The 57,671-nt window shown below is 68.2% G+C and carries 50 protein-coding genes and 1 pseudogene (2 of these 51 running past the window's edge); 33 read left to right on the top strand and 18 right to left on the bottom strand.

The genetic code is table 11. From position 1 onward, the window contains the following. Both E8A74_RS07495 and E8A74_RS07490 read left to right on the top strand, forming a co-directional pair. Positions 1 to 690 carry the final stretch of an IgGFc-binding protein gene (locus tag E8A74_RS07495; RefSeq protein ID WP_136928230.1) on the top strand. The gene continues 1,167 nt to the left of window position 1, outside the view, so the window shows 690 of its 1,857 coding nt (coding positions 1,168-1,857); its start codon lies off the left edge, out of view; the stop codon is at positions 688 to 690. Positions 691 to 814: 124 nt separating this feature from the next. After that, positions 815 to 1,441, top strand: a complete 627-nt coding sequence (locus E8A74_RS07490; RefSeq protein WP_136928229.1) for a hypothetical protein — start codon at positions 815 to 817, stop codon at positions 1,439 to 1,441. 4 nt (positions 1,442 to 1,445) lie between these two features. On the opposite strand, the gene E8A74_RS07485 is transcribed toward E8A74_RS07490, so the two are convergent. Further along, entirely contained in the window at positions 1,446 to 2,495 is a 1,050-nt protein-coding gene (locus tag E8A74_RS07485; protein WP_136928228.1) for an AraC family transcriptional regulator, read from the bottom strand. A 45-nt stretch (positions 2,496 to 2,540) separates the two neighbouring features. Here E8A74_RS07485 and E8A74_RS07480 point away from each other — a divergent pair, with 45 nt between their 5' ends. Beyond that, on the top strand, positions 2,541 to 3,593 hold the full coding sequence (locus E8A74_RS07480) for an aromatic ring-hydroxylating oxygenase subunit alpha (protein WP_232379425.1): 1,053 nt from the start codon (positions 2,541 to 2,543) through the stop codon (positions 3,591 to 3,593). A gap of 3 nt (positions 3,594 to 3,596) precedes the next feature. On the opposite strand, the gene E8A74_RS07475 is transcribed toward E8A74_RS07480, so the two are convergent. Continuing rightward, positions 3,597 to 4,838, bottom strand: coding sequence for a cytochrome P450 (locus E8A74_RS07475; protein ID WP_136928227.1), 1,242 nt, complete (start codon positions 4,836 to 4,838; stop codon positions 3,597 to 3,599). A gap of 62 nt (positions 4,839 to 4,900) precedes the next feature. After that, positions 4,901 to 5,923 (bottom strand): methyltransferase, encoded by a 1,023-nt coding sequence (locus E8A74_RS07470; protein ID WP_136928226.1) that lies wholly within the window; start codon positions 5,921 to 5,923, stop codon positions 4,901 to 4,903. A gap of 249 nt (positions 5,924 to 6,172) precedes the next feature. Here E8A74_RS07470 and E8A74_RS07465 point away from each other — a divergent pair, with 249 nt between their 5' ends. After that, positions 6,173 to 7,000 (top strand): hypothetical protein, encoded by an 828-nt coding sequence (locus E8A74_RS07465; protein ID WP_136928225.1) that lies wholly within the window; start codon positions 6,173 to 6,175, stop codon positions 6,998 to 7,000. A gap of 26 nt (positions 7,001 to 7,026) precedes the next feature. Here the strand turns inward: E8A74_RS07465 and E8A74_RS07460 are convergent, their stop codons facing one another. Both E8A74_RS07460 and E8A74_RS51995 read right to left on the bottom strand, forming a co-directional pair. Continuing rightward, entirely contained in the window at positions 7,027 to 7,479 is a 453-nt protein-coding gene (locus E8A74_RS07460) for a DUF421 domain-containing protein (RefSeq protein ID WP_136928256.1), read from the bottom strand. A gap of 11 nt (positions 7,480 to 7,490) precedes the next feature. Then, a complete protein-coding gene (locus E8A74_RS51995; RefSeq protein ID WP_170228933.1) occupies positions 7,491 to 7,991 on the bottom strand; it encodes a hypothetical protein in 501 nt (166 codons plus the stop codon). 127 nt (positions 7,992 to 8,118) lie between these two features. Between E8A74_RS51995 and bla the strand changes: the two genes are divergently transcribed. From bla to E8A74_RS07380, 17 genes and pseudogenes are all read left to right on the top strand, one after another. Next, entirely contained in the window at positions 8,119 to 9,120 is a 1,002-nt protein-coding gene (gene bla, locus E8A74_RS07455) for a class A beta-lactamase (RefSeq protein ID WP_170228932.1), read from the top strand. A gap of 197 nt (positions 9,121 to 9,317) precedes the next feature. Further along, positions 9,318 to 11,231 carry a chloride channel protein gene (locus tag E8A74_RS07450; RefSeq protein ID WP_136928223.1) on the top strand — a complete coding sequence of 638 codons (1,914 nt, stop codon included), beginning with the start codon at positions 9,318 to 9,320 and terminating at the stop codon, positions 11,229 to 11,231. Positions 11,232 to 11,421: 190 nt separating this feature from the next. Then, positions 11,422 to 11,754, top strand: coding sequence for a hypothetical protein (locus tag E8A74_RS07445; RefSeq protein WP_136928222.1), 333 nt, complete (start codon positions 11,422 to 11,424; stop codon positions 11,752 to 11,754). Positions 11,755 to 11,856: 102 nt separating this feature from the next. Then, positions 11,857 to 12,528: a TetR/AcrR family transcriptional regulator gene (locus E8A74_RS07440; RefSeq protein ID WP_136928221.1), complete on the top strand. Its 672-nt coding sequence runs from the start codon at positions 11,857 to 11,859 to the stop codon at positions 12,526 to 12,528. Further along, positions 12,525 to 13,268 carry an ABC transporter ATP-binding protein gene (locus E8A74_RS07435; protein WP_136928220.1) on the top strand — a complete coding sequence of 248 codons (744 nt, stop codon included), beginning with the start codon at positions 12,525 to 12,527 and terminating at the stop codon, positions 13,266 to 13,268. The genes E8A74_RS07440 and E8A74_RS07435 overlap by 4 nt, the downstream gene beginning before the upstream one ends. Further along, positions 13,265 to 14,032, top strand: a complete 768-nt coding sequence (locus E8A74_RS07430) for a hypothetical protein (protein WP_136928219.1) — start codon at positions 13,265 to 13,267, stop codon at positions 14,030 to 14,032. The genes E8A74_RS07435 and E8A74_RS07430 overlap by 4 nt, the downstream gene beginning before the upstream one ends. 2 nt (positions 14,033 to 14,034) lie before the next feature. Continuing rightward, positions 14,035 to 14,826, top strand: a complete 792-nt coding sequence (locus E8A74_RS07425; RefSeq protein WP_136928218.1) for a hypothetical protein — start codon at positions 14,035 to 14,037, stop codon at positions 14,824 to 14,826. A gap of 136 nt (positions 14,827 to 14,962) precedes the next feature. After that, entirely contained in the window at positions 14,963 to 19,555 is a 4,593-nt protein-coding gene (locus E8A74_RS51990) for a hypothetical protein (RefSeq protein WP_170228931.1), read from the top strand. Between the two features lie 191 nt (positions 19,556 to 19,746). Further along, complete coding sequence (locus E8A74_RS07415; protein ID WP_232379424.1) at positions 19,747 to 20,634, top strand: helix-turn-helix transcriptional regulator; 888 nt, start codon at positions 19,747 to 19,749, stop codon at positions 20,632 to 20,634. Continuing rightward, positions 20,631 to 21,272, top strand: a complete 642-nt coding sequence (locus E8A74_RS07410; protein ID WP_136928216.1) for a hypothetical protein — start codon at positions 20,631 to 20,633, stop codon at positions 21,270 to 21,272. The genes E8A74_RS07415 and E8A74_RS07410 overlap by 4 nt, the downstream gene beginning before the upstream one ends. Further along, positions 21,227 to 21,829: a hypothetical protein gene (locus E8A74_RS07405; protein WP_136928215.1), complete on the top strand. Its 603-nt coding sequence runs from the start codon at positions 21,227 to 21,229 to the stop codon at positions 21,827 to 21,829. Before E8A74_RS07410 ends, E8A74_RS07405 begins: the two co-directional genes overlap by 46 nt. Then, positions 21,826 to 22,107, top strand: a complete 282-nt coding sequence (locus E8A74_RS07400) for a hypothetical protein (protein ID WP_136928214.1) — start codon at positions 21,826 to 21,828, stop codon at positions 22,105 to 22,107. Before E8A74_RS07405 ends, E8A74_RS07400 begins: the two co-directional genes overlap by 4 nt. Further along, on the top strand, positions 22,082 to 23,401 hold the full coding sequence (locus E8A74_RS07395; protein ID WP_136928213.1) for a hypothetical protein: 1,320 nt from the start codon (positions 22,082 to 22,084) through the stop codon (positions 23,399 to 23,401). Before E8A74_RS07400 ends, E8A74_RS07395 begins: the two co-directional genes overlap by 26 nt. Continuing rightward, complete coding sequence (locus E8A74_RS07390) at positions 23,398 to 24,282, top strand: hypothetical protein (protein WP_136928212.1); 885 nt, start codon at positions 23,398 to 23,400, stop codon at positions 24,280 to 24,282. Before E8A74_RS07395 ends, E8A74_RS07390 begins: the two co-directional genes overlap by 4 nt. A 17-nt stretch (positions 24,283 to 24,299) precedes the next feature. Continuing rightward, positions 24,300 to 24,683: pseudogene (locus E8A74_RS55960) on the top strand (TonB-dependent receptor plug domain-containing protein); the annotation flags it as partial. A gap of 541 nt (positions 24,684 to 25,224) precedes the next feature. Continuing rightward, the gene (locus E8A74_RS54625; RefSeq protein ID WP_232379423.1) at positions 25,225 to 26,337 is read left to right on the top strand and encodes a TonB-dependent receptor; all 1,113 of its coding nucleotides are present in this window, start codon (positions 25,225 to 25,227) and stop codon (positions 26,335 to 26,337) included. Next, positions 26,334 to 27,239, top strand: a complete 906-nt coding sequence (locus E8A74_RS07380) for a hypothetical protein (RefSeq protein ID WP_136928210.1) — start codon at positions 26,334 to 26,336, stop codon at positions 27,237 to 27,239. The genes E8A74_RS54625 and E8A74_RS07380 overlap by 4 nt, the downstream gene beginning before the upstream one ends. 9 nt (positions 27,240 to 27,248) lie before the next feature. On the opposite strand, the gene E8A74_RS07375 is transcribed toward E8A74_RS07380, so the two are convergent. Both E8A74_RS07375 and E8A74_RS07370 read right to left on the bottom strand, forming a co-directional pair. Then, complete coding sequence (locus E8A74_RS07375) at positions 27,249 to 27,995, bottom strand: hypothetical protein (RefSeq protein WP_136928209.1); 747 nt, start codon at positions 27,993 to 27,995, stop codon at positions 27,249 to 27,251. Then, entirely contained in the window at positions 27,992 to 29,011 is a 1,020-nt protein-coding gene (locus E8A74_RS07370) for a radical SAM protein (protein ID WP_170228929.1), read from the bottom strand. The genes E8A74_RS07375 and E8A74_RS07370 overlap by 4 nt, the downstream gene beginning before the upstream one ends. 87 nt (positions 29,012 to 29,098) lie before the next feature. On the opposite strand from E8A74_RS07370, the gene E8A74_RS07365 reads away from it, so the two are divergent. The 6 genes from E8A74_RS07365 (at position 29,099) to E8A74_RS07340 (ending at position 35,332) form a co-directional block, all read left to right on the top strand. Beyond that, positions 29,099 to 30,115 (top strand): diacylglycerol/lipid kinase family protein, encoded by a 1,017-nt coding sequence (locus E8A74_RS07365; protein WP_170228928.1) that lies wholly within the window; start codon positions 29,099 to 29,101, stop codon positions 30,113 to 30,115. Positions 30,116 to 30,178: 63 nt separating this feature from the next. Further along, positions 30,179 to 31,531 carry an ABC transporter substrate-binding protein gene (locus E8A74_RS07360; RefSeq protein ID WP_136928206.1) on the top strand — a complete coding sequence of 451 codons (1,353 nt, stop codon included), beginning with the start codon at positions 30,179 to 30,181 and terminating at the stop codon, positions 31,529 to 31,531. Positions 31,532 to 31,542: 11 nt separating this feature from the next. Continuing rightward, positions 31,543 to 32,466, top strand: coding sequence for a carbohydrate ABC transporter permease (locus E8A74_RS07355; protein ID WP_136928205.1), 924 nt, complete (start codon positions 31,543 to 31,545; stop codon positions 32,464 to 32,466). Then, positions 32,463 to 33,308 (top strand): carbohydrate ABC transporter permease, encoded by an 846-nt coding sequence (locus tag E8A74_RS07350; protein ID WP_136928204.1) that lies wholly within the window; start codon positions 32,463 to 32,465, stop codon positions 33,306 to 33,308. The genes E8A74_RS07355 and E8A74_RS07350 overlap by 4 nt, the downstream gene beginning before the upstream one ends. 390 nt (positions 33,309 to 33,698) lie before the next feature. Continuing rightward, complete coding sequence (locus tag E8A74_RS07345; RefSeq protein WP_136928203.1) at positions 33,699 to 34,709, top strand: methyltransferase; 1,011 nt, start codon at positions 33,699 to 33,701, stop codon at positions 34,707 to 34,709. 239 nt (positions 34,710 to 34,948) lie between these two features. After that, positions 34,949 to 35,332, top strand: a complete 384-nt coding sequence (locus tag E8A74_RS07340) for a response regulator (protein WP_136928202.1) — start codon at positions 34,949 to 34,951, stop codon at positions 35,330 to 35,332. A gap of 9 nt (positions 35,333 to 35,341) precedes the next feature. On the opposite strand, the gene E8A74_RS07335 is transcribed toward E8A74_RS07340, so the two are convergent. Beyond that, on the bottom strand, positions 35,342 to 36,919 hold the full coding sequence (locus E8A74_RS07335; RefSeq protein ID WP_136928201.1) for a DUF2330 domain-containing protein: 1,578 nt from the start codon (positions 36,917 to 36,919) through the stop codon (positions 35,342 to 35,344). Between the two features lie 115 nt (positions 36,920 to 37,034). Here E8A74_RS07335 and E8A74_RS07330 point away from each other — a divergent pair, with 115 nt between their 5' ends. Further along, positions 37,035 to 38,741: a DUF2330 domain-containing protein gene (locus E8A74_RS07330; RefSeq protein WP_232379421.1), complete on the top strand. Its 1,707-nt coding sequence runs from the start codon at positions 37,035 to 37,037 to the stop codon at positions 38,739 to 38,741. A 3-nt stretch (positions 38,742 to 38,744) separates the two neighbouring features. Here the strand turns inward: E8A74_RS07330 and E8A74_RS07325 are convergent, their stop codons facing one another. Beyond that, positions 38,745 to 39,533, bottom strand: coding sequence for a dienelactone hydrolase family protein (locus tag E8A74_RS07325; RefSeq protein WP_136928199.1), 789 nt, complete (start codon positions 39,531 to 39,533; stop codon positions 38,745 to 38,747). Positions 39,534 to 39,600: 67 nt separating this feature from the next. Further along, complete coding sequence (locus tag E8A74_RS07320) at positions 39,601 to 41,034, bottom strand: vWA domain-containing protein (RefSeq protein ID WP_136928198.1); 1,434 nt, start codon at positions 41,032 to 41,034, stop codon at positions 39,601 to 39,603. A gap of 277 nt (positions 41,035 to 41,311) precedes the next feature. On the opposite strand from E8A74_RS07320, the gene E8A74_RS51980 reads away from it, so the two are divergent. Next, positions 41,312 to 41,458, top strand: a complete 147-nt coding sequence (locus E8A74_RS51980) for a hypothetical protein (RefSeq protein ID WP_170228927.1) — start codon at positions 41,312 to 41,314, stop codon at positions 41,456 to 41,458. A 24-nt stretch (positions 41,459 to 41,482) separates the two neighbouring features. On the opposite strand, the gene E8A74_RS54615 is transcribed toward E8A74_RS51980, so the two are convergent. Next, complete coding sequence (locus tag E8A74_RS54615; protein WP_232379420.1) at positions 41,483 to 41,722, bottom strand: hypothetical protein; 240 nt, start codon at positions 41,720 to 41,722, stop codon at positions 41,483 to 41,485. Here E8A74_RS54615 and E8A74_RS54610 point away from each other — a divergent pair. Continuing rightward, complete coding sequence (locus tag E8A74_RS54610) at positions 41,721 to 42,020, top strand: hypothetical protein (protein WP_232379419.1); 300 nt, start codon at positions 41,721 to 41,723, stop codon at positions 42,018 to 42,020. The genes E8A74_RS54615 and E8A74_RS54610 overlap by 2 nt on opposite strands. Before the next feature lie 68 nt (positions 42,021 to 42,088). After that, entirely contained in the window at positions 42,089 to 44,263 is a 2,175-nt protein-coding gene (locus E8A74_RS07310; RefSeq protein ID WP_136928197.1) for a right-handed parallel beta-helix repeat-containing protein, read from the top strand. On the opposite strand, the gene E8A74_RS07305 is transcribed toward E8A74_RS07310, so the two are convergent. The 6 genes from E8A74_RS07305 to E8A74_RS07280 form a co-directional block, all read right to left on the bottom strand. Next, positions 44,260 to 45,114, bottom strand: a complete 855-nt coding sequence (locus tag E8A74_RS07305) for a SpoIIE family protein phosphatase (protein WP_136928196.1) — start codon at positions 45,112 to 45,114, stop codon at positions 44,260 to 44,262. The genes E8A74_RS07310 and E8A74_RS07305 overlap by 4 nt on opposite strands. Before the next feature lie 3 nt (positions 45,115 to 45,117). Then, positions 45,118 to 45,861: a hypothetical protein gene (locus E8A74_RS51975; RefSeq protein ID WP_170228898.1), complete on the bottom strand. Its 744-nt coding sequence runs from the start codon at positions 45,859 to 45,861 to the stop codon at positions 45,118 to 45,120. A 114-nt stretch (positions 45,862 to 45,975) separates the two neighbouring features. After that, the gene (locus tag E8A74_RS07295) at positions 45,976 to 47,730 is read right to left on the bottom strand and encodes a cation:proton antiporter (protein WP_136928195.1); all 1,755 of its coding nucleotides are present in this window, start codon (positions 47,728 to 47,730) and stop codon (positions 45,976 to 45,978) included. A gap of 97 nt (positions 47,731 to 47,827) precedes the next feature. Continuing rightward, a complete protein-coding gene (locus E8A74_RS07290) occupies positions 47,828 to 48,622 on the bottom strand; it encodes an SDR family NAD(P)-dependent oxidoreductase (protein ID WP_136928194.1) in 795 nt (264 codons plus the stop codon). Positions 48,623 to 48,765: 143 nt separating this feature from the next. Continuing rightward, positions 48,766 to 50,820: a M56 family metallopeptidase gene (locus E8A74_RS07285; protein ID WP_136928193.1), complete on the bottom strand. Its 2,055-nt coding sequence runs from the start codon at positions 50,818 to 50,820 to the stop codon at positions 48,766 to 48,768. Beyond that, complete coding sequence (locus E8A74_RS07280; RefSeq protein ID WP_211365308.1) at positions 50,817 to 51,254, bottom strand: BlaI/MecI/CopY family transcriptional regulator; 438 nt, start codon at positions 51,252 to 51,254, stop codon at positions 50,817 to 50,819. Before E8A74_RS07280 ends, E8A74_RS07285 begins: the two co-directional genes overlap by 4 nt. A gap of 182 nt (positions 51,255 to 51,436) precedes the next feature. Here E8A74_RS07280 and E8A74_RS07275 point away from each other — a divergent pair, with 182 nt between their 5' ends. Further along, entirely contained in the window at positions 51,437 to 51,985 is a 549-nt protein-coding gene (locus E8A74_RS07275; RefSeq protein WP_136928192.1) for a YaeQ family protein, read from the top strand. 109 nt (positions 51,986 to 52,094) lie between these two features. After that, positions 52,095 to 55,019 carry a YncE family protein gene (locus E8A74_RS07270; protein WP_136928191.1) on the top strand — a complete coding sequence of 975 codons (2,925 nt, stop codon included), beginning with the start codon at positions 52,095 to 52,097 and terminating at the stop codon, positions 55,017 to 55,019. A gap of 73 nt (positions 55,020 to 55,092) precedes the next feature. Here E8A74_RS07270 and E8A74_RS07265 read toward each other — a convergent pair whose 3' ends face one another. Then, positions 55,093 to 57,671, bottom strand: partial view of an AAA family ATPase gene (locus E8A74_RS07265; protein WP_136928190.1) — the 3' end only. The gene runs 2,590 nt beyond the window's last position; the window shows 2,579 of its 5,169 coding nt (coding positions 2,591-5,169); the start codon falls outside the window, past its right edge — the gene reads right to left on this strand; it ends in the stop codon at positions 55,093 to 55,095.

Below are 57,671 nucleotides of genomic sequence, written 5' to 3'. Positions count from 1 at the left end.
GCGAACGAATATGTGGCCGCGCCTTACGAGACACGCAGGAAGGATCTCCAGCCCGAGAACATCCATTACCGCATCGTCGGCGTCGCGGACGGCACGACGCTCACGTTCGATCCGCCCGTGGCCGGCGCGCCGCAGACACTCGCGCAGGGCCAGATCGCCGATTTTCAGGTGACGGGACCGTTCCGGGTGTCGAGCCAGGACGGGGCGCATCCCTTCTCGATCGCGCAGATCATGGATACCAGCAACATCCCGGGCGGCACGCGCGAGGGCGCGACGGCGCCGAATTTCGAGAAGAACCTCGGCGACGAGGAGTTCGTGATCATGCTGCCGCCCGAGCAGTTCCTCTCGAACTACGTCTTCTTCACGGACCCCACCTATCCGACGACGAACCTCTCGCTCACGCGGGTGAAGACGAGCAAGGGTTTTTCCGAGGTCACCGTCGATTGCCTGGGCGTCATCTCGGGCTGGAAGCCGGCCGGTTCGGACGGCCGATTCGAGGTGACGACGGTGGATCTGATGCGCGCCGAGGTGGGCGTGAACGGCTGCCAGAACGGCCGGCACACGGCCAAGAGCGACGGGCCGTTCGGGCTCGTGGTATGGGGCCTCGACAGCTACGCGTCGTACGCATATCCGGCCGGCGGGTATGCCGTCACCCTCACCGACGTGGTGATCCCGCCCGTGCCCAAATGAACGAACACGCGAAGCGTTCGTCCGGCCCCGACGACCAGGAAGGGCGGGCCCGCCCGCGCCCTCACGTGCGCGCAGCGTGCATTGGTGATGGCGCGCCGCACGCGTGCGTGGGTATGCTCGTCGTATGAGCAAGGACGATCGTCGTCGAGACGAGGGAGGTGAGCTTGCGGCCGCAGCGCTTTCCCTGGAGCAAGAGCTGCGGCGCTTCGAGGAGCTCGCCGCGGGGGTCGGGCGCGCGCCGCTGAACTCGCAGAAGGGGCTCGAGCAGGCGGCGCGGGCCACGAGCGACGCCGCGGCCTCGCAAAGCCGCTTCGCCGAACACCTGAAGTCGCTCGTCGAGGCCGTGAACGCGGCGCGCGACCGGCAGGCCGCCGCGGCAGCGACGATCAACGCGCGCGTGGTCGAGATCGACGCGTGCGCTGCGAGGTTCATGGCGCTGCGTGAGCGGTTCGCGCAGCTCGGCGCGCGGGCAGCCGAGGTCAACGTGATCATGCAGCGCGCCGCGGCGGTCAAACGCGAGCCCGGGGACGGCTCCGATCGCACGGAGCTCCGGGCCTCGATCGCGCAGGCGCTCGAAGGGCTCGGCGCGGTGGTCGAGGGCGCGCAAAAGCTCATGCACGACGCCCGCGAGGCCGAAGCGCACGACCTCTCGCGCGAGGCGGAGTCGTTGCGGCAGCAGGTCCTCTCCGCGCGGAACAAGCTCGGGCTCCTGCAGAAGCACCTCGAGAACGAGGGCCCGCCGCCGAGCTGAGCCCTCAGCGCGACGTCCCGCGCGTGTTCGCCGCTCGCCACGATTCGGGGGACATGCCCGTCCACCGCTTGAATGCGCGGTGAAACACGCTCGGCTCCGCATACCCCAGGAGATAGGCGACCTCTGCAAGGGAGACGCGCGCGTCGAGGTAGGCCATGGCGCGTGCGCGGCGGACGCCGTCGACGAGGCCTTCGAAGGACGTGCCCTCCGCGCGCAAACGCCGTTGGAGCGTACGGCCGCTCATGCCGAGCGAATCCGCGGCCGCGGCGAGGGAGGCGCCGCCTTCGGGCAAGCGATCGGCGACGAACGCGCACAATCGGGAGAGGAGCGAAGCGTCGGGGCCGAGCCGCGCGAGCGCCGCGTCGGCGTGGCGCTGGAAATACGCGTGCATGGCCTCGTTGGCGAGCGGCATGGCCCTCTCGAAAAGGTCCGCGGGCAGCACCACCTCGTCGATCGGCGACGCGAAGGTCACGGGCGCGTGGAATACCGCTTCATAAGCTGCATGGTCGGGTGGTGGTTCGCCTCGAAATCGTATGACCTCGGGGAAGACGGGCTCGGCGACGAGCTTGGGCGCATTCACGCCGACGTCGAAGGCGAACATCTCGGCCATGAGGCGGTGCGCCGGTCGTGCGGCGCCGAAAGGTTCGTACCGCAGGTGCGCGCGCCCGGCCTCGACGACGAGGGAATACCGCTCGCCGTCGTTCCAGAGGCGCTGGTACCGCAGGATGCGCTCCATGGCCACGCCGAACGTGGGGCTCGTGAGCACGAGGAAGCCGAGCACGTCGAAGATCTCGACATCGACGCCGGACGCGACCTTCACGCCGAAGAGCGGCGCGCCGACCGCGGCCGCGGCGTTCTCCACGAGCGTGTAGATCGAGGTGAGGGGCACGCGCGTCTCCGGCGACCCGAGGTCGATGCCCGACAGACCTGCCGCGCGGCAGAGGGCCGCGGGATCCGCTCCGCTCGCCGCCGCGACGTCGACGATGCGGCCCGCGAGGCGCGCGTTGTGGGTCGGTTGTCGCGTGAAGTCAGCGTTTCTGGCGTCCGATGTCACTGACGAGGGTCCTCGGCGTGCGCATCCTCGACCATCGAGGGGTTCATGAACATGCCACAACGGACGCGCGGCGAAAGACACTCGCTTCCGATGCTCGAAGGCGCGGAGCCGCCGCTCCCGCGTGATTGCTGGGTTCCCATCGCGTCCGCGCGGAACGTCCGCGAGCGACCGCGGACCGTGCGGCGGCTGGGCCGGTCCTTCGTTCTCTGGCGCAGCGCGACCGGCGAAATCGTGGCCCACGACGCGCGGTGCCCCCATCGCGGGGCAGACCTCGGCCTTGGCCGCGTGATCTCGGGCGAGCTCGCATGCCCGTATCATGGATTCCGTTTCGGGACCGACGGCGAATGCACGGGGATGCCTTGCGAGCCCGAAGGCAAGCCGAGCCGACGTGATCTTTCGATTCGCCGATACGAGGTGCGCGAGCACCGCGGCCTCGTGTGGTTATGGCACGGGGACGGCCCTTCGGTGCGGCCTCCGCTGCCGTGGTTCGAGGAACTGCCTGAAACGGATCGACATGCGTGGGACCACGAGACCGTGTGGCCGCTGCCGCAGCTCCGCGTGATGGAGGGGATGCTCGACATGCACCACGTGCCCTTCGCGCACGGCCGGTATCTGCGTGGCATCGGAACGCGGCTCGACCCGTACGAGGTGAAGGTCGAGGGGGACACGGTGCGCACGTTCGGCGCGCTGCGGAGACCCGGAGATGGCCCGGAGCGTGGTTTCCGCGCTTGGATCGATGCGCGGCTGCCTGGGCTCGTGTTCCTCCGCTTCGGGCCGCGTTTGTGCGGTATCGTCGCGTGCACGCCGGTCGACCGCGAGGCGACGTGGATCTTTGCGCGATACTTCGTGGAGCTGCCTGTCGTAGGCAAGCTCCTCGCGGCGCTCTCTTTGTGGGCCGAGTTCACGCTCGTGCAGCCCGATGATCAGCGCATGCTGATGTCGACGTCGCCCCGCGAGCCGGACGTGCGTGATCATAAACTCGTCCGCGCGGACCTCGGCATCGCGCAATGGCACAAGCTGGTCTCCCGCGCCGTGCGGCGTGACATCCTTGCACCTCCAACGGACGCGACGCGCGTCCCGGGTGAGGGGCAGGAATAGCGTTCAAGGTTCTGGTGCAGGGGCGGGCCGCGCGAAACGGATGGGGAGCTGATCGACCCCACGCACCACGAAGGCGTCCCGCCACACGAGCTTCGATGTGGCGAGTTCAGGCGCGAGAACGCGTTCGAGCAGACGTGGGAAGGCGACGCGCGCTTCCAGGCGGGCGAGCGGCGCTCCGATGCAATAGTGAATGCCGTTGCCGAAGGCGATGTGCCGGTTGTCCTGCCGGTGGATGTCGAAGCGATCCGGATCCGGGAACACCCGCGGATCACGGTTTGCCGCGGCAATCATGAGGAAGACACGCGAGCCGGCGAGGATGCGCTTGCCCAAGAGCTCGACGTCCTCCGCGGCGACGCGCGCCATCATGAGCAGGGGCCCGTCCCAGCGCAGCATCTCCTCGACGGCCAAGCTCATCAGCATGGTGTCGGCGCGCCGATCCCGAAGCTCGGCGAGCGCCTCGGGGTGGCGGAGCAGCGCGATCATGCCGTTGCCGATCAAGTGCGTCGTGGTCTCGTGCCCTGCGAAGAAGAGGAGCGCGCAGCACGCGAAAAGCTCCTCCGCGCTCAGGAAATCGCCTTTCTCCTCGGCTGCGATGAGACGCGAGAGCATGTCCTCCCGGGGGTGCCGACGCCGCTCCGCGATGACGTCCTCGAAATAGGACGTCATCGCGCGGAGGCCGCCAGCGGCGATCGCGTACTTGTTGGCGAGCGTGCGCGACTGGACGATGAACGCGCCCAGCTCGTCGGACCACTTCTTCAGCAAGGGGACGTCGGCGCGCGGCACACCGAACAGCTCGGCGATCATCGTCGCGGAGAGGGGATACGCGAAGTCGGCGATCATGTCCATTTCGCCACGCTGGAGCGCTGCATCGATCAGCTCGTCGGCGAGGGCGCGCACGCGCGGCTCCAGCGCCAGGACCGATGGCAACGTCATGGCTTTGTTCATGAGGCCGCGGAGCCTGGTGTGCACCGGCGGCTCGTTGAACGAGGCCCACATCGACAGGCGCTCGACGAGGCCTTGCACCACCCCGCGCTCCGGACCCTTGTAATGGGCGAGGAACGGGCGCACGCGATCGGCCGACAGCCGCGGATCACGCAACGACGCGCGCACATGGTCATGACGCGTGAGCACCCATCCATGGAGTTTCTCACTCCAGAAGACGGGCTCGTGCTCCATGAGGCGGAGGAGCGCCGGGAAAGGATTTTCGATAAAGTCCGGATGACGCGGGTCGAAGGATAGATCCACGGTCCCACCTCGAACGTGCAGAGTTTTTCTGGTGATGTCCCCCCTTCGTCGCGCGACCCGCTTTATGACGCGCGTGTTCCCTCGACGACGACGTGCTGCAAGCCGACGTCGGTGGGGAGCAGGCGCGTCAGGCGGAAGCCTGCTGCGTCCAGCAGATCCCGGTGCTCTTGTTCGGAGCGCATGCGCCCGCCGACCACCGTGAGCAGGTGGACGTCGAGCAGCTCGGCGGGCGCAGAGAGGCCAATCACGGACTCGATGACCAGGATTCGCCCGCCCGGCGGGAGCGCGCGGTGGCAGCACTTCAGGATTCGGATCGCCGCGTCGTCGTCCCAGTTGCAGATGATGTGCTTGAGCATGTGGACGTCGGCGCTGGGGACAGCCTCGAAGAAATTCCCGGCGACCACCTCGCAACGCGCCGCGCTCGTGCTCGCGGCGATCCGCGCCCGCGCCCCTTCAAGGATGTGCGGCTGATCGAAGAGGATACCCCGGAGCTCTGTGTTTCTCTCGGCGACGGCGATGAGGAGGCTGCCATGACCGCCGCCGACGTCGACCACCGTGCGGAACGAGGAGAAGTCATAACGGGCGGCGACCGCGTTGGTATCGACGTAGGTGAAGCTGGTCATCGCCTTGTCGAAGAGCTCGGCGTCCTCGGGGTGGCCCGCGAGATAAGGATAAAGCGGGGCGCCGAAGACGTGCTCGACGGCCGTTTTCCCGGATTTCACGCTGGAGAGCAGATCGAGCCAGGCGCGCGCGTAGACGTCACCGCCGAACAGCAGGATGAAGTCGCGCATGGAGCCGGGGGCGCCGGTGCGCAGGGTCGCGCCGAGGGGCGTCGAGCCAAACCGCCTCTCCGGTAGCTCGGCGAAGACCCCTGCTCCGGAGAGGGCCCGGAGCATCCGATGGAGCGCGCCCGCGTCGACCCCCAAGGAAGCCGCGAGGTCCTCGCTGCTCCGCGGGCCCTCCTCGATCAAGTCGGCGATTCCCAGCTTGGCCGCGACGTAGATCATCCGCGAGATCCACATGTTGTAGACGCTCAAGGCGCGCATTTGCGCCGAGAGGTCGCTCGTTCCGACAGGGTTGTTCATGGCTGACTCGTAGGGAGGCGTTGGAGCTTTATGGCAGCGTGGCTGTCGTCCGTAATAACGGAGGAGATCAGCGGAGAACCAGGTTGATTGTCAAGCCAGGAACCGCCGCATGCGCCCAGCATGTGGATCCTGCGAACACCTGCACCGGCGTACCCCTGGGCATCTTCCACCTTCGTCGCCACGGCGCTCCCTGTTCCCATCGGGGCGGCTTTCTGCGATAAGTCCGGCTCGACGAACGAGGAGCGGCGTATGGCGGAGTCGAAGTCATCATCGGACGTGGGTATTGTCGGGCTCTTGGGGATCCTCATCGGCGGAGCCTGCGTGCTCGTCGCCCTGGTCGGCGTGCTCAACACCGCGTTCGACCTCAATCTCGCGCTCTCGGTGTCTGGCACGAGCACGCCGCTGCCGAAGCACTGGGACGAGGTCATAGGCCTCGCGGCGGCCGGCGTGCTCATCGTCGCGCTCACGGTCTTCGGCGGGTTCGTTCGCCGCAAATTCACCGAGGCCAAAGGCAAGCCGCTCGTGCGGGCCGGTATCCTCCTCGGCGCGCTCGCCTTGCTCGTCATGGTCGGCCGCGGTCTTCAGATCGTCGCGCTCACCGCGACCTACGGGAGCATGCTCGCGTATTATTCGACCGACGGCGATCTCGACGACGTCAAAGCCGAGCTCGCCAGAAAGCCGGACCGTTCTGCGCTCGACGAGGCCGTCGGCCGCGCCGCGCAATACAACAATGCGGCCGCTCTGGCCCTTTTGCTCGAAGCCGGCGCTGACATGCGCGAATCGACCCGGCCCGAGGCCCACCGCCGTTGTCCGCTCGTCGGTCGGAGCTACGAATTCACCAAGACTGCGATCGACCACGGGATCAAGCCCGACGCGTGCCCTCGCGGCGAGCTCGCGGTATGGGAGGCCGTGCAGTTCGGCAAGAGTGACGACGAGGCGGCGAAAAACGTCACGCTCCTGATGGGCGCTGGCTGGTCCGGGACCGCGAAGCCGGACCACGACAAGCGGTCGCCGAAGAAGATCGCGGCCGAAAAGAAGTGGAGCAAGACGCTCCAGGCGCTCGGCGGCGCGGAGTGAGCGCGTGGGACGGTCAGGCTTGAGCTTTAGCGCCCTTCCTTCCAGGGGATGATGGCGATCTCTCCGTTGCGCTCGACGAGCGCGTAGCGGATCTGAGCGAGGCGCAAAAGGCCGTGCTGCACGTGCGCCGCCTCCAGGATGTCCTCCTCGTCGACGCTCAGCCAGGCCAGGCGCTCGCGCAGAATGCGTCCATCCTCGATGATGACGAGCGGCGTGCCGTCGAGCCAGCGCTCGAACCTCGTGCTCCGGCACTTGAGCCAAGACAAACCAAGCTCCAGGCTCACGAGCGTCCCCACGAGGATGATGGCGCCCGTGATGGAGGAATCCTGCCCGAGCAGCGCTTGCTGCGTGCATTCGCTGATGATGAGCAGGAGCAGGAAATCGAAGGTCGTCACGGTCACGAGCGCGCGTTTGCCCGCGATGCGGAAGATGACGAGGAGGGCCATGTAAACGCAGACGGCGCGCACGACGAGGTTCATGGCCACGGCCCTCACGGGTACACGAACAGCGAGAGATCGAGCGCGGGGCTGCCCTCCTCGCCGAGGGAGAAGCGGAGGCGACCGGGGCGCACGGGGCGCAGGACGAGCACGATGAGGCCTCCCGCCTCGACGCGCGGGAGCGTGATGACGCTTCGATCGGCGGTCATCTCGAGCGACGAGGGTTCGGGCACGAAATGCTCGATGTGGCCGTGCTCGAAGAGGGACGCCGAGAGGAACAGGCGGCGCGGGGCAGCAGAGCTCTGCACGCGCGGGTGGATCTCGAAGCGGGTCGTGCCGTCCACGCGGGTGAAACGCTCGTACCGGACGAAAAGCCCGGATGCGTCGCCGGCGCGGGCGTGGCTCAACGGACCGTCCCCGAAGAGACCGAGCGCGGCGAGCAGCACGAACAGGAAGAGCAAGGCCCTGCCGACGCGACGGACGCGCATGCTCGTGCGCTCGAAGGCGAGATCTTCGCTCGTCTCGAGATCGTCCGTCCGCTTGATTTCGACCACCGACCCCCCTTTGGCCGAACCTTGGACCCAGGCGCGCGCGCGTCAATCGTGTGGTTTGTCCGAGGGGTGTCCTCGACGTACGCCGTCGCGGGAATGTGGCACGGGCCTGGTGCGTTCGTCGCGGATCATGCAACGTTTGTCACTCCTCGCTGCAGCTCTCCTCCTCTGCGCTTGTGCCGCCCCGCCTCGCGCGTTCGATGTGACGCGCCTCGAACGGGACGTCGCTGCGGCCGAAACGCGTGCGGGGGGGCGGCTCGGCGTCGCCGTGGTCGAGCCGAGCTCGGGGCAGCGCTGGGTGCATCACGCCGGTGAGCGGTTTCCTCTGCAAAGCACGTTCAAGGCGCCGCTCGCCGCAGCGGTGCTCGCGCGCGTGGACGCGGGCGCGCTCTCGCTCGACACGAAGATCGAGGTGCGTCGCGACGAACTGAGCGTCTGCTGGAGCCCGCTCGCGGAGGCATTTCAGGGCGAAACGCAATCATTCTCGGTGCTCGACCTGCTCACGCAATCCGTGGCCGTGAGCGACAATACGGCCGCGGACGTCCTCATGCACGAGATCGGCGGCCCCGAGAGCGTCAATGCCATGCTCGCCCGGTCGGGCGTGACGGCGCTGCACGTCGATCGCTACGAGCGGGATTTGCAGCTCCAGTTCCACGGGCTCGCCGCGTACGAGCCTGCCATGTCCACCTGCAAGGGGATGGACGCCGCGGTCGAGCGGTTGCCGAAGGACGAACACGTGCGCGCCTTCGAGGCCTATCTGCGAGATCCCCGTGATACGACCACGCCCGAGGCCGCCGCGGATTTTCTCTTGAAGCTCGATCGCGGGGAGATGCTCACGCCGGCCTCGACGCGCGTCCTGCTCGACATCATGCACGGCACGAAGACCGGTCCTCGCCGGCTCCGCGCCGGCCTGCCGCCGGACGCGCGTTTGGCCCATAAAACGGGGTCATCCGACGATACCGAGGGACGTAATGGCGCGACGAACGACATCGGGATCGCGACGCTGCCGGACGGGCGCAAGCTCGTGATCGTGGCCCTCTTGACGGAGTCGAGCGCGCCGCAGGAGACGCGCGAGGCGGCCTTGGCCGACGTCGCGCGGGCAGCCGTGGGGGCCATGACGAGCCCACGATGAGGCCGTCCTGCCCTGGATCGACGGCTCCTCGCTGCAACGCTGCCGCCGCGCTCTCACCGAGGCGCCGTCCTCGACCGCTCCATGAAGTACGATCTCGTACGATATTCGTTTGAGTGCAAATATGTCTGGCACGAAGGCACGGACGCTCCGTGGTCCGCGTGCTAGACTCGGCCGCCCTCTAGACGAACTGCTGCGAAATGGATCCATCTCCGGAAAAACCGGGCGTTTCCGCCACACGGACGCCCCTCCCGTCGCAGCGCGCGCAGGGCCTGCTCTCCGCGCTCCTCGTCGACGCCTCGCCCATCGACCTCCGCCTCGTCGGCCGCACCTTGCTCCACGCCGCGCTCGTCGGGGTCGGGGCGGGTGTCGTCGCGGTCGTGTTTTTCGCGGCGATCGAGCTTTTGGATCGATTCTTTCTCTCGGGCCTCGCCGGCTACCGCGCGCTCCGCGCCGCGGGGGAGTCCTTCTTCGGCGAGCATGGCATGGGGGCCTTCCGTCCCTGGCTCCTCATGATCTTGCCCGCGTTCGGCGGCCTCGCGAGCGGCTTGCTCACACGCCTCGCGCCCGAATGCCGAGGCGGCGGCGGCGACGCGATGATCGAGGCCTTCCATCACCACGGCGGGATCATCCGGCGTCGCGTCGTATGGGTGAAGGCGCTCGCCTCCGCGCTCACGCTCGGGACCGGCGGCGCGGGCGGGCGCGAGGGGCCCACGATGCAGATCGGCGCGGCCTTCGGCTCGTTCGTCGCAGGGACCTTGAAGGTCTCCGCGCGCGAGCGGCGGCTCCTCATGATCGCCGGCGTTGCGGCCGGCATGAGCGCGATCTTCCGGACGCCGCTCGGCGCCGCCCTGCTCGCCACCGAGGTTCTTTATCGTGACGACGTGGAGAGCGACGCGCTCGTCCCCGCGCTGCTCGCGAGCGTCCTGTCGTATTCGGTCTTCATCTCCGTCTTCGGCGAGGCCACGCTCTTCGCGCACGCGCCGCGGTATCCATTTGTCCCGGCGCACCTCCCGCTGTATGCGCTCCTCGCGATCTTCGTCGCGCTCTGCGCCATCGTTTTTCTCAAGGTGATGGCGTTCGTGAAGCGCACGTCCGCGCGCCTGCCGGTCCCGGATTGGGCGCGCCCCGGCGTCGGCGGCCTCGCGCTCGGGCTCGTGGCCGTGCCCTTGCTCTTGCTCCTCGCCGGGCGGCACGTCGTGCCCGACGGGCAGGGGATTGGCGTGCTCGGCGGTGGGTATGGCGCCGCGCAGGTGGCCATCACGGGCGCGTCGTGGTTGCCCGAGGGATGGCAGGCCGTCGAGCTGCTCGTGGCGCTCGCGGCCATCAAAATTCTCGCGGCCTCGCTCACCATCGGTACGGGCGGCAGCGCGGGCGATTTCGCTCCCTCCCTGGCGATTGGCGGGCTCGTCGGGGGCGCGTTCGGCCGCATCGCGGCGCTCTCGATCGGCGACCCGCGCATCGATCCCGGCGCATTCGCGCTCGTCGGCATGGGCACGTTTTACGGGGGCGTCGCGCACGTGCCGCTCGGCTCGCTCGTCATGGTCTGCGAGCTCGCCGGTAGCTACGACTTGCTCGTCCCGCTCATGCTCGCCGAGGGCATTGCATTCGTGGCGCTGCGCGACCGCTCGCTTTATTCGGCGCAGGTCCCCACGCAGCGCGACTCCCCCGCGCATCCGCCGGGCGTGCTCGACGTGCTCGGCTCCCTCAAGGTCGCTGATGTGATGATCGCCGGCCGGCCTTACGTGCAGTTCGCCCTCGCGACGCCCGTGCCCGAGGTCCTCCGCCTCGCTTCGGACACGGGCTGGCAGGATGTGTTTCCCGTGCTCGACGGGGAGGGGAAAATGGCCGGGGTCATCACGAGCGACGTCGTGCGCCTGCTGGCGACGGAGCGGGACCTCGAACCATTGACCCTCGCCGCTGACGCCATGCAACCGCCGGTGACCGTGCGGCCGGACGATGATTTGAGGAAGGCGACCGAGGTGCTGCTCGCGCAGGGCGTGCGGGAAGTGCCCGTCGTCGACGAGGCGGGCAGGATCGTGGGTTTCCTCGACGAATCCGAGGTGGGGCGCGCCTATCTCGACGCGACCGCGCGCGAGGAGCGGGCGGCTTGAACCTCTTTTGATCGGGGGCGCGGCGAGGGCCGAGGGCGCCCTCGTGCTGCTCTCCTTTCGTTCTCCGAGCGTTACGGGGATGCGATTGCTGCGCGTCACGTTCACGTGGCAATCGGCACCGGACTCGCATGTGCGGGGCGGGAGCCTTCCGCGGAGACCGCGGCAGGCATCCAACCGGAAGGAGACGATCATGAAGCGTATGTTCCGGGCCCTGCTCGCCTCGCTCGCGATCGGGCTGATCGCGTCGCCCGCCCTCGCGGTCGACGAACACGCACAGAAGACGCTCAGCGAGCAATACAAGGACGCCAAGAAGACCGAGGTCGCGTTCGCGAACCTGCCGACCCCGGCGCAGAACGCCATACGGACCTGGGCCGAAGGGGGCGAGATCAAGAAGGTCGAGCAGATCACGCTGAAGGACGGCCAGATCCACTACAAGGCCGAGATCAAAAAAGGGAAAGAGAAGCTTCAGGTCGCCGTGACAGCGGACGGCAAAACCGTGGCCCGCGGCGAAAAGATCGACTGAGCGCAGCCCCCACGCCCGCGGAAGCGAGCTCGCGAACCCCGCGGGCTCGCTCTCGCATGCTCGAAGTTGACTCGAACGACCAGATGAGTCACATTGGTCGTGATGGTCGCACGACGTAGCCAGAAGCCACGCGATCCTGCGCGGCGCCAGCGCATCCTCGAAGCTGCACGGCGGCACTTCACCCAGCATGGCTTCAAGGGGACGAACCTCGACGCGGTCGCGGCCGAGGCGGGCTGCGCGAAAGGCGCGCTTTACCTCGAGTTCGCCGACAAGGAGTCGCTCCTGCGCGAGGTCGTCGAGCAGTCGTTCGCGGTGATCGGCGCTCGTTATGCCGAGGAGGTCATGTCGATCGCGTCACCGCTCGAGCGCCTCGTGGCCACGCTGCGCTTCGCGTATCGCCAGCTCCTCGCGGACCCGATGTTCGGCAAGCTGCTCCACGAGGACCCGGACCTCCGCGCGCTCGGGCTCACCTCCGATTCGCAAAAGGTCGAGGAAGGCAAGGCGCAGGTCGCCATGATCCGCGGCTGGGTCGACGAGGGAATCGCGCGCGGCGAGATCCGCGCCGACATCGATCGCGACGCGGTGCCGATCGTGATCGGGGTCCTGCGCTTCGCGCCGCAGCACCTCGGCATGATCGCCGAGCTCGGCATCTTTTCGATCGAACGCGCGCTCGACGCGATCCTCGACGTCTTCCGCGCGGGGCTCGCCGCGCCGAAGAGCCCGCCGCCCGCGAAACGCGCCGGGCCCACACCCCAGAGGAGATCCAAGCGATGACCACCACGCATGCAATCGAGGTCGAGGGCCTGACGAAGCGATTTGGAGAGGTCACGGCCGTCGACGGGGTCACGTTCGCGGTCGAGTCCGGCGAGGTCTTCGGCTTCATGGGCCACAACGGCGCGGGCAAAACGACGACGCTGCGCATGCTCCTCGGCTTGACGCCGCTCACCTCCGGCACGGCGCGTGTGCTCGGCCGCGAGGTCGGGCGCGAGACGATCGAGATTCGCCGCACCGCCGGGTATTTGCCGGCCCATTACACGTTGCCGCCGGACATGACGCCCCGCCAGTTCTTGCATTACGTCGGCGCCATGTTTGGCCTCCCGCGCGACGTCGTCGCGGCGCGGACCGAGGCGCTCCTCCGGCGCTTCGACCTCGTGCACGCCGCGGATCGAGCGTTGCGCGGTTTTTCCACGGGCATGACGCAAAAAGTGGGGCTCGCGCAGGCACTCCTCAACGAGCCGCGCGTGCTCTTGCTCGACGAGCCGACCTCGGGCCTCGATCCGCTCGGCCGCCACGAGCTGCTCGAGCTGCTCCGCGAGCTCGCACGCGACAAGGGCGTCACCGTCGTCTTTTCGTCGCACATCCTCTCCGACGTCGAGGCGCTTTGCCGGCGTGTCGCGGTCCTGCATCGCGCACGGCTCGTCGCATTCGGTGACGTCGATCATCTCAAAGCGCAGCACGGCGCGCGCACGATGGATGACCTCTACCTCGCGCTCGTGCGCAAGGAGGCGGCATGATCCGGCTCCAGTGGCTCGACTATCTCGCGACGCTGCGCGAGCGCAAGACGTGGCTCTGCGGGGCCATGCTCCTCTACGCGGTGCTCTCCATTCCGGTCATGCTCGCGCGCCCGCCCGCGCACGTGCAGGAAGCGATCGCCGCGTGGTTCGGCCACGGCGGCCCGTTCGTGCTTTTCATGTACGTGTGGATCGACCTCGCGATGAACAAGATGGTCGCGTTTCTCCCGGTCGTCCTCGCGAGCGGGATCGTCCTGCGCGAGCGTGACGTCGGCGTGCTCTCGATCCTCGCGGCCAAACCCCTCTCGATGCCGCGGTATTTCGCGCTTCGCGCCGTCAGCGCGTGCGCCGTCATGGCCACGCTCCACGTGGGCGCGCAGCTCCTCGGCCTCGTGTACTTCACCGCGCGTGTGCCGGGCTTCCGGCCCTTGGCCTTCCTCGCCGCGATGACCCCGCACCTCTTCGCGGCGATCTTCGCGACCTGCTTTTCCGCGGCGATCGCCGGCTGGGTCAAGCACCGCGGAGCCTCCGCGTTGATCGGGCTCGCCGTGCTCGGCCTGCTCCTCGGTTTGTCGCTCATTGGGTTTTACCAGCCCGCGTGGCGGAACCTGACGCTCGTGAACCCGATGTCGCTCGGCGCGCTCGCCCTCGGAAACCTCGATCACCTCGGCCCGAAGGACCTCGCGCCGCCGATGCTCGCGCTCTCGCTCCTCTCGCTCGCCGCGATCGCGATCGGCGCCGCCGGCGTGCGCCGAATGGAGGCTTGACCATGACCGAGACCGCTTCGCTCCGAGATTATTTTCTCCTCGAAGCACGGCACGCGCCGCGCCGCGCGCCGATCGTGGCGGCGCTCGTCGGCGGCCTCGGCGTGCTCGGGACCCACGCCCTTCTCGTGCGTTTCCCCGCGCGCGCGCTTCACTTCCTCGAACAGGCCTTCGACCTCCGGGGCCTCGCGTCGGTCCTGCTCATCAACGACCTGATGGCCGCCTATTTCGCGCCCTACTTCGTGGGGCTCGCGGGCCTGCTCGGCGCCATCGTCACGGCGCGGGAAGAGGGACAGCTCGAAGTCCTGCTCGCCAAGCCGATCCACGCCCGCGTGCTCCTCGCCGCCCGCGTAGGGCCCATTCTCGGCGCCGCAGCGCTGACCGGCGCGGCCGTCGCGATCGCCACGGGGCTCTCGATCCTCCCGCACCTCGCGCCGGGCGACATGGTCAGCGCCGCCGGCGCGCTCGGCGGAGGGCTTTTCCTCACCGCGTTCGCGCTGCTCCTCCTCGCGCTGCTCTTGCCGCTCCTCGTGCGCATGCGCGATGCCTTCCACGCGCTTCTCGTTGGGTCCCTCGTCTGGCTTCTGCCTCTCATGCCCACGGCTGTGATGATTTATCGGCCCGACGTCTACGAGGGCAGCGCGATCCTGCGATCCGCGATCACGTTGCCGAGCCTCGTCTGGCACGACGCCGCGGCTGCGTGGGTCGGACCTTTGGGGCTCATACTGGTGGCCCCGTTTTGCGCGCTCTTCGTGCGGATCGCAGGACACGTGCTCGAACGGACCGACACCCGGTGACGTGACGCCACAGAATGCCTTTCCGCGGCCTTGACGTGCGCCGTCCGGTGCTGGCCGATGCGGCCGCCCCTGACGGTCCCGGCTTGTTCGAGCCGCGGCAACGTATTGCGGGGCGAGCATTCACCTGGTGGGAGACATGCAATCTCGATCCGTTCCATTCACGCGCGCCGCGCGCCAAAGGCTCCGCGGCGCGACGATCGGCTGGTTTTGTCACGGCCTGATCCTCGCCGCGCTCGCAGGGTGTAGCAGCGAAGCGAGCAACGCGGGCAACGCGGGCACGCAGGAGAACGCGGGCGCGACGGCGCCGGCCGCAGCCGCGACAAACCCGACCGAGGCGATCGACCTCGACACGGTCATGCGGCGGACGCACTTCGGGTATCGCGCCGAGGGCGGCGTATTCTCGGCGGGACACGCGACGTACGCCGTCAAGGCGAGCCCCGAGGCGCTCACGGTGTGGCCGAGTGAGAGCGACCTCGCCCCGCCGGAGGAGGGCACGACGGCGCCGTTCGTCGCGTCGCTCGAGAGCATCACCCGCGGCGGAAGATCGATTGCGGAGGGACGCTCCGGAAAGGCCGCGGTCCGGCCCGACGCGAGCCTCGGCATCCAGCGCGGCGCCGTGGTCGAGCACCTCGAGAACGATGCGGAGGGCGTCGAGCAGAGCTTCGAATTCGCCGAGCGCCCGACGGGCGAGGGGGATCTCGAGGTCAAGATCGTGGTGACGGGCGAGTCGTTCCTCGGCGAGACCGAGGGCGGCTTGCACTTCGCGGATCCTGCGACGGGGCTCGGCGTGCGATACGGCGTGGCCACGTGGGTCGACGCGAACGGCGTGCGCACGCACGTCGACGCGGATTTCGTGGACGGGCGCATCGTGCTGCGCGTGCCTGCGTCGGTGCTCGACGCGAGCGCGTATCCGGCGGTGCTCGATCCCGTGATCGGTCCCGAGATCGCGATCGACACGCCTGCGTATGCGGCGGCGAACCGAACGCAGTACGATACCGTGGTCTCGTTCGCGGGCGGGACCTTCCTCGTCGTCTGGACGGACGAGCGTTATCAGAGCACGGCGGACGTGTACGGCGTGCGCGTGTCTCAGGCCGGCACCGTGCTCGATACGTCGGGCATCCCGATCGCGGTCGCGAAGGCCAACCAATCGCAGCCGGCCGTGGCGACCAACGGCACGGACTGGGTGGTCGTCTGGGTCGACAGCCGGAACAGCGCCGACGACATCTACGCCGCCCGCGTCACCGCGGCCGGCGTCTTGCAGGATCCGAACGGGATCGCGGTCACGACCGGCGGCGGCAAGAGCCACCCGTCGATCGCATTCGGCGGCACGAACTACTTCGTCGTGCACACGCTCTCGAACCAGATTCGGGGCAATTTTGTGGGGACGAACGGCACGGTGAACGCATCGACGGTGGCCATCGCGCAGCCGTCGTACGCTCCGAACGACACGGCGGTCTCCTGGAACGGCACGAACTACCTCGTCGCGTTCAACACCTATACGGGGTCGACCTATTACCGCGTCGCCGCGCGACGCGTATCTCCGGCCGGCACCGTGCTCGACGCGAGTGACATCGTCGCCTGCAGCGGCTCGGCAATTTGTCCCTACTCGCAGCTCGGGATCGCGTCGGACGGGGTGAACTGGCTGCTCGCGTGGGACAACTACAACAACGCGAACAGCATCTACGGCCAGCGCATCTCGTCGGCCGGCGCGCCCATGGACGCGGGGAACGGCTTCACCATCGGAAACGGCGTCACTTCGTCCGACCCCGTGCAGGTCACCGTCACCTTTGCGGGCAACGGCTACGGCGTGTTCTGGGACGATTCGAATCAGGCCTATGGCGCTCGCGTGAGCTCGGGCGGCGCGGTGCTCGTCTCGGCCACGCCGCTGACGAGCGAGATGGGCACCCGCAGCTCCGTCGGCGCGGCGCACGACGGGACGAACTTCTATACGGCATTCAGCGACACGCGCGGCGTCGCAGGGAACAACCTGGCCGACATCTACGGGCTCCGCTTGTCGAACGCGCTCGTCAAGATCGACGCCACGAGCACGTTGCTCTCCCGCGCGGCGAACGACGAGCGTTCTCCGCGCGCCGCCTTCAACGGGACGAACTGGCTCGTCGTCTGGGAGGACGCGCGCCCGGGATCCACGAACGACATCTGGGGCGCGCGCCTCTCCAGCACGGGCGCCGTGCTCGATGCCGCGGGCTTCGCGATCTCGGAAGGGACGAACTCGCAGTACGTGCCTGTGGTCGCGGCGAACGGCGTCGACTGGCTCGTCGCCTGGCAGGATCGGCGTAATGGCAGCAGCAACGACGACATTTTTGCCGCGCGCGTCTCCAGCACCGGCGCCGTGCTCGACGCCGGCGGCATCCCGGTGAACACGGCGGCCGGCCACCAGACGAACCCCGCCGTCGCCGCGGACGGGACAAACTGGCTCGTCACGTGGCGCGACGCCACGAGCGCGGAGATCTTTGCCGCGCGCGTCGCGCCGTCGTCGAACGTGCTCGATCCCGCGGGCATCAAGCTCTCGACCGGCGGCGGCTCGTTGCCCGCGGTCGCGTACAACGGCACGAACTACCTCGTCGCTTGGACCAAGCCGACGAACGCGAACGACATCTTCGCCTCGCGCGTGACGCCGGCCGGCGCGGTCCTCGACGCGGGCGCGCTCGCGATCCCCGTGTCGGCCGTCGTGGGCGCGGCGGAGACGAACGCCTCGGTCGCGTCGAACGGGGTGGACTGGTTTGTCGCCTGGAACGACGCCTCCGACGTGCGCGGCGCCCGCGTCAACGCCGCGGGCACGGTGCTCGACGTCGTCGGCATCAACGTGAGCAGCGCGTCGAACACCCAGAACTTCCCCGCCACAGCCTGGGACGGTACGCAGTACTGGGTCGTTTGGCAAGACGATCGTACGACCGTGAACTATCAAGACGTCTACGGCGCGCGCATCTCGAGCACCGGCACGAACAAGGATTCGAGCGGGTTCGTCGTGGCGAACGACGCGCTCCAGCTCGAGCTCCGGCCGCAGCTCGCGGCGGGCAAGTCGCAGGAGGTCCTCGCAGCGTACTACCGGTTCGATCAGCAGCAGCCGTACGGCTCGGAGCGGGCCCGCGCGCGGATCCTCTCGGACGCCTCCCCGGGCGCGAACGGCGTGGCGTGCTCGGTCGGCGGGCAATGCGTGAGCGGCTTCTGCGTGGACGGCGTCTGCTGCGACGCGGCCTGCACGAGCGCGTGCCAGGCGTGCTCCGCGGCGAAGAAGGGCGCGGGCACCGACGGCGTCTGCGGGCCGATCAAGGTCGACACCGATCCGGACAACGAGTGCACCGACCAGGGCGCGATCTCATGCGGCACGACCGGGAGCTGCAACGGCGCGGCCGCGTGCAAGCTCTACGCTTCGGGCACGAGCTGCGGCGCGACCTGCAATGGCGGCGCGCTTCAGCCGCAGACCTGCGACGGCGCCGGGACGTGCGCGGCGAGCGGCATGCCCACGAACTGCGCGCCGTACGCGTGCGGGGCGAACATGTGCAAGTCGTCGTGCACGACGGGCGCGGATTGCGCATCCGGCTTCTCGTGCGTCAACGGCGCGTGCGTGGGCCTGCTCGGCAACGGCGAGTCGTGCACGGCGAGCTCCGATTGCCAGTCGGGGAGCTGCGTCGACGGCGTCTGCTGCAACACGGCGTGCGGCGGCGTTTGCCATGCGTGCACCGTGGCGAAGAAGGGCAACGGCATGGACGGCGTGTGCGGGCCGATCGCTGTCGGCGTCGATCCGGACAACGAGTGCGCGACGCAGGCGGCTTCGAGCTGCGGACAAACCGGCGTTTGCAATGGCACGGGCGCCTGCCAGCTCCACCCGCAGGGCACCTCCTGCGGGGTGAGCACCTGCCAGGGCAGCGTGGTCACGGGCCAGATCTGCAATGGGACGGGCCAGTGCGTGAACGACGCGATGGGGCAGGACTGCGCGCCGTACGTCTGCTCGGCCGGCACGTGCAAGAACCCCTGCACGAACAGCAACGAATGCTTGCCGGGCAATGTCTGCACGGCGGGCGCTTGCAAGCCGCGGGCTCGCCGGGCACGCCTTGCGCGAATGCCTCGGAGTGCGGCTCGGGCTTCTGCGTCGACGGCGTCTGCTGCGACGCGGCGTGCAACGGCGGCTGCATGGCTTGCTCGACGGCGAAGAAGGGCCAGGGCGCGGACGGCACGTGTGGCTCGATCAAAAACGGCACGGATCCGGACAATGAGTGCGCGGCCCAGGTGCCCTCGACCTGCGGCCAGAATGGCCAGTGCAACGGCAATGGCGCGTGCGCGGTCTACGCGTCCGGCACGGAGTGCGCGCCGGGCAAGTGCACGGGCACCTCGCAGACGAACCCGTCCACGTGCGACGGCAATGGCACATGCGCCGCTGGTACGGAGACGTCGTGCGTGCCCGGGTATGCGTGCGATGGGACGAAGTGCGCGACGAGCTGCACGGACGACAGCATGTGCGCCCCGGAGTACGAGTGTGATACGGCCATGCAGTGGTGCGTGCCCTCCATGGGCGCGGGCGGCGCAGGCGGCAGCGGCGGCGCAGGCGGCGCAGGCGGCAACGGCGGCAATGGCGGCGCGGGCGGCGCCGGTGGCGCGGGTGGCGCGGGTGGCAATGGCGGCGCGGGCGGCGGACAAACGACCGACGGCGGCAGCTGCGGCTGCCGGACCGCGTCGGAATCGTCCACGGCCGGCGGCATGGGCGCCCTGATTGTCGTGGCGGCCTTCGGGCTGCGCCGTCGCCGTCGTTCGGCCTGATTCTCTCCCTCTCGTTTTCCCTCCCTGCCGCGCCCTGACCGGGCGCGGCATCCCTCCACCCGAAACGGATCCCGAGGTCGTGCCCGACCCGATCGTCGCGATCTTTTGTCCTCCACGGGTAACATTAGGTAACATTCGACCACCTTGGGTAACGACGCACCTCCCCGACGGCCCGCGACCTTGCTCACGACCCACGAGGTCGCGGCGCTGCTCCGCGTGCATCCGAAACACGTCTACCGGCTTCTCAAACGGGGGCTTCCCGCGCGCCGCGTCGGCGACGAGTGGCGTTACGACGAGGCCGATGTGCTCGCATGGAGCCGGGGCGCACCTGCCGCCGCGCCGGTGGAGGCGCCCGCGACCTCCCCTCCGCCCCTGCTCGCGGCGAACGGGGATCTCGCGATCGAGGCCTTGTTCGACGAGGGCCGTGATCGCTCCGCCCCGCTCGTGGGCTTCGTCCTCGCCGATCATGCGACCGGCCTCGTCGGGCTGGAGCGTGGCGCCGTGCTTGGCGCGGGCTGCCACGGCGACCATGTTCCGGCGTCGCTCGGGGGCGAGAGGCTCGCATGGCTCCACCTCGCCGTCCGTGAGCTCGGGCTCGCGCATCGCAAGGGCCTGCGGCTGCGCAGGCTCTCCAGCATCGCGGGGCGCAGGCTCGCGTCGCGGCCGCGGACCGCGGGTATTCGCCACCATATCGACGAGGCTTTGTCCCGCGAGGGGGTCGAGCCCGACCGCGCCTATGCGCACGCCAAGGAATATCGCTCCCACAGGGACGCGGTCATGGCCGTCGCGCGTGGGGACGCTGAGATCGCGCTCGCGTCGCGCGCATGGGCCGCGCACGCGGGGCTCGGGTTCACGCCCGTCGTGGCCGAGGCGTACGGCCTCGTGTTTCGCGCCGAGCACCTTGGCGACCCCCGCGTCCTCGCGCTCTGCGAGCTCGTCCAGAGCGGGAAATACCGCGCCCGGCTCGCTCACCACGCGGGGTACGACGCGACGAGCGCCGGTCAGATGCAGTTTGGAAGGAGCATCCCTTGAGATTGATCCGACAAACCATGATGCTGGGGGCGCTCGCAGCGCTCCTTTTCCCACGCGCGGCGCTCGCCCTGGATTGCAGCGCCCTGCCAAACCCTGTCTACATCCAGAGCGGGGACACGCAGGAGCCGCTCCTCAAGGCGCTTGGCCAGAAGCTCCGCGCCTCGCAGGCGAGCCCGATGACGCTCATCTACCAGACGAGCGGCTCGTGCACGAACATCGAAGCGATGTACCAGGGCACGAAGCTCACGACGAACCCGCGCTACATTCCCTCGGCCGCCGAGGACCCGACGTGGGATCCGAGCAAGCCCGCGCCCCAGTGCACGATCGATCCGAACGGCGTCCCCCTCGACCTCGCCATCTCGGCGCTCTTCGTGAGCTCCTGTGATCCCTCGCCGCCGCCCGTCGGGATCGGCCTTTTCCAGGGGCCCGTGCAGCCGTATGTCTTCATCGTCCCGGAGGCGAACTCGCAGCGCGCGATCACGGCGGAGGAGGCGTATTTCGTCTTCGGCTTCGGCGCGCAGGGAAAGGTCGAGCCCTGGACGGACGAATCGCTTTTTTCATCCGCACGACGACGAAAAGCACGCTGCTCACGATGGCCGCGGCCATCGGCGTGCCGGGCGCGAAATGGAAAGGGGTGATGCTCGACAAATCGTCCGAGGTCCTGAACGGCGTCGCCACCTCGCCGAGCCCCGAGAAGACGATCGGCATCCTCGGCGCCGAGATTTACGACGGCAACCGGGACAAGGTCGCAGCGCTCGCGTTCCAGGCGTTCAAGCAGAAACACGCCTACTATCCCGACTCCACGGCGACGTCCTTCGACAAACGCAATGTGCGGGACGGCCATTACACGATCTGGTCCCCCACGGTGTATCTCGCGCCGGTCGACGCGCAGGGGACCGTGACGAATCCCCGCGTTCGGTACCTCGTCGACATGGTCCTCTCGAAGACCGTCGCGCCTGCGCCGGAGTTCGACCCGCTCGACGTCGTGATCTCGAAGGGCCTCGTCCCCGACTGCGCGATGGCGGTCACGCGGTCCTTCGAGGGCGGTGACCTTTCGCTCTATAGCGCACCCGAGCCGTGTGGCTGCTTCTTCGAGAGCCGCGTGGGACAACCCAGCGCGACGTGCAAGACGTGCGGCGGGGATGGCGAATGTGGCGGTGGCAAGTGCCGGCACGGCTTCTGCGAGGCGAAATGAACACACAATACGTCCTCAAGGGTCTTTTCGTCCTCGTCCTGCTCACGAGCGCGTGCGGCGAGGAGAATCCGCCGGCAAACCCCTCGGGTAACTCGTCGAGCAGCGGCGCGGGCGGCGGTGGCGGGGCCGGTGGGAGCGGCGGGGGCGGGCCCGAATGTTTCTCCGAGCCCACGAGCCACGTGGAAATCATCAACGCCTGCACCGAAGCGGAGAAGGTCGACAAGGTCGTGAACCTGCCCCTCTTGAATGCCGATGGCTCGCTCCCGCCGCTGCCCTGACCGGGCATTTCGGCGGCTCATCGCGCTCGCGAGCCTGCTCGTCGCGAGCGCGATCGGGTCGGCGCGGGCCGAGACCAAGCCAGAGCCCCCCGTGCGCCTGCGCCTCTCGGGCTACGTGCAGGCCGACGCCGTGGCGTATCGGCAATCGTCGCAGGACGAAATCAACCCGGCGACCGGCGCGCCGCTCAACGAGGATCGATTCACGATCACGCGGGCGCGCCTCCGCGCCGAGGTGAGCGCGCACATCGTGAGCGGCGCGCTCGAGCTCGATGCGAACACCGTGGAGGGGCCCGCCGCGCGTGTCATCGAGGCCGAGGTCTCGGCGCGCTGGCAAGGCGCGAATGCCGAGGCGCCACCCTATGTCATGGCCACGCTCGGCCTCTTCAAAATTCCTTTTGGCGTCGAAGGACCCGAGCGCGAGCGGAGCCGCCTCTTCCTCGAACGCACCACGACGAGCCGCGCGCTGTTTCCGGGCAACTACGACCTGGGTTTGCGCCTTTCCGGCGGTTATCGTGTCTTTCGGTATGCCGTGGCCCTCATGAACGGCGAGCCGGTCGGGCAGGTGTTTTTCCCGGCGCGGGATCCGAACGGAGGCAAGGACGTCCTCGCCCGCATCGGCGTCGATACGAGGCCGCTCGCGAGGCTGCGCGTACAGGGTGGGTTTTCCGCGCTCTCCGGCACGGGCCTACACCGGGGCACGCCGAGCACGAAAGACGTCCTCGTGTGGCGCGATGAGAACGAAAATGGCCTCGTGGAGGGGACCGAGATCCGCGTGATTCCGGGCACCGCGGCCACGCCCTCCGAGAACTTCGACCGCTTCGCGCTCGGCGCCGACCTGCGCGTCACGGCGAAGCTGCCCGTCGTCGGAGAAGCGTGCCTCTTCGGAGAAATCGTGCGCGCGCAAAACCTCGATCGTGGCGTCGAACCTGCCGATCCGATCGGCGCAGGCCGTGATCTCCGCGAACTCGGCTTTCATGTCGGAATCACCCAGGAGCTCGGCCGATATGTGATGATCGGCGTGCGGTACGATCGGTACAATCCCGACCAGGACGCGAGCGAGCAACGCGGCAAGGACCTCGTGCCCCGCGACAGCACGTACTCCACCGTCTCCATCGCCGCTGCGCTCCGGTACACGCCTCCCACGTGGACGTTTGCCCGCGACAACTCCTTTCCCGCCTTGCGCGTCGTCCTCGAATACGATCACCGGAACAACGCGCTCGGCCGCACGGCGGGTGGTCTGCCGACCACGCTCGGGGACGATTCGTTTGCGATCCGCGGGGAGGTGTCGTTTTGAGGCGACCCGCGCTCGTGCTCATCTTTGGGCGGCTCGTCGGCTGCGGCGGCGTATCGTCGGATCCGGGGCTCTTTGCGGACATGCGTGTCGCGCCCGGCTCCTATGTGGAGGGGCCGATGCCGCAGGAGAATGGCGGGCCCGGCGTCGTCGCCGTGAACCTCGGCACGAATCGCGTGCGGACAGGGCAGATCGACAAACCATTGCGGGGGTCCCTGGCGCCGGAGGCGACGGCGGTCGCGCTCGGCCTCTCGGGGGATGCAGGATACTGGATCGTCCCCGCGGGCCTGCCTGACGTACAATCGCCGGCATTCCCCACGTTCGACGTCTCGCTCTCGTTTTCGCCCGACATGCGTGGGTCGTACGAGCTCCTCGTGCGCGCCGTCGATGCGGAGGGCCACTTCGGCCTCACGAGTCGTCACGCGCTCGAAGCCACGGCCCTCACCGCGCCCGAGGGAAACCTCGTCGTCTCGCTCCGGTGGGATCGCGAGGCCGACCTCGACCTGCACGTCGTCGATCCGCGCGGCGTCGAGATCTACAAGCGCAACATCAATTCGTACGAGCCTCCGCCGCCCGGGCAACCGGTGGATCCCACGGCGTGGCAGTCCGGCGCGCTCCTCGATTTCGACTCCAATGCGGGGTGCGTCATCGACGGCAGGCGCATGGAAAACGTCGTCTGGAAGAACGACCCGCCGATCGGGCATTACATCGTCCGCGTCGATACGTTTTCCCTCTGCGGCGAGAGCTTCGCGAACTGGTCGGTGGACGTGTTCCGGAGTGGCGTCTCCTTGGCGCGGTCTGCGGGACAGAGCGGACCCACGGACGAGGCCACGCCGCACGACAGGGGCGCCGGCGTCCTCGCGGTGGAGTTCGATCTTCCGTGAGAAGCCACGCGGCGTGTATGGCCGCGGTGCTGGCCGCGTGCTCGTTTTCCGGGATGGCCCATTCCGACGAACCACAGCCTGCGGAGGTCACCGTTCGTGCGGCGCCACGCAAACGTGATCCAGGGCGCGCGACCGTCCACGCCGATGAGGCTCGGCGCGTGGCGGGGACCCGGGACGATGCGCTTCGAATCGTGGAGAGCTTGCCCGGCGTCGCGCGGGGCGGGTTTTTCGGGGGAGGGCTCGTCCTCTGGGGCGCCGCGCCGGGCGACAGCCGCGTCACCGTGGACGGCGTCGAGATTCCGGCGCTTTATCACGGAAATGGCCTTCGCGGCGTGCTCCCCTCGGGCCTCGTGCAGGCGATTGACCTCACGCCCGGCGCGTATGGCGCCGAATATGGCCGCGCGCTCGGCGGCCTCGTCCGCGTGACCACGCGAGATCTCCCGGCGGAGGGCATACACGGTTCGATCGGCGCAGATTTTCTCGACGCCGCGGGCATGGTGAGCGCCGCCGTGGGGGATCGCGTGCGCGTCGCGGCCGCGGCCCGCGCGAGCCATTTCGATAGGCTCGTCTCCGCCGTGGCCCCGCCGAGCGTCCTCGACATCGTGCCCATTCCTCGGTATCACGATTATCAGCTCAAGGCCTCCCTCGCGCTCCGGGAGGACGAGGAGATCTCGGCCGTGCTCCTCGGCGCGGGGGACGCGCTCACGCGCACGCAGCCGTCATCCGACCCCGCGAACACGCGTGTCGAATCGACCGAGAACTCGTTTCAACGATTTTATCTGCGTTACACGCGCGCCCTGCCCGACGGCGCGAACGTCGTCATCGTCCCGTTTTTTCGGGCGGGATCGGGATCGGCGAGATGCCTCGTTCGGCGGGGTGCCGCAGGCGCGGGACACGCTTACGTGGCGGTATGGGCTGCGAGCCTCGTATCGCGCGCCGATCATGCGCAACGTTGCTGTGACGGCCGGCGTGGACGCCCTCGCGTCCCGCGCGAGCCTGCTCCGCCAGGGCTCGCTCACGTTGCCTCCGAGGGAAGGGGATCTTTACGTCTTTGGCCAGCCGCCCGGGAGCGACGTCAATGCGGACGATTGGAGTACGAACATTGTCGACGTCGGCCCCTTTCTCGTTGCGGAGCTGCGGCTCGGGCCCTTCCTCGTCACGCCGGGGCTACGCGCCGATTTGTTTCTGGTAAAGGGATCCCGCAGCACGCCGCGCGTGGGACAAACTCCCGGCATTGGCTCGTCCCGGCTCCTGCCGGCGCTGGATCCGCGGCTCTCGGTGAGCGTGTCCCCCGTGGAGCATGTGACGATCTCCGCGAGCGGCGGCCTCTACCACCAACCGCCGTCGGCGGAGGACCTCGGGCCGGTGTTCGGTGCGCCAACCCTCGTGCTCTCCCGCGCGGCGCACGCGAGTGCAGGCGCGTCCGTGCGCTTGCCCGCGGGCTTCGACGTCGAGGTGACCGGCTTTTTCGTGTCGCTCGACGACCTCGTGGTCCGCAGCCGGCTCCCCACGCCGCATCTCGCGGCCGCGCTCACGCAGGACGGCGAGGGCGAGAGCTTCGGCGTGCAGGTCCTCGCGCGAAGGCAGCTCCGCAATGGATTCTACGGCTGGATCGCCTACACCGCGAGCCGCAGTGAAAGGCGTTATGCGGGGGATACGTCGTTTCGGCTTTTTGATCACGATCAGTCGCACGTGCTCACGGCGACGGCCGGCTACGAATGGCGTGAATGGAATTTCGGCGTTCGGTTCCGTCACGCAACGGGCGTGCCGCGCACTCCTGTTGTGGATTCTTTTCATGATACGACGGCCGGCCGTTTTCAGCCGATCTTCGGCACGCAGAATGGGACACGGCTCCCGAGCTTCCAGGCCCTCGACCTCCGCGTGCAGAAGGCGATTTCCGTGCGCCGCGCGTCCGTTGTCCTTTCCCTCGACGTCACCAACGTGACGAACCAGGACAACCCCGAGGAGATCATTTACAACTACGATTTCAGCCGCAAGAGTTTCATCTCGGGGTTGCCGGTGCTGGCCATTCTGGGGGCGAGGGTCGAACTGTGAAGCGACGCGTCTCGTGGGGAACGGTGTGCCTCGTCGTCGCGGGGTGCCTCCCTGCCGAGGCCGAGCGGGAGTCGCTCGTGACGGGTCCGCGGATCCTCGCCGTGCGCAGCGAGCCGCCCGAATCGAAGCCAGGCGCGCCCGTCCTATACGAGGCGCTCGTGGTGACGCCGGACGGCGATCTCCAGGGCGCCGTTGTGCGCTGGGCCTTTTGCGCAGCGCCCAAGCCGCTCACGGAAAACGGCTCGGTCAGCACCGCGTGTCTCGGAGACGCCGTGCGGCCCATCGTGGGCGCTTCCGTGAGCGTGACGGCGGCGACGCCGACCGATACCTGTTCGCTCTTCGGTCCCGAGACGCCTCCCGGTGATTTCCGCCCGCGGGATCCCGACGCGACGGGTGGATTTTACCAGCCAGTTTGCGTGGAGGCCCTGGAGCGGACCGCGTTTGTCCTGGAGCGGATCACGTGCAACTTGCCGAATGTGCCCCTCGGCGTTGCGGTGGAGTACGCGGAGCGGCGCGCGCCCAATCGAAACCCGAAGCTCGCTCCGCTGCGTGCGTTCGTGAATGGCGCGCCCACGTCGCTTGACGCCTTGCCCGCGGGTGGAGACGTGCGATTCGAGGTTGGCTGGAGCGCCGACGACGCCGAGGTCTACCCTGCCTTCGATCCGAGAAAGCAAGCGCTCGTGGACCAGCGCAAGGCGTTGCGGGTCTCCTGGTATACGACCGCTGGGGCTTTCGAGAGCGACGTGACCGGGCGGTCGAGCGAGGACCTGGCGACGACGGTGTCGAACGGCTGGAGCGCGCCCGACGAGGCTTCACGGGTGTTCTTGTGGCTCGTTTTGCGGGATGGGCGCGGCGGGACCGATTTCGCGAGGTATCCCCTCGACGTGAAATCTCCGCTTTAGGGCGGGCGCCTACTCCTCAATCCTGGGCCCGCGAAGCAACGCGAATGGATCGGGGACTCCATGGGGGCACTCCCATACCTTGAAATGGAGCTCCACCGCCATCTCCCGCGCGAGGGTTCGTACGCCCTGCACACCCTCGACCAGATCACGGAAGACCACGGCCACGTGCCGGGTGCCCCACTCTCCATGATACCACGCCGGCTCGATCTGCGGGCGGGTATCCTCTTCATCACGCCTCGTCCAGATGGATAGCTCGTCCGCGAGCCGTGCCTCGAAGGCGTCGAGCTTTTCCCGCCGCTCGTCCTTGTCCTTGATTTTATCGTACGGGAGCCAGATGTCGAACTCGACTGCGATCTCCGCGTGCGCATGGTCGAGCTCCATCTGGACGCGGCCGCCTCGTGCATAAAAGAGCCCTCCGATGACGGTCGGCATCGTTAACGTGAAAGAGCAGTAAAAAAGCACCTGCTTGCCTGCAGCAATTACCTGGGGGCCAGCGTCGTACAATGGCCAGTCATCGTCGCGGCCTGGTTTGTCTCCCCGCAAGCCCTCGCGCTTCACCAGCTCGTCGAGGGGGGAAGGGCCGTCGTCGGCCCCGCGGGTACGTTCGAGCCACGCGGAATGCGCTGCGCTCACCTCCGCGAGCAGGTGCGCGACCTCTTCGGCCGTGGCCTCATCTTTGAACGTGCCGACCAGCGTATAGCTGCCGCTGTTGTTGCTGGCGAATGCCTGGTAGAGGTAGATGCGCATCGGAGTCACCCCGTCATCGGTAATCGACGCGGAGAGCCGTCGAGACCAAACCCCGGCGTCCGCGCGCACCCAGGCTCGCGTGCCGGCGCGGCGAGCGCGGTACCATGGGTTTCCCATATGCGGAGCACGTCCTCGGCGGTCTCCGCGGGGAAGCGCAGGTGATGGAAGCTGCATGGGCTCACCTGTTTTTCACTCGTGATCACCACGAATTCACGGCCCGCGGAGCAGGGACGCCCACCGAAGAGGCGCGGCACGGGCGCCATGCGCTCGCCCCAGCAGATGTCGAGCTTGAGCGTCGCGCGCCCCGCGAGCCCGCGCCCGAGCACACGCGCGACGCGGGCGAGCTCCGACGTTTCGGTGTGATCGAGGTGCAAGGCGTGATCCGGGCCATTGTAGGAAAGAAGGAGGATGTCTCGACAACCTGATTCCACGAGTTCGAGGACGAACGACGCGAGCCCCGGGAGGCGCGTGGGCGTCACGAGCCAGTTCACGCCGAAACGCACGCCGCTCCGGGCGAGCCGCGCCAGGATGGGCCGATGGTTGACGTCGTCGTAGATCGAAAGCCGAATCTGCCCCACGTGGGGTGTGAGCGCCGCGATCGTCGTGTCGTCGAGGCGTGTACCGTTGGTCGTCAAACTGACAGAGAGCCGCGTCTCCAGGTCGAGGCGCCGCACGAGCGCCGCGAATCCCTTGAACACGAGCGGCTCGCCGCCCCCGAACGCGACCTCCAGCACGCCGGCCCGATCGAGATCGCGCAAGAGGACGAATGCCTCCTCCGCGGCCCAGGCGCTTCGCGCCGTGACGTCACGCGAGCAGAACGTGCAGGAGAGATTGCACGCGTTCGTGATCGAGAACTGCACGACGCGCGGCGCGCGCATGCGGAGATGCGCCGCCTCGGGCCCTTCGCACACGGCCGTGAGCCCCGTGCGTCGATCGAAGCAAAGGAGCGCGCCGTCGAGTGCAAAACGCCGCATCGGCGCGAGCTCCATGGGCAGCGGGATCTCGTCTTCGGGGCGCGGGAGCACGCCCCGAAGCTATCCGAACGCGGGCGCGAGGGGAAGGGGACCGGGCGCGTGAACCGCCCGTGCGTATCGGGTAAGCTCAGCCCCTGCATGACGGCGCACACGCACCTCCTCGTCGCGAACCCCATGGCCCAGAGCGGGCGTAATGCGGCGCGCATCGACGTCGCATTGCGCCTGCTTCGCGCGGCAGGGCTCTCCGCCCGCCTCCTGCCGACGGAGCCCGGCGGACGAACCGTGCAGGTGGTGCGGGATGCGCTTGCGGAAGAGTCTTATCGATGCGTTATTGCCATGGGCGGCGACGGCACGTTCCGCGAGGTCGCCGAAGGGCTACTCGAAAGCCCGCGCCGGGATTCGGCTGCGCTCGGAATGCTGCCCGCGGGGACCGCGAACAACCATGGTCGGAGCTTCGGTTTGCGCGCCGGGGAGCGCGCGCTCGAGCGGAACGTGCGGGTCCTCGCGGCCGGGCGGGAGACGCAGCTCGACGCGGGAAAGCTCCATGCGATGGACGGCGCCGGCAGGACGGTTACGCGCGCGACATTTTTTGATTCGGTGGGCTTTGGCATCGGCGCCGCGGTGATTGCGGCGCGTAACGTGGACAGAGATCGGGCTCGGCGGTTGGGGAAAGCTTTTGCGCTTTATCGTGACGAGCTCGTGTATGCCGGTGCTCTGATTCGCACGCTCGTCGCTTCGCAAAATCCGGACGTCGATTTCGTGGCGGATGTCGTCGCTGACGACGCGCGCTTCGAGGCGCGGCTCACGGAACTCTTGATTCGAGGGACACGCGTCTACGCAGGGGGATGGGTGGTTGATCCGACGTCACGCCACGATGACGGCTTGTTCGAGGTGTTCCCATTTCCAACGCGGCACGATTGGCTCCGGCGCGCCACAGTGGGCCTCTCCATCGGACCACTCGCGCGCGCCGGGTTCGTCGCGCCTACCGCGCCCCCCGGGACGCGCCGGGCTTCTCGGATCGACGTCCACTTCCGCGTCCCCGAAGGCGGCGCGCCCCCGCCGTGCCAGCTCGACGGCGAGGAGTTCCCGCGCGCCGAGTGCGCTTCGATCGAGGTCATCGCCCGCGCCTTGCGGCTGATCGTTCCGGACAAATGAGCGTTCGATCCGTTTGAGGACAAAACGTTTGACGTCGCTGCCCGATCAGGGAACGATGTCGTCATGTCCATCGGAGGAGGCGAGCAGAGCCGACGTTCGTTCCTCGCGGCTGCGGCCGTCCTCCCGCTTTCTGCGTTGATTTCAGGCTGTCGTCGTGCGCCATCCGCGGAGGAAGCGGCCGAAGAACTGCCCGAGGTCGGCATGCCGCCGCCGCGCGTGCCCAGGGCCGAGCGGCATGCGGGCGCGCGGCTCGTGTTCTACGCGGAGTCGGTCGGCATCGGCGCCGCGATCGACCGTGCGCTCGCGCGGCGGTTCGCGCTGGACACGGGCGCCATCGTAGACGTCGTCCTGCGCCCGCGCGACGCGACCGAGACATATGCGAGTTACCAGCGCCTCTTTCAGGCGCGCTCCGCCGACGTGGACGTCCTTTCGCTCGACATCGTGTGGCCTGGTATCTTCGCCCCGCATTTGCTCGATCTCGGCGCGGCGCTCGGGGGTCTCGCGGCGACGCATCTCGAAGCCGCGATCAAGAACGACACCGTGCAAGGGCGGCTCGTGGCCATGCCCTACTTCACCGATTTCGGAATGCTCTATTACCGGAGTGATCTGCTCCAGAAGTACGGGTATGACGCACCCCCTGCGACGTGGGACGAGCTCGAAGGGATGGCGCGGACGATTCAGGGAGGAGAGCGCGCGCGGAGCCGTTCGTTTGCCGGGTTCGTCTGGCAGGGCAAGGCGTACGAGGGGCTCACGTGCAATGCACTCGAATGGATTCATTCCTACGGCGGTGGTGCGATCCTGGAGGGTCGTGAGCCCACGGTGGAGAATCCGCGGGCCGCGCAGGCACTCGCGCGCTTCCACGGGTTCGTTGGGACGATTTCGCCGGTCGGCGTGACGGGATACGAAGAGGAGGACGCGCGCAACGTGTTTCAGGGCGGAAATGCGGCCTTCATGCGCAACTGGCCGTACGCGTACGCAGCGGGCAACACGAAGGGATCGCGCATCGAGGGGCGCTTCGACGTCGCGCCCCTCCCGCACGAGCCGGGGTACGAGAGCAGCGCGATCCTGGGCGGTTGGACCCTCGGCGTTTCGAGATATTCGCGGTTTCCCGACGCGGCCGTCGCGTTCGTCGGGTATCTCTGCTCGCCCGAGGTGCAGCGCTTCCGGGCGCTCGTCGGCGGATATATCCCCACGATTCCCGCCGTGCAGAGCGATCCGGACGTCGCGCGGGTGTTACCTTTCCTGGAGCGGGTGCGGGGGGCGACATTGGTCGCGAGGCCCTCGAACCAGGCGGGGGCGAGGTACAACGAGGTCTCGATCGCATTTTACCAGGGTGTGAGCAAGGCGCTTTACGGGACAGACCCCGAGAAGGCGCTGGAGCAGATCGCTCGGCGTATCCGGCGCTCGCTGCGGTGAGGGGACACGGGATGAGCACGACGACGGGCGAGGCGGAGAAGCAAGCAGAGGTCGCGGGGATCCGCGCGAAGAGGCGCGCGAGGGTCGCGTGGGCGTTCCTCACACCGGCGCTGATCGTGACGGCGTTCGTGGCGCTTTATCCGCTCTGCGACACCCTGTATTTGAGCCTCACGAATACCCGGCTCGGCAGCGAGGAGCCCGCGCGCTTCGTCGGGTTGTCGAATTACGTGGAGCTTGCCCACGACGGGTTCTTCCTCGACGCGTTGCTCCTCACCGTGCTCTTCGCCGTGATCACCGTGGTGCTCGAGCTCGCCCTCGGCCTCGGCATTGCGCTGCTCCTCGATGCGCGTTTCAAGGGACGCTCCGCCGTGCGCGCCGCCATGCTCGTGCCCTGGGCCATCCCCACGGCCGTATCCACACAGATGTGGAAATGGATGTACAATGACGTGTATGGTGTCTTCAATGACGTCCTCGTGAATCGCCTGGGCCTGCTTTCCGAGCCGATCGCATTCACCGCGGACCCGAGGACCTCGCTCCCCGCGGCCGTGCTCGTCGACGTCTGGAAGACGACGCCCTTCGTCGCGTTGCTCCTGCTCGCCGGCCTGCAGCTCATCCCACGCGAGCTTTACGAGGCCGCGCGCGTGGACGGCGCGACGCGCCTGCAAGCGTTCACGCGGATCACCCTGCCGCTCCTCCGGCCGGCCCTCCTCGTCGCGCTCGTGTTCCGGACGCTCGACGCATTGCGTGTTTTCGACGTATTTTACGTGATGTTCGGGAGCCGGCCCGACATGCAGACCCTGGCCACCTATGCTCACGAGATCCTCGTTAGCATCTCCGACGTGGGATACGGCTCGGCCGTTTCCACCGCGATTTTCCTGGTCATCGCCGTCTTCATCGTGATCTACATCGCGCTCTTCCAGCGGAGGGATACATGAAGGCTCGGGGCGTGGCGAGGCGAGCGGCGTTCGGGATGGCCGTGGTTTTCCTCGTCGTGTATCTCGTTTTCCCGTTCGGCTGGGCGCTCGTGTCCTCGTTCAAGACGAACGCCGAGCTTTTTTCACTCCCCGCGCGATTCTGGCCGGAGCACCCGACGCTGGAACATTATCGTCGCGTCCTCGCGAACGACGATTTTCTCCGCGCGGCGCTGAACAGCGTCCTCGTGGCGAGCTCCGTGACGCTTGTCTCCCTCGCCATCGGCGCGCTCGCGGCGTTCGCGCTCGGCCGGTACCGATTCCGTGGCCGGAGCCTCGTGCTTTACGTGATCCTGTCGATGACCCTGTTTCCGCAGATCGCGGTCCTCGGTGCGCTCTTCCAGCTTGTGAATGCGCTCGGCCTCTACAACCGGCTGCCGGCCCTGACGCTGACGTATCTCGTCTTCACGTTGCCCTTTACCATCTGGGTGCTCACCGGGTTTCTCGAAGCCGTGCCTGTCGAGATCGAAGAGGCGGCCTACATGGATGGCGCCTCCCCGCTGCAGCTCTTCGCGAAGATCATGCTTCCGCTCGCGGCCCCTGGGATGGTCACGACGGGATTGCTTTCCTTCATCGCCGCCTGGAACGAGCTTCTGTTCGCGCTCTCGTTCATGCAGACCCCGGACAAACGGACCGTGACCCACGCGATTCTTTCGTTCTCCGCGACGACGAGCTCGGCCTTCGAGGTGCCCTGGGGGCAGATGATGGCCGCCTCCGTGCTGGTGACGACGCCGCTCGTGTTGCTCGCGCTCGTCTTCCAGCGGCGGATCATCGCGGGGCTCACGGCCGGGGCCGTGAAGGGGTGAGCGGGCTCATCCGCTCTGCGTGATAACGTCCCGCTCTATTGGGTATCCAATCGAGGAGCGCAGCCCTGCCGGACCGTAAATGAAGAGAATCGAAAGGCCGAGGGCCAGGGGGAGCCCGAGACCTACGAGCAGCGCCCTCCGGCCCGTTCCGACGTGATGAGATACCCGGAGAGTACGAAAAAGACCTGAACACCTGCCCATCCAAAGCCCACGAGCTGCTGGTGATAAAGCAGGACCAGGACGACGGCGACGGCACGAAGCCCTCGGAGCCGGGACGGTTTTTATCCAGATGCTCAGCCAACGTCCGCACGGTATCCGGTACCGCGCGAGGGGTTCAACCGTCGGCTGCGTGCCTTGCTCGACTCCAACGCGCTTGATACGCTGAATGCCATGGAATCCATGCAATCGCCCGTTGGAATCATCATGGATCTCGCTTGGGGATGCTTTTATGCAGGTGCCCTCAACGCCGTCATGCAGCTCCGAATCGCAGACCGGCTCGCATCGGGGCCGATGACGGCGGAGGAGCTCGCGGCCGAGGCGAACGCCCATTCCTTGTCGCTCTACCGTGTCCTCCGCGTGCTCGCGTCGAAGGGCGTCTTTGCCGAGGACGATGACGGGCGATTCCACCTCACGCCGGCCGCCGAGCTCCTTCGCACGGGCGTTCCTTTTTCCCTGCAAGGCGTCGTGCAGCTCGGCACGCTTCCGCCCACGATGGAGGCCGCGCTCCATCTCCCTCATACCGTCAAGACCGGCGAGTGTGCGTTTGATTTTCGGCACGGCGTTGGGTTTTTCGAATATATGAGCGAACATCCGTCGATCGGAGAGGTCTTCGACAAGGCGATGGCCGACGTCTCGGACGCGGACAATCGGGCGATCGCCGAGGCCTACGATTTCGGCGCCGCCTCGCGCGTCGTGGACGTGGGCGGGGGCCTCGGCGGATTGCTCGTCGAGGTGCTGCGACGATATCCCTCGGTGCGAGGCGTGCTTTACGATAGGCCCGAGGTCGTCGGGCAGCCGGGGCGTATCGCGGCGGCGGGGCTCGACAAGCGTGTCGATCGCGTGGCAGGCGATTTCTTCACCTCCGTGCCGGACGGCGCGGATGTCTACGTGCTGAAGCGGATCATGCACGATTGGGCGGATGATACGTGTATAAACATCCTGAAATATTGCCGGCGCGCGATGGTCGCGGGAGGGCGCGTGCTCGTCGTCGACGCGCTCGTGCCCCCAGGGAACACGGATCACCCAAGCAAGGCGCTTGATCTCTGCATGCTGACCGTCGTGCCCGGCCGCGAGCGCACCGAAGCCGAATTCGCGGCCCTTTTTCATGCCGCCGGGCTGAAGATCGCTCGCGTGATTCCGACCGCGAACTCCATCGCCATCGTGGAGGGCATCGCCGCCTGACGTCGTGCGTGCGCTTGTGTGTCGACGTACAGGTTATGGGACCTTGGTCTCATGGCCGGCCCGTAGGGGGCGGGCTACAACCGGCATCACGGGGCCCGAGCTCCCCGGATCCCATGAATGATACCAAATACCTTTCAAGTAGCTTCACCTCGAACGGTTTTACGAGCGTCCTTCCGTCGCACGGCAGCCGGTCCGAGGATGTGGGCGCCCCACGCTCGGGAAGGGGCAGCAGCAGCCTCATGAGACGTACGCGTGTCCTCGTGATCGACGACGACGCGAGGTTCGGTGAGAGCGCCGTGCAGAGGCTCGCGGAGATGGGCTTCGAGGCGCGGTTTCACAATGGGCCCGTGGGCGTCCTTCAGGCCATACGCGATATGCGCTGCGACCTCGTGCTGCTCGACGTGAACATGCCGAAGCTCGATGGTTCGATCGTGATCCGCATGATCCGCGATTCGATCGGGCTCGGCGAGGTCCGCGTCCTGCTTTGCAGCAACATGGAGGCGAATGTGCTCACCCGGATGGCGCGATCCCTGGGCGCTCACGGGGCGGTGCCGAAAGACGTCGCCGACGAGGCCTTCGTCGCCGAGCTACGCGCGGCGCTCCAGAGGCGCTCCTTCGTGTAGGTGTCGTGATCAGGCCGCGCCGCGCTTCGAGCGCGCAGAGGCCCGCCGCAGCACCATCCCCACCGCAGCCGCAACGGCTCCGAAGATCGCTTCGAGGCCATCCCGCGAGCTTGTCGTCGTGCAGCTCGCACAGCCGCCCTTCGAGGGCAACGTCGGGAAAGGTTCTTCCGCGACCGGACCGCTCGGGAGCTTTGCTTCCTGAGACGCGAGGCCGCCCGCCGAGGAATCGAGGAACGAAGCGAGTTCGACACCTCGCGGAGCGAACGCCGTATTGGTGGCGACCTGGGTAGCACCCTCCCCAGCGATGTGTTTCACCGGTCCGCCCCAGATCCCGCGCCGGGGCGTCTCGCATTCGATGGGCCCTTCCCACGGGTGGAGGATGACGTAACGACCCTGAAAGGAATTGTTGCCGCTCGACATCGCGCCCGGCTCCATCTTGCCCTCCGGATCAGGGACGCCATTCCCGCCGCGGATCGGCGGTGCGGCGCGAAAAACCAGATCCTCGCCGAGGGCATTCTTGTCGTACCGGACGTGGAGGCGCGTCAATGTGAAGGCGTTGGCGAGCTCGGGCGGGACTTCGCGCCGCCCCTCATACTCGGGCAGGACGTCCGCGCCGAGGGTCGCGAGGTCGGCGACGCCGAGCGGCGGCTCGGGGCAGGGATCGCAGGACCCCGCGTCCCAGGCGTACTCCGTGACCACGGCCCGCGGGTGATTTTCGAGGACCTTGTCGAAGAGCGTCGCGTAAAACGAGCCGAAGCTCTGCTTCACCGGTTCCTTGACGCGGACGTTCGTGGGAATGGCGTAGTTTTCGTAATTCGCGACTTCGTACCGCGAGCGAGCGAGGACATGGACGATGAGATCCTGCGTGCCAGCCGAGTTGATGAGGCCGAGGCGCACGGGCAGATTGAAGCTCTCGCTGTCGTAATGGAACCGGAGCGGCGAGAGCTGCGCCATGCCGTTCTCGAAGCGGATCTTCTTCGCGTCGACCTTGGCCACGAAGAATTTGCTGCCGGCGGTCACGTACGGACGGAGGTACGGCTCGGCGCCCGCGGGGATCTTGTATCTCTGGCCGCGCAGGAAGGTGTCGAGCCCGAGTGAGTCCTGCGCGCTCAGGATGAGGACGTTGTATTCGCCGACGCTGAAGCGGGCCTCGATTTTGACGCCGTGCCGCTCCGCCTCTTCCTCCTGGCCCCCTTCGTCCGACGTGGGCGAGGGCGCGTACTGGAGCACGGACTCCAAGGCGCGAATCGGCGGCGTACACGGATCCTGCTCCCAGTATTCGACGAGCCGCGGCGCGGCGAGGCGATCGACGCGTCCGAAGACCTCGGCGGGCAGGGTCTTCACGTTTTCCTTGGCGAGGACGACCGGCACCGGGACGACCATGGCGAAATCCTCGGGCGGGCCCTGGTAGTTGTTCTGCATCGAGAGCACCGTGCGGGTGCCGTCGCGCATGAGGACGACCAAGGTGGCGTTGTTGTACAGCTTCGAATCGGCCCCGCTCACATAGAATCCACAAAACGCATCGGCAGGAGCCGGCTGGGCGAGGGCGGCGAGCGCAAGGAGAGCGCAGGGCAGGGCGGCGCGCATGGTTTTTCCTCCCGGGGGTCGTGACATCCAGAGCTACCGGAATCGCGCCGTGATGTCCACCCCGCCGCGATCTTGCCCTTGCGTGATGGAAAACGCTCGTGGGAACATCGCCTTCATGTTGTCCCGCCTGCGCGCCCTCGGCCTCGCCGTTCCCCTCGCCCTCGCCGCGATCACGACCGCGTCCTCCGCCGACGCTTTTTGCGGCTTCTATGTCGCAGGCGCGGATTCCACGAAGCTCTTCAACAACGCTACGATGGTCGTGCTGATGCGCGAGGGCACCCGCACGGTGCTCTCGATGCAGAACAACTACCAGGGGCCGCCGGAAAACTTCGCGATGGTCGTCCCGGTGCCCGTGGTGCTGCAAAAGGAGAACGTCAAGACCTTGCCCATGGCGGTGTTCGACAAGGTCGACAAACTCGCGGCGCCGCGGCTCGTCGAGTACTGGGAGCAGGACCCTTGCGCGCCGCTGCCGCCGCCAATGCCGATGGCCGCACCGGGCACCGTGAGGCGTATGTCCTCGGGGCCCGCGAGGGAGAGCGCAGCCGACCTCGGCGTGACCATCGAGGCGCAATTCACGGTGGGCGAGTACGAGGTCGTCATCCTGAGCGCGCGCGATTCGCTCGGGCTCGATACCTGGCTCCGTCAAGAGAAGTACAAGATTCCCGCGGGCGCCGAGCCCTTGCTCCGCCCTTATGTGCAGGGCGGCAGCAAGTTCTTCGTGGCCAAGGTCGACACGAAGAAGGTGCGCTTCGAGAATGGGCAGGCGATGCTCTCGCCGCTCCGGTTTCATTACGATAGCGAGACGTTCGCCCTGCCCGTGCGGCTCGGGCTCGTGAACTCCGGGGGGACGCAGGACCTCATCGTCCACATCCTCGCGCGCGGGCAGCGGTACGAGACGGCGAACTATCCGAACGTCGCCATTCCGACGAACCTCGACGTCAAGGACAAGGTCCGGAACGATTTCGGCGCGTTTTACGCGGCGCTCTTCGACCGCACGCTCGCGCGGCAGCCAAAGGCAGCGATCACCGAGTATGCGTGGGACGCGGGGTCGTGTGATCCTTGTCCCGGGCCCACGCTCGACGGCTCGGATCTGGCGACGCTCGGCGCGGACGCGATCGGCGAGGCGCAGCAGGTCGCGGGGCCGTCCCCCGGCGCTCCGGCGGTGGGTCCCGCGCCCATGCCGAGGCCGATGCCGCGCTGGCGTGGAGGGAGCGGGTTCGTCCTGACGCGCCTGCATTTGCGATATGGCAAGGACGGGCTGGGGGAGGACCTCGTGTTTCGGGCGGCGCCGCCCATCGTCGGCGGCCGCGAATTCCTGACCGATGGAGCGAAGCTCGAGACCGGCGCGGTGCAGAGCGGCATCAACAACTTCCAGGGACGTTATGCGATCCGGCACGCGTGGACCGGAGCCGTCACGTGTCCGAATCCGCGGCGCGGGATCTGGGGCGGGCCGCCGGGCGGCGTGGCGCACAAGGGCACGGAGGCCGCGCAAAAGCTCGCGTTCGCGAAGCGCGGCGGGGTCGAGCTCGCCGCCCTCGTCCAGCGCGACGAGAGCGAGACGCGTATCGACAGCGGTCCGCTCGTGCCCGCGCCGGCGATGTATGCAGCGGCCCCCGAGACGACCCCGCTGCCCGCGGGCTCCGCGTCCCCGGCGCCGACCGACACGAATGCATCCGGGCCGCCGCCCGCGCCGCCGCAGGGCGGATGCGCGGGGTGTCGCGTGGGCGAAGCGGGCGACGAGCCGGGGCCCGTCGGCGCTGGGGTGGTCGTGGTAATGGGTTTCGTCGCGCTGCGGCTCGTCCGGCGGCGAACGGGGCGTTGAAGGTTACCCGCGCAGGCGCTCGCCGAAGAAGGCGAGCACGCGGTCGAGCGCCTGTCGCGTGGGGTGACCGGCCTCGTCGACGAGGTCGTTCGTCACGACCGAATGGGCGAGCCGCTGGATGCCCCAGGTGTTGCCCGGGCCCGAGTCGATTTCAATGGATTCGAGCGCGGGGCCGAGCTCCTTGCGAAGGGACACGAAGCGCTCGCCCGGGCAAAGAGGGTCGTGCGTGAATCGCATGGCGAGGACCTGCGCGCCGGACGCGCATCGCTCCTTCACGGCGGCGAGGTCACGCTCCGAGATGTGCATGCCCGCGCGGCGCGCCGCGCCGAGGCCGAGCGGGAGCGACGGCTGGCTGAGCACGGGCGCCGCGACCGCCGGATCGACCATGAGCGCGAGCGCGAAATTGCCGGTGATGCACATGCCGATCGCGCCGACGCCCTTGCCGCCGAGCTCGGCGTGCACGTGACGGCAGAGCGCGCGCAGCCAATCGACGAGGGGGCTCGATTCATTCGCGGCGAGCACCGCGAACTCGCGCGAGATGCACGCGCGCGCGAGCTGGGAGGCCGCGTAGGCGGTGCTGAACGGCTTTCCGGGCGTGCCAAAGAGCTGCGGCATGAAGACCGTGAATCCCTCGGCGGCGACGCGCTCGGCGAAACGAATGACCTGGGGCGTGATGCCGGGAATCTCGCTCATGACGACGACGCCGGGCCCGCTGCCGCGGCGGTAGACGTCCCGTTCGGCGCCGTCGTGGGTGAAGGATCCGCGCTTGAAACCGTCGAGCTCGATGGGCATGGCCGCGGATGGTAGCGCGAGCCTCGGCCCGCCGACAAGCGAAAGTCCTCGTCCACCCCGCGATCTATCAATGGAGAGCCTTGACCGCCTTCTGGTGCACCTCTTTGCGATTGCGAACGACGGACGGTGATTCTGAGGGCATGGGGGTGGCCATCGTGTCGTCCGAGAATTCGTACTCGCCGCCCGAGGGCGAGGCCGACGGAGGGGCCGGGCGATCGACCTCCGGCATGTCCTTGGCCACGGACGTCATGTTCGTTGCGAGTTTTTCGAGTTCGGCGCTCGGCGTGCGCTTCGATTGCGCGAGCGCCGCCGCGGCGCCTTTTTCGAGAAGCCCACGCGCGTGCACGTACGAGCCCTGCTTGCCGAACTCGAGCGCCTGGAGCGTCGTCGCGGACGCCTCGGCGAGCGCGGCCGAGAGGTCGACCGCGGGGTTTTTCGCCTTCGCGACCTCGCCCTCGTCGAGCGTCGTCCGCGCGCCGAAGTAGAGGCGGCGTTCGAGGCGGCCGGCCTGCTCGAGCGCGTCGTCGAAGGTGATCACCGCGTCGAGCAGCTCGATCGGCACATTCGCCTTGCGAGGCGTCACCGTCATTCGAACGACGACGTCGCGGGTGTCGCCACGCACGATGTCGCCGAGCGGCATGTACGCGGCGCCGGCCGGCGACATCATTTCCGTGCCAACGATCGCGTCGATCCGCACGCCGGGGCCGGGGGTCAGCGTCACGGAGGCCTGGCGGCCGTACACCGTGTCGAGGCGTTCGAGCTCCTCCCGGAAGAAGCCGGCAAGTTTGTCTGCGCTCTCGATGTAGCTGTATCGCCCGCCGGAGAGGTCCGCGAGTTTCCCCATGAGCGTCTCGTCGTAATCGAGCCCGAGCCCGAGGGTCGTGACCGCGACGCCGCGGTCGGCCGCGCGCTTCGCGGTGTATTCGAGGTTCGCCGCCTGGTTCGGGATTCCGTCGCCGAGGAGCACGACGCGGTTCACGCCATTCGGGTTGTAATTCGCGAGCACTTGGTCGAGCGCGGTCTGGAGCCCGTCCGCCATTTCGGTCGTGCCGCGCGCCTCCATGGCCGCGATGCGCTTCCGCGCGTCTTCGCGCACCTCGGCGTCGAGCTCGGTCGACGGGACGAGCACCTCGGCCTTCGAATGAAACACGATGACCGCGAGCCGATCGCCGTCCTTCAGCGCGTCGATCACCTGGAGGCTCGCGCGGCGCGCGGCCACGATGGCTTCGCCCTCCATCGAGCCCGAGGTGTCGATGGCGAGCGCGACGTTCACGGGGCCACGCTCGCGCGCGGGACGCGCGGCCGTGGAGATACGAAGCACGGCGTAGACCGTGCTGTCCCCATTCGCGAGGAGCATGGGCGAACCGAGGAGCGCCTCCACGCGGACGGCATTCGGGTCCCGCGCGCCCGTAGGCGACGCGGCCGGCCCGCAGCCGAGGATGAAGAGGACGGCGGCGACGAGGAGGAGGGGGATTGACGTGCGAAACGCGAGATCTCTCATGGCAGACTCCGGAGACCGCCTAAGACGCGCGAAGTCCCCGTAAGATTTGGCGGCGATCCCGAGGCGCTGCGCGCCGGCAACAAGTCCGAGGCGATCCGGCTCTACCGAGAAGCGCGAACCTCCTCGCTCCTCGACGCGAAGAACACCGTGGATGCGCTGGAAAAGCAGCTCGGCCTCGGATGAGCTCGGCTTCGGGGCTAGATCTTCCGTGGGACTTGATCGAACGGACGACGTCCGTTATCTTGGACGTCGTCACGCTTTGTTGGAGGGTCGTCCGATGAACCAGCACAGCGCTCGTGTGATCGATCTCGACGAGGTGCGAAGGAAGCGCGCAGACGAGCAGCGCCAGAAGCCGACGTCGGCGCCGGTCCTGCTCGTCTGGGTGCCCGTCTGGTTCTGGGTGCCCGTCTGGCCCGCGATGTGACCTGGAAGTGACCCGCCGCGCGGGTTACTTCGTCGGGCTCGGCATACACATCATCATCGGCATCCCGCCGCACATCATCATCATGGGCATGCCGGCGGACATCATGCGGGCCATGGCCTCGCAGCGCTCTTTCATCATGTCCAGCGAGATGCCCTCGCCCGGGGTCAATTTGCAGGTGATTCCGTCCTTCGTCATTTCATAGGTCATACGACACGTCACGGGCATCATGCCCATACCCATCATGCCGGGCATCATGCCCATCATGGGCATCATGTTCATCATGCCGGGCATCATGCCCATGCCCATGCCCATCATGCCGGGCATCATGTTGGGCATCATGCCCATCATGCCGGGCATCATGCCGGGCATCCCGGGCATCATGTTCATCATGGGCATACCCTGCATGGGTGAGCCCATCATGGGCATGGACGAGGGCATCATCGGCATCGGCATGTTCATGGCGGGCATTGCATTCGTCATGGCGTGGTCTCCTTTTCCGTCGTTCTTTGGCTCATACCCGGCCTGCGCGTGGACCGCAATGCGGGAATTCCCGCTTTTTTGAGGTGTGCCCGGAACGTACTGCGAAATTCTCTTTTCGCTCCGTCCCGGTTGCGCGTAGGATTCCGGCCCATGCTTCGATCCCCTCTACGCCAGATTCTCGCCTCTTCCCTGTTTCTGTTCGTCGTCGGGAGCGCCGGCTCCGCCCGTGCCGCGGATACGTCGACGCTCGGGAGCCTCACGCTCCGGCCCACGATTCACGCCGTGGGCGTCACGGCCGCGGTCACGGGGGATGACGATGGGGATGCCACCGTCAAGCTCGCGTTCCGCAAGGCCGGGGATGCGAGCTTCACCCCCGGTCATCCGCTCCTCCGCACGCCCGGCGGGCGCCGAGGGAGCGCGCTGTTCCTGGAGCCTGCGACCGAATACGAGGTGCGCGTCACGCTCGACGATCCCGACAACGGCGGGCCCCAGGAGGCGACGGGGACGATCCGCACGCGCGACGACGCGCCTCCACCGCAGGGGAGCAAGCAGCTTCATGTCGATGCGAAGAATGGCTCGGATGGAAACGACGGCTCGCAAGCCTCGCCCTTCAAGAGCATCGGCGCGGCTGCGGCCGCGGCCGGGCCGGGGACGGTCGTGCACGTCGCGGCGGGCGTCTATCGCGAGACCGTGACGGTCGCGGGCAATCACGGTGGCGCCGCGGGAAACCCGGTCTGGTTCGTCGCCGCGCCGGGCGCGATCGTCGACGGCTCGGATCCTGCGCTCGAGGATGGGTCGGTCTTTCAATCGGAAGGCAATGGGATCTACTCGGCGCCGTTCTCCGGCGCGTCCCAGTATGTCGCCGTGGATGATACGCGCCTCTACGATTACAGCTCCCTCGCGGATCTGCAATCAGCCGCCGCGGGCCTCGCCGGCGGCTTTTACGTGGACGCCGCCGCAGGGCGGATTTACGTGAAGCTGCCCGACGGCGGATCCCCGGCCGGGCATGTGGTTCACGTGGCCATCCGGAATGTCGGCATTCTGCTCGACACCGTGACCGACGTCGTCGTCGAGGGCTTCGAGATCCGTCATCTCGGCGCCGACGCCGAGGGAGCGGGCATCGACGTGCGCGACACGGCGCGCGCGTGGATCCGGAGGAACAACATCCACCACATGAACGGCGGCGTCCGGGTGCGCAGGCCCCTCGCGGCGGAGAACGTCATCGAGGACAACGTCGTCCGCGACACGAGCATCTGGTCGTGGCCCTGGAGCTCCGTCAAAAACCATACGCCCGAGGCGAGCGCCATCAGCATCACGGGCGGCGGCGCGAACGTCGTCCGGCGAAACCAGCTCACCGGCACCTTCAATGGGGTGTACGTCGGCAGCTTCGACGACGCCTCGGAGACGATCACCCCGGACACGGACGTGTACGAGAACGTGCTCGTCGAGCACGGCGATGACGGGCTCGAACCCGAGGGCGCCTGCGTGAACGTCCGTTTCTGGAACAACCACATGCGCGGGGTGCTCAACGGCGTCTCGCTCGCGCCGATCGAGGTCGGCCCGCTGTTCGTGGTGCGCAATGTGATCGACGGCTTCAAGGAGCACGCGCTCAAGGTGAACAACGGCTCACAAGGGTTCATGCTCGTGTATCACACGACGAGCCGCCCGGCCGCGGGGCTGGCGGAGGCGCAGGCGATCGCCCCGACGATTCCTTTTGCAAACCTGATCACGCGAAACAACATCTGGACCTCGCACCGCTACGTCATCGAGAGCAGCGTCACGCCGAGCGGGCCCGTGGACCTCGACTGGGACGATCTGTTCACGGACATCCTCGACGGGACGCCGCGGTTCGTGAAATGGCTCGACGTGAAATACGCGAGCATCGCGGAGCTCGCGGCCTCGGGGACGATCGAGAGCCACGGGTTTCAGATCGAGCCGAAATACGAAGACGCGGAGGGCGGCGATTTCACGCCGGTGGAGGGGAGCGGGCTCGTCGACGTCGGCGTGGTGATCGAGGGCATCAACGATCGATTCGTGGTCGGCGCGGCGCCCGATCTCGGCGCGTTCGAGCGAGGAGGCGTGGGGCCGCTGCCGGATGGCGGATTGCCGGACGGCGGATCCGGGGCTTCGTCGAGCGGCGTGGGCGGGGGCGGCGGGGACGGCCCTGGCGCGGGCGGCAATGGCGGAGGCGGCTCGCCCGAGGACGAGGGCGGTTGTGGGTGCCGGCTCGGGGATGGCGCCGGGCCGGGGCTCGGGCTTTATGCCTTCGGCGCGCTCGCCTGGGGGCTTTCGCGACGGCGGCGCAGGGGCAACACGAAGGGCTAACGGGCCACGATTACGACGACGGTGGCGTCGTCCGTGGAGGGACCCTCGACGGCTTGGAGCAAGGCCTCGGCCACGCTGTCGGGGGAGGGGGTTTTCTGGACGACGATGTCCCGGATTCGCTCCTCGTCGAGGAGGGACCAGAGGCCATCGGTGCATACCACGAAGCAATCCCCGGGCTCGATCTCGACGGTCCGGGTGTCGATTTGCTCGGGCCCCTGGAGGTATCCGAGCGATCGGGTGGATATGCCGCCGTGCATTTCAAGCAACTCCATCGGACCGCCTTGCGCCTCCACGAGGCTGCGCAGGGTATGGTCGGGGAGAAGCTGCTCGATTGCGCGGCCTCGGATACGATGCGCCCGACAACCGCCGACCTGCGCGACGCTCACGCGATCACCTCGCCAGCGAGACAGCGCTGTACACCAGGCCGCGTGGTGCGAAAAGACACGATGGGGCCAGCGGCAGCGATCCCGCAGCGCATCCGAGGCGTCGAGGGATGCATCCAGCCGATCGCCGCCGCGCGTTTGCTGCACGGCTTTGGCGAGCTCTTCCTGCCGGTCATGTATGGCCCGCATCATCGAATGCGCCGCCCACAAAGCCGCCCGGAGCCGGGCCTCGCCGTCCTCGTCGCTGTCGCCGCCGTCGAGCGCCTCGGCGATGGCCGCGAGGCCGGGATCCACGCCGAACGGCGCGTGATAACCGCCATACGTCGGGCCCGAGGCGTCCGCGACGAGGAAGAGGCCCCGGCGCTCGTCGATTCGCCATCGGTCGTCGTTCTCGCCGTGCGCGCACGCAAACGAGCGCGTGCTCATCCGCGTGCGCGCCGCGGCGTGGAGCGTGAGCGAGGGCGACATCCCTCAGAAGCTCATTTTCATTCCGACGGACCTCGGGCCCACGAAAAACTCGGGACGCGCGGCGAGGTCTTCCCGCACGAGGACCTTTTGCTTGGCGACGATCCCCGCGATCAGCATGGCCGCGCCGCCGGCCTGGATGAGGCCGTCGAGCACGAGCAGGGGCCTCGCGATCTCATCGCTCCCGCTGAATTTACCCGCTCCGGCGACGATGAAGGGGCCGACGACGGGCACGAACAGCGCCGGCCAAGGGGCCCGATCCGACTCGGCCGCCGACGCGCCGATCGCCGTGAAGAGATAAAACGTCCCGAAGACCACGCTGCCCGCGATGACGAGGCCCTTCCGCATGCGCTCTTCGAGCACATATCCCGGGGGAACGACGCCTCCCTTGTACGGCATGACGGGTTTCATCTCCGTCGTATCGACGGGGGGAGGGCCATACCCGGGAGGAGGCGGATACGGATACCCCGGTTGCCCATACGGATAGGGATAGGGGTACGGATACGGGTACGGGGGCTGGCCCGGCTGCACGCCCGGCGGCGGCGTCCCGGGCGGGAGCGGCGCCGCCGCGCCGGGGGGCGGGGGAGGCGGCGGCGCCGGCGCTGCCGCGGCCGGGGGAGGCGGCGCAGCGGGCGCCTTTTGCGACTGCGCCGCCGACGTGGCCGGCGCGGCGAGCAATCCGACGCCGAGCGACACGGCGCCGAGGTGCCTCGTGTAATTGTATCGGGGCCTCGTGAAATGCGAGCTCAATGTCGTTCCCTCCCGCCCGGGCGCGTGATCCGCGCACCGTGGAGGCATCGTATCCCGGGCTTGTCGCGGGCTGCAAGCCGAATACGTGCTGCGCATCCCGGCGGACGCGCCGCGTCACGGCGACGCGCCGGGCCCGAGCTCCTCGCGAATGCGGAGCGATTCTGCCTCGATCTGCGCTGCCTCGACGCCGATTTCTGTCAGGAGCATCTCCGCCAACCGAACGGCGACCTCGGCCTCTTCGTAACAAACCGCCGTCGCGCGGTGCGTCTCCAGCGCCTGACGCTCGCTGATGTAATGGGCCCGCACAAAAATCGGCAGGTCGGGCTGGAGGCTGCGCACCACGTTGACCACCGCAGCCCGCGTCTCCGGGTTCGGCGTGGTCACGACGAGGTAGTCGGCGGTACCAATGCCCGCCGCATGAAGGACCTCGGCCCTGCGCGCGTCGCCGTACACGGCGATTCGGCCGTTGTTCGTCAATTCGGTGACGGTGTCGATGCTCAATTCCACGATGACCGAGCAGACGTTGAATCGATCCAGGATGTCCACGGCCGTACGGCCGACGGGGCCATACCCCACGACGATCGCGCGGACGTCGCATGCGCGGGTCGGCTCTTTCGGGGCCTGCTCCCGGAGCGCTTCCCCGCGCGCCTCGGCGCGGCGGTTGAGCCCGCGCCAGAGCGTCGGGCGCCTGCGCAGCCATTCTTCGAGGGGATCCATGAGCCGGAAGAGCAAGGGATTCAGGCCAATCGAGACGATCGCGCACGCCACGAGCACGCTGCGCCCCTCCGCGGGGAAGAGGTCGACCTTGTTCGCCGCGTCCGCGAGGATGAACGAAAATTCGCCGATCTGCGCGAGCCCGATCGCCACCGTGAGCGCCGTCCGGACCGAATATCCGAGCACCACGACGACGAGGAGCGCGGCGAGGGGTTTGGCGAGGAGGATGATTCCGAGCACCGAAAGGACGAGCCCGGGCTGCGCGATGAGCGAGCGCGGGTCGAATTGCATGCCGACGGTGACGAAGAAGAGCACCGCGAAGGCGTCCCGCATCGGGAGCGCATCCGCGGCCGCCTGGTGGCTGACCTTCGATTGTCCGACGACCATGCCCGCGAGGAACGCGCCGAGCGCCATCGACGCCCCGAAAATGACGGCGGAGCCCGTGGCGACGGCGAGCGCGACCGCGAGGACGGCGAGCGTGAAGAGCTCGGAGCTGCGCGATTGCGCGACGCGCGTGAGGAACCAGGGGACGGCGCGCGCCCCGATGATGAGCACGAGCGCGATGAGCGCGGTGAGCTTGAGCAATCCAATGCCGACGATCCCGACCGCCTGCACAGGGGAGGCGTCCGTGCCTCGCAACGACGCGAGGACCGGTACCATCAGGAGAATGACGACCGTGAAGATGTCCTCGACGATCAGCCATCCGACGGCGACGTGCCCGTGCGGCGTTTCGAGCGCGTCGTGATCGGTGAGCATTCGGATGAGCACGACCGTGCTCGCGACGGCCACGGACATGCCGAGCACGAGGCCGGCCGACGTGGACCACCCGAACGCGACCGCGACCACGGCCCCGATCACGGTGGCGAAGAGGCTCTGCACGACCGCGCCCGGCACGGCGATGCGCCGGACCTTGAGGAGGTCGCCGAGCTGGAAATGCAATCCCACGCCGAACATGAGCAGGACGATGCCCACCTCGGCGAGCTGCCCGGCGAGCTCGAGGTTCGCGACGAACCCCGGGGTCCACGGGCCGACGACGACGCCGGCGAGGAGGTAGCCGAGGATGGGCGAAGCGCCGAGGCGGCGCGTCATCATGCCGAGCAGGAGCGCCGCGACGAGCCCGCCCGTCAGCGTGAGGATGAGGTCGTAGGCATGCATTCGTCCAGAGGACGAAGAGCAGGAGGCGGACCCGCGGAGAGCAGCCCGACGAGCGAGCATCTTGGGGGCGATTTCGCCCGCTCGCTCGGCGCGTGGGTCACGCGATCGAGCGCACCACGCCGCCGTCCACGAGGAGCGCCGCGCCCGTGGTGGCCGACGCGCGGGCGCTGCACACGTATGCGATCATGGCGGCGACCTCGTCTGGCGTGGCGAAGCGCTGGATGATCGAGGTCGGCCGCGCGGTGGCGAAGAATTCGCGCTCGACCGTGGCGGCGTCCACGCCGCGCGCCGCCGCGAGCTGGGAGACGAACGCCCCCACGCCCTCGGACGACGTCGGGCCCGGCAGGACGCTGTTCACGGTGACGCCGGTCCCGCGCAACGTCTCGGCGATGCCCTTCGCGACCGCGAGCTGCGCCGTCTTCGTCATGCCGTAATGGATCATCTCGGTCGGGATCTGGATCCCCGACTCGCTCGACACGAACACGATGCGGCCCCAGTTCCGGGCCCGCATGCCGGTCACGTAATGGCGCGAGAGCCGGATGCCGCTGAGCACGTTCGTCTCGAAGAACCGGAGCCAGTCCTCGTCCGGGATCTCCTCGAACGGCTTGGGCTCGAAGATGCCCATGTTGTTGACGAGCACGTCGACGTCGGGGAGCTTCGTGATCAGCGCTTGGCATCCGGCCGCGGTCGAGAGATCCGCCGCGATGCCTTCGATCGTCGCGCCGGGCAACGCGCGCCGGAGCGCATCCACGGCGCCCTGCACGCGGGACTCGGTCCGACCGTTCACCGTGACATGCGCGCCCTCGCTCGCCAGGGCGTGCGCAGCGGCGAGGCCAATTCCCGCGGTCGAACCCGTCACGAGCGCCCGCTTTCCCGTCAATCCGAGATCCATGGTTTCCTCCTTGCTCGGGCGGATGCTAGCGCGCGCGGCGGCCACGCGCAGCGAGCGCGAAAAAAAGAGCCCCGGAGAGCAGGGAGGGAGACTGCTCTCCGGGGCCGTGTTGCTGATTGTCGATTCGCCTGCGGCGGGGTTTTTCAGGGCGCCGGCGGAGGCGGCGGCGGCGGGATCGGCGCGCCGTGCGGCGCAGGCGGCATGGGCGGCGCGGGGGGCGCGGGCACGCCACGATGGCCCGGCGGCATGGGCGGCAGGTGCGGCATCGGGGACGGGTGCGGCATGGGATGCGGCGCGGCATGCGGCGCCGGCGGCGGAGGCGGCACGGGCGGCGCCGGCGGCACGGCGTGCTGGGCCTTCTTGCGGGCCTTGCGGGCCTTGCGTTGCGCCTTCGTGGCCTCTTCCTCGGCGTCGCGCGCCTCTTCGAGCGCGTCCTCGCGCGCCTGCTCGGACGCCTCGCGGGCGCTCTCCATGGCCCGGCGGCGGATCTCCGGCATCTGCTCGCGCAGCTCGCGCAGGCGCTCCTGCATCTCTTCGCGCGCGTCTTCGAGCTCCTTGCGTGCGTCTTCGAGCTCCTTGCGCGCGTCCTTGCGCGCCCGCTTGATCTCTCGCTCGGCAAGCTTCCGCGCGTCCTCGTCGTGCACGTTCTTGCGCACGTCGGCGAGGGCTCGGTCGAGGTCGGCGTCGATCTGCTCGAAGTCGATATCGACGCTCGGCGCCGGCATGTGGATGCGGATCCGCGGGCCACGCGCGACGGCGACTTCGTTGTCCTGGTGGTCGTCGTCGTTGTCCTGGTCCGCGGGATCGTTGTCCTGGTCCGCGGGATCGTTGTCCTGGTCGTCGTCGTCGTCGTTGTCCTGGTCGTCGTCGTCGTCCTGCGCGGCGGGCACGTAAGGGCGGTGATGCGCGTGCTTCTCGCCATGGTGCTTCTCCGCCTTGGCGTGGTGCTTGTCGTTTCGCTTGTGCTTCGGGCCCTCGCAGACGGGCTCCTCGTCCGTGTCCTCGTCCGTGTCCTCGTCCTCGTCCGCGAGGGCGGCGGGCGTGGGCTTCGCGGGCGCGGCGCCCTTCTTGGCGACGGGCGTCGCCGGGGGCAATCCCTTCGCTTCGGCCACGCCGCAGGCGCAAGGCGCGAGCAGCGTGAACGCGGTCAGGACGAATGCGACGATCGGCGCGGCCCACAGCGGCTTGCGCGGCTCCGCCGTTATGCCTTCGCCCCGCACGAGGCGCTCGACGCGCTGCCGCAGCTCGCTCGTCCCCGCCGCCATCGTCGGCACGGGCAGGCCCGTCATCGGCCGGTGGACCCAGCGCGCCACCTTCGTCAGGCACTCCGCGAGGTCGAGCGGGCGCGCCGTGCGCCGCGCGGCCCAATCGTCGGCCAGGAGCTCCGCGCTTGCCGCGAGGCGATGCGCTGCGAGCCAGTTCAAAGGCTGGAAGAAGAACACCCGGCAAAAGATGCTCGTGGCCAATCGATAGAGCGGATCACGCCGCGCCACGTGCCCGAGCTCGTGCGCGAGCACGCTCTCCTGGGCGTCCGGGCCGAGCTCTTTCGTCACGCGCTCCGGCAGACAGATTTCTGGACGACGAATACCAAGGGCCATGGGAACGTTCACTTTCTCGGACGCGCTGAGCAAGGGCGCCCGCATGCAAACAGGTTCACGCGCTGCGAGCGTGGCGAGGACATCACCGAGCGGACCCCCTTCGAGCCTCCGCCGGCCTTCGAGGCGCTTGCGCAGGGACCTCCAGGCGCGCGCGAGCGAGCCGAGCAAGAAGAGCGAGCCGATCGCCCACCCAGCCACGAGGACCTTGGACCACGAAAGGAACGCCGCGCGCGAGGGCTTCGCCGCCGACGTGGCTTTCGTTTTGGGCAGGAAGGCCGAGGGCTTCGCCGAGGTCACGACGACGTGCGTCGCGGGGCCCATGTCCGTCGTGACGATGATTTCGGTCGCGCGGGGCATTTCGCGGTCGAGCACGCGGGCCGTGGGCGCGGGCCCCGCGAGCGAAAAGGTCCCGCCCACGGGGCGGAGGGACGCGGCCGTCTGCACGGTGGCCGTGACGAGCCCGCCCACGAGGGCGACGCGCCACGCGAGCTCCTGCCAATCGGGGCGATTCCGCGACAAACGATCGAACAGCCACGCGCCCCCGAGGAGGGCCGTGCTGTGGATCAGGTACGTGACCAACCATCCCACGAGGGTGTTCATCGCTTCCCTTCCTTCTTGGCCGCGGCGATCATTCGTTCGAGCTCGGAGAGCTCGTCGGCGCGTATCTCGTGGCGCGCGATCAGATGCGATACGAGCGCCACGGGATCTCCCCGGAAGAGGCGCTCGGTCAGGTCGGAGACCATGCCTCGCGTGACCTGGTCCTCGCTCACCGTGGGCCGATAAATGAATTTTCGGCCGTCGGCGCGGTGCGCCACGACGCCCTTCTCCTCCATCTTCTTCAGCATGGTGGCGATGGTCGTCGGCGCGAGGCCACGCTCCGAAAGCAAGGCCTGGTGCACGTCCGTGACCGTGGCCTCGCCGAGCTCCCAGAGCACTCGCATGATCGCGAGCTGCAAAGCGCCGAGATGCGTGAGCTTTTGCCCCCCCTCGGCCTCGTCCTCGAATGCGTCCTTGCCCTTGTCTTTGTTCGACACGTGTTCCTCGTCAGCTACTACCCGAGTAATACTACCTAGGTAGTTGATGGAGGGCAAGGAAGATCGAAGGAACCTGGAACGTCGGGATCCTGCTCGGTGGGCTCCGGTGGTGAGCGTATGCCCGCGGCGGGAGGCGTGTCGCCCGGGCGCGCCGCCCCGGTTCCGCTATCCTGCGGCCGCCCATGGCCCTGACCGCGACCATCTACCACTTGCAGGTGAACCTCTCCGACGTCGATCGTGGGGTCTACGAGACCTTCGATCTCCGCCTCGCGCGCCACCCGTCGGAGAGCATGCGATATTTGCTGACGCGTACGATCGCCTACTGCCTCAGCTATGAGGAAGGCATTACGTTCAGCAAAGAGGGCCTCTGCTCCACGGAAGAGCCGCCGGTGGTCATTCGTGATCCCACGGGGCTGCTCCTCGCCTGGATCGATATCGGATCCCCCTCGGCCGAGCGGCTGCACAAGGCCGCCAAGGCCGCGCGCCGGGTCGCGCTCTTCACACACGCGCCGCTCGCGTTGCTCCAGCGCGAAGCGTCGTCGCGCGTCATTCACAAGGTCGAGGCGATCGAGGTGTGGCGAATCGAACCGTCCTTCCTCGATGCCGTCGAAGCCAAGGTCGATCGGAATACGAAGCTCGACCTTCTCCGGGATGACGAGCAGCTCTACATCACCGTGGGCGACAATGTCGTGACGGGGACGATCTCGCGCTGCTCGCTCGTCGAAAAATAACGAAACCGAAGGTCGGCTCGCGCGTAGTCTCCAGCTTGATGTGTCTCCGGCCATGGGGGGTACCGGCGCACATCGAAAAAAGGAAGGGGATACGATGCAAAGACCTTCGATGAGCAGGCCCGTGCGGCGTCGCCTGGGCGGCGCGTTCGCTGGTGTATGCGCGCTGTTGCTGGGAAGCGCCGTGACCGGGGCCGGTTGCAGCGACGAACCGACGAATCCATCCACGGCGACGAGCTCGTCCTCGGGCTCGGGCTCGGGCGGCGCGGGCGGCGGCACCGGCGGCGGGAATACCGGCGGCGGCGGCGCCGGCGGGCAAGGCGGAATGGGCGGCGGCGGAATGGGCGGGCAAGGCGGCGCCGGGGGCGGCGCAGCGCTTTGCACGACGCCCGCGCCCGGCGCGACGCGCGGCGCGGCGGTCGCGATTTCGGCGGACGACACGACCGTCGTCGCCGTGAACCGCGACGCGGGCAGCGTGACGGTGCTCTCCGTCGAATACAATCCCGTGGACAATCTGCCGACGCTCACGAAAAAGGCCGAGATCGTCGTGGGGGGCGAGCCCTGGCAGGTCGCGATCGACGGCTGCGGCGACAAGGCCTACGTGGTGCTGCGCAAGGACCAGAAGGTCGTGGAGATCCGCGACCTCAAGGGCACGCCCGTCATGGGCAAGGAGATCGCCGTCGGCTCGGAGCCCACGGCCGTCGCGATCACCCCGAACAACACGTCGCTCTACGTCGCCAACTGGGTCGACGGCACGCTCTCGCTCATCGACCTCGCGTCGCTGACGTTGTCGAAGACGATCGATCTGAACGGGCCGCTCGCCGGCACGGGCCTGCTCGGGCCTTCGGTCGCCGCCGACAAGGCGCGGCCCGCGCTCGCGCACCCGCGCTCGCTCGCGATCACGAACGACGGCGACGCCGACGACGCCGACGAGAAGATCTACGCGACCGAGTTCTTCGCCCAGCGCACGGCCCCCGAGCAGATCAACGCGCAGGGCGTGTCGAACGTCGATACGAACTGGGCAGGCATCGTCTACAGCGTGAAGGCCGCCGACGGCGCGGTCGCCACGATCGCCCTGCCGTCGATCGACGACACGGGCTTCGTCGACCACAAGGGGCAAGCCACGGGCTGCTTCCCGAACCAGCTCCAGTCGATCACGATCCACAAGGATCTCGCCTACGTCACGTCGATCTGCGCCTCGCCGGCCGGCCCTGTGGGCCCGTTCCAGAAGAACGCCTGCACGACGAACGCGCAATGCACGAACGTGAACGTCCTCAGCACGTGCAATACGACCGTCGGCTCCTGCACGTATAGCTGCTCGACCGACGCCGATTGCGGCGGCGACGCGCCCGCGGGCTCGTGCCAGGGCGCCGGACCGATCGGCGGCAACGGCGCGTGCCGGGCGATCCCGACGAACAACAAGACCGTGGTGCACCCGGTCGTGAACGTGCTCGACACGAAGACGGACGCGGCCGTCGCCGCGGCGCCGACGAACCTGAACCGCGTCTTCCGCGACACGTACGCAAGCGCGAGCGTGGCCGACGACGCGAGCCGCCGGTATCCGCTGGTCGCGAACGACATCGCGTTCGTGGGGGCGACGGGCGAGGCGTACGTGCCGGCGAACGGCGCGGACGCGGTGTTCCGCGTGAACTTCAACGAGACGAGCGGCGCCGTCGTCAGCGTCGGCGCCACGGACAAGAAGTTCATCGACCTCGCGCCCCAGGCGCTCGCCGAGAGCCTGAAGGGCGTGGGCCCGATCGGCGTCGCCGTGGCGAACACGCATCCGTTCGCGTTCGTGGCGAACGACATCAGCCGCAACGTGTCGGCCCTCGCGATCGATCCGGGCAAGCAGGTCGTCGCGGGCTCCGATCTCGGCACGGCGCGCGTCGTCCAGACCACGCCGCTGCCCGCCGACGCGGCGGGGATGTCGGTCCTGCGCGGCAAGCGGATCTTCAACACGGGGCTCGGGCGCTGGTCGCTCCGGGGGCAGGCGTGGGTCTCTTGCCAGACGTGCCACATCGACGGTTTGAGCGACAACGTGACGTGGTACTTCGCCCGCGGGCCGCGGCAAGCGACGAGCCTCGATGGGAGTTACGCGTCGAAGGATCCCACCGATCAGCGGATCTTCGGCTGGACGGCGTTCCAGGAAGAGGCGCACGACTTCGAGAACAGCGCGCGCGGCACGCAAGGCGGCGTCGGCGCCCTCGTGACGACGGAGAGCAACCCGCCGGCGAACACGGATCGCATCAACCTCGCGGACACGGCGAAATACGCGCCCGCGGGCGCCGTGGGCCTGAATGGCTCGACGAAGGAGATCCACGACACGGACAGCGTGCGGAAGGACTGGGACGACTTCGAGGCCTACGCGCGGAGCCTGCGTTCGCCGCGCAAGCCTTCGAACCTCGACCCGGCGAAGGTCGCCGCGGGCATGACGTTGTTCATGGAGGGCGGGAGCTGCCAGGGCTGCCACGGCGGGGCGAAGTGGACGCTTTCGAAGCGCTTCTACACGCCGTCCGCGGCGACGAACGAGGCGCTGCTCGCGAAGGCGTACGAGGGCGACGCGCTGCTCGCCGCCGGCTTCCCCGCGGCCTTGCTCCCGGCCACCGCGGGCAACCAGTTCATGCGCTCGCCGAGCCCGAAGAACGCCGGGCTCGACCAGATCCAGTGCGTGCTTCGTCCCGTGGGCACGTTCGGGATCTCGCCGGCCACGGTGAACGTGATCGAGGTGCGCGCCGACATGGTCGCGAAGGCCCAGGGCGACGAGGCGATCGGCAAGGGCTTCAACGTGCCGTCCCTGCTCGGCATGCAGGTGGGCGCGCCGTTCTTCCACGCCGGCAACGCGCGGACGCTCGAGGAGTTGTTCTCGAATACGTTCGTCGCCCACAACAAGGCGCTCGCCGCGCCGAGTTACCTCACCGGCCCGAGCGACATCGAGAACCTCGTGGCCTTCGTGCTCTCGATCGACGAGGACACGACGCCGATCGATCTGCCGGCCATGCCAGGCGCCAAGGGCGGCGATTTCTGCGCTGCGCCCTGAAGGTCGGATTCCGCTCGTCAGCTAAGGAGCCGCCCGCCCCGCGCGAACGTCGGGGCGGGCGGTGGCCCTTGTTTCAGCGGTGCGGGCCGCCTCGACGAGCGGGCGCGAGGTCGACGTGACGGCAGCGCCGGAGCGCGTATTCCATGCCGCTCTGGAGCGTGCCCATCGTGACGAACGATTTCAGATCGACGTCGAGCGCGATGAGCGTCTGCGCGATCCGCGGCGCGATGCCCGTGAGCACCGTCTCGGAGCCGAGCAGGCGGAGCGCGGCGGCCACGTTCACCAGCATGCCCGCGACCTGCGTGTCGACGTGCTTCACGCCCGTGACGTCGAGGATCACGACCCGGGCCCCGAGGCGCTGGGCGCCGTCGAGCGCCACGCTGAGCACCTGCTCGACGCGCTCGGTATCCATCGTGCCGATGAGCGGCATCACCACGATGTCCTTCGTGATCGGCAAGAGCGGCGTCGAGAGCTCCGCCAGGCGTTGGCGTTGCCCCGCGATGACCTGCTCGTGCAGCGCCGCGCGCTCCTGCTCGATCTCACGGCGCTGGCCGAGTTCCATTTCGAGCGCCTGGTTCATGTCGAAGAGGCTGTCGTTGACCCGGCGCAGCTCCTCCGTCCGGTGCGCGACCTCCATCTCCAGCCGCTCGTTCGCGCGTTTGACCTGCTCGTTCGCGACGTGCGCGTTCTCGATGAGGCGCGCGATCTCGATCGCGATGGCCGCCTGGGAGGAGAGGAGCGCGAGCAGCTCGACTCGCGCGACGTCGAAGACGCCGGCCGTCATGCGGTTTTCGAGGTAGAGCGCGCCGCTCAGCCGGCCCTGGTGGAGGAGCGGGAGGCAGAGGATCGATTTCGGGGCGAGCGTCTGGATGTACGGGTCGTCCGAGAACCGCGAGGCCTTGCGCGGGTTGTCGAGGACCACCGGTTCGAGCGTGCGCGTGACGTAGTGGATGACGCTCTTCGCGCACGCCTGCACGTCTTCGAGCGGCTGGCCGTGCCCCACGTCGAGCGTGCTGCCGGCCGGCCGGAACGTCGCTTCGACGAGGAGCTCTCCGTCCCGCGCGAGGATGAGCAAGCCTTGGTCGGCGCCCGCGTTGTCCAGCACGAGCTTCGCGAGCCGATCGACGACCTTGGGCAGGTCGATCTCGCTCGCGATCTCCTGGGCGGCCCGGACGACGAGCGCGGCGTCGCGGAGGCTGCCGAGGCTGGTTTGTCCGAGGAGGGTTCGGGTCGCGAGCGATGCGCTCGAACTGGCCGTCGTGGAAGACCCGCGTGTGCGCGAGACCTCGCGGAGCGAAGGCCAGATGTGCGTGGCCTCGTTCTCCAGCGCCGCGACCTTCGGCGCCGCGCCCCAGTGCGCGTAGGCACGGTAAGCGTTTTTCATGTAGCCGCCGCCCGCGGTCGGCGCGCCGATGCTGAGGTAGAACTTGGCGCAGAGCTCGCCGGCCAGCGCCTCGAAATGCGGGGCCTTGTTCTCCTGGCAGAGCGTGATCGCCCGTTCGTAGAGGCGGATCGCGCCCTCCAGGTCCCCTTCCGTGCGCGCGGCCTCGGCGTTCACGAGGGCTTCGAGGTGCGCGAAGCTCTTCGGGGACCAGGCGGCGAGCTGCGTGATCTCCGCGCGGCATTTGTGCAGGATCTCCGCCCGTCGTTCGGCCTCCTCGTGCGCCTCGGCGCGAGGCAGGCCGAGGAGCACGAGGGCGCGGAGGCAGGGGTGGACCTTCGAGGCGAGGTTTCCGCCGGCAAACCCGAGGCTACGCTCGGCGGCCTCGGACCACGTCCAGGCATCCTCGTACTGGCCGTGGATCAGGCAGACGAGCGTCTTCAGGATCGCGTGGTGGATCTTTGCGTTGCCGAAATGCTCGTCATCGAGGCGTGAGACGAACTCTTTTTCGTGGAACGTCTCGTCGTCGAGCGACGTCCGATCCCGCGTCTTGCCCGCGAGGCACGCGACGGTCTGCCTGACGACCGTCATGGTGGCCAGGTTCGCCGGCATGCGCGTGCGTCGGACGATGGCGAGGTGCTTCTCGGCTTCCTCGACGAGCTCTTCGATGAGATTGCCCGCGAATACGTTCCCCATCGTCTCGAGGAAACACGCGGTGCCGATCATGTAGTATTCGCCGGTCTCCAGGCCCTTCTGCCGCGCGACGGCCCAGTTCTCGTTGGCCTTTCGCATCGGGTGCTGCATGTGGGCGCAGCTCCCCCAGGGGATGTGGAGCCGCGAGAGCTGCATCGCGCTCGGGCATTTCTTGTTGATGTCCTCGGCGAGCTTGCAGAACTCCATCCCCTCGTTCACGCGGCCGAACATCCCCGCGAGCACGTAGCCGACGCACGCATAGGGGAACGGGCACAGCTCGGTGTGGCCATGCACGAGGCCCACGTTCACGGCCCGGAAGTTGATGACGGAGAACACAATGGGGTTGAGGTGGTGGGCGCTGTCCGAGATGGCGTCGAGGATCGAGAGGACCGATCGGACCACTGGATCCGAAGCCTCCGGCGCATCGGCGAGGTCGAGGATGCGGCGCCCGCGCAGGTTCGTGGTGAGCTGTTCGAGCTCCGACATCATCACCGCGGGCGAACCGAGTTCCTCCATCGACAAGGGATGCCCGAGGAACGCGAGTGTCTCGCTTCCTGTCTGCACCGCCTCGACGAAGC

This window comes from Polyangium fumosum, from assembly GCF_005144585.1.
GTDB lineage: Bacteria > Myxococcota_A > Polyangia > Polyangiales > Polyangiaceae > Polyangium > Polyangium fumosum.
This window is presented reverse-complemented; position numbering and strand designations above follow the sequence as displayed.

Coding starts and splice junctions, on each gene's coding strand:
- E8A74_RS07490 (WP_136928229.1), top strand. CDS start 815: ATGAGCAAGGACGATCGTCGTCGAGACGAGGGAGGTGAGCTTGCGGCC.
- E8A74_RS07480 (WP_232379425.1), top strand. CDS start 2,541: ATGAACATGCCACAACGGACGCGCGGCGAAAGACACTCGCTTCCGATG.
- E8A74_RS07470 (WP_136928226.1), bottom strand. CDS start 5,923: ATGAACAACCCTGTCGGAACGAGCGACCTCTCGGCGCAAATGCGCGCC.
- E8A74_RS07465 (WP_136928225.1), top strand. CDS start 6,173: ATGGCGGAGTCGAAGTCATCATCGGACGTGGGTATTGTCGGGCTCTTG.
- E8A74_RS07460 (WP_136928256.1), bottom strand. CDS start 7,479: ATGAACCTCGTCGTGCGCGCCGTCTGCGTTTACATGGCCCTCCTCGTC.
- bla (WP_170228932.1), top strand. CDS start 8,119: ATGCAACGTTTGTCACTCCTCGCTGCAGCTCTCCTCCTCTGCGCTTGT.
- E8A74_RS07450 (WP_136928223.1), top strand. CDS start 9,318: ATGGATCCATCTCCGGAAAAACCGGGCGTTTCCGCCACACGGACGCCC.
- E8A74_RS07445 (WP_136928222.1), top strand. CDS start 11,422: ATGAAGCGTATGTTCCGGGCCCTGCTCGCCTCGCTCGCGATCGGGCTG.
- E8A74_RS07440 (WP_136928221.1), top strand. CDS start 11,857: ATGGTCGCACGACGTAGCCAGAAGCCACGCGATCCTGCGCGGCGCCAG.
- E8A74_RS07435 (WP_136928220.1), top strand. CDS start 12,525: ATGACCACCACGCATGCAATCGAGGTCGAGGGCCTGACGAAGCGATTT.
- E8A74_RS07430 (WP_136928219.1), top strand. CDS start 13,265: ATGATCCGGCTCCAGTGGCTCGACTATCTCGCGACGCTGCGCGAGCGC.
- E8A74_RS07425 (WP_136928218.1), top strand. CDS start 14,035: ATGACCGAGACCGCTTCGCTCCGAGATTATTTTCTCCTCGAAGCACGG.
- E8A74_RS51990 (WP_170228931.1), top strand. CDS start 14,963: ATGCAATCTCGATCCGTTCCATTCACGCGCGCCGCGCGCCAAAGGCTC.
- E8A74_RS07405 (WP_136928215.1), top strand. CDS start 21,227: ATGGCCGCGGCCATCGGCGTGCCGGGCGCGAAATGGAAAGGGGTGATG.
- E8A74_RS07400 (WP_136928214.1), top strand. CDS start 21,826: ATGAACACACAATACGTCCTCAAGGGTCTTTTCGTCCTCGTCCTGCTC.
- E8A74_RS07395 (WP_136928213.1), top strand. CDS start 22,082: ATGGCTCGCTCCCGCCGCTGCCCTGACCGGGCATTTCGGCGGCTCATC.
- E8A74_RS54625 (WP_232379423.1), top strand. CDS start 25,225: ATGCGCAACGTTGCTGTGACGGCCGGCGTGGACGCCCTCGCGTCCCGC.
- E8A74_RS07365 (WP_170228928.1), top strand. CDS start 29,099: ATGACGGCGCACACGCACCTCCTCGTCGCGAACCCCATGGCCCAGAGC.
- E8A74_RS07360 (WP_136928206.1), top strand. CDS start 30,179: ATGTCCATCGGAGGAGGCGAGCAGAGCCGACGTTCGTTCCTCGCGGCT.
- E8A74_RS07355 (WP_136928205.1), top strand. CDS start 31,543: ATGAGCACGACGACGGGCGAGGCGGAGAAGCAAGCAGAGGTCGCGGGG.
- E8A74_RS07350 (WP_136928204.1), top strand. CDS start 32,463: ATGAAGGCTCGGGGCGTGGCGAGGCGAGCGGCGTTCGGGATGGCCGTG.
- E8A74_RS07345 (WP_136928203.1), top strand. CDS start 33,699: ATGGAATCCATGCAATCGCCCGTTGGAATCATCATGGATCTCGCTTGG.
- E8A74_RS07340 (WP_136928202.1), top strand. CDS start 34,949: ATGAGACGTACGCGTGTCCTCGTGATCGACGACGACGCGAGGTTCGGT.
- E8A74_RS07335 (WP_136928201.1), bottom strand. CDS start 36,919: ATGCGCGCCGCCCTGCCCTGCGCTCTCCTTGCGCTCGCCGCCCTCGCC.
- E8A74_RS07330 (WP_232379421.1), top strand. CDS start 37,035: ATGTTGTCCCGCCTGCGCGCCCTCGGCCTCGCCGTTCCCCTCGCCCTC.
- E8A74_RS07325 (WP_136928199.1), bottom strand. CDS start 39,533: ATGCCCATCGAGCTCGACGGTTTCAAGCGCGGATCCTTCACCCACGAC.
- E8A74_RS07320 (WP_136928198.1), bottom strand. CDS start 41,034: ATGAGAGATCTCGCGTTTCGCACGTCAATCCCCCTCCTCCTCGTCGCC.
- E8A74_RS51980 (WP_170228927.1), top strand. CDS start 41,312: ATGAACCAGCACAGCGCTCGTGTGATCGATCTCGACGAGGTGCGAAGG.
- E8A74_RS54610 (WP_232379419.1), top strand. CDS start 41,721: ATGGGCATCATGTTCATCATGCCGGGCATCATGCCCATGCCCATGCCC.
- E8A74_RS54615 (WP_232379420.1), bottom strand. CDS start 41,722: ATGATGGGCATGATGCCCGGCATGATGGGTATGGGCATGATGCCCGTG.
- E8A74_RS07310 (WP_136928197.1), top strand. CDS start 42,089: ATGCTTCGATCCCCTCTACGCCAGATTCTCGCCTCTTCCCTGTTTCTG.
- E8A74_RS07305 (WP_136928196.1), bottom strand. CDS start 45,114: ATGTCGCCCTCGCTCACGCTCCACGCCGCGGCGCGCACGCGGATGAGC.
- E8A74_RS07295 (WP_136928195.1), bottom strand. CDS start 47,730: ATGCATGCCTACGACCTCATCCTCACGCTGACGGGCGGGCTCGTCGCG.
- E8A74_RS07290 (WP_136928194.1), bottom strand. CDS start 48,622: ATGGATCTCGGATTGACGGGAAAGCGGGCGCTCGTGACGGGTTCGACC.
- E8A74_RS07285 (WP_136928193.1), bottom strand. CDS start 50,820: ATGAACACCCTCGTGGGATGGTTGGTCACGTACCTGATCCACAGCACG.
- E8A74_RS07275 (WP_136928192.1), top strand. CDS start 51,437: ATGGCCCTGACCGCGACCATCTACCACTTGCAGGTGAACCTCTCCGAC.
- E8A74_RS07270 (WP_136928191.1), top strand. CDS start 52,095: ATGAGCAGGCCCGTGCGGCGTCGCCTGGGCGGCGCGTTCGCTGGTGTA.